Source organism: Kribbella sp. NPDC055071, assembly GCF_053608045.1.
Map to the genome: position 1 here is coordinate 110871 of NZ_JBSGUS010000010.1, position 56764 is coordinate 167634.

The following is a 56764-nucleotide window of genomic DNA, read 5'->3' on the forward strand; positions in this document are numbered from 1 at the left end:
GCACTCAACAAGGGCGGTACCCACTACGTCGGGAGCTCGACCGGCTTCACTCTCACCGTCGGTCCGGAGAAGGCGACGCTCGCCATCACGAGTCCACCGATGTACGCCGATGACACGCCGACTCCGATGACGGTCCGTGTCACCCAGCAGGACGACGGCGAACCCGGCGACCTCACCAAGGCAGTGGTCAAGGTGACGGCACAGAACAGCCTCACCGGCGAGACCCGGACCTACTCCGCGAACGCCACCGCGGACGGCCTCGCCACCTTGCCGGTCGACGTGCCGTCGGGCACCTGGACGGCAACGGCCGAGCTGACCGGGGCGTACTTCGCGGGTCCCGCCGTACAGACCGAATTGGTTGTCTTCGACCCGGACGGCCAGCTGACCGGGGCCGCGGTCGGTCCGGACAGCGCTGGTACGACGGCAGCCCTGACAGTGTCGGCCCGGTACCTCAACCAGGCGCCGTTCGGCTCGGTCGCGCTGACCGCCGGCAGCCGGGTCTTCACCGGTACGACGCTGCGCTGGCTGGCCGTCTCGGGTACGTCGGCCGCCTTCGAGTACACCGGACGACTCGGCACCCAACCCGCGACCCTGCGGGGCACGGTCCGGCACACGGCCAACACGCCCGACCACTTCACCGCGACCATCACCACGGCGGCCGGTACCTACACCACCGGCGACGTCACCACCCGCGTCAGCACCTTCCTGATCCGGACCAAGTAACCGACTAGACCAGCAAAGTCCAATCATGCCCAACTGGACTGATCCTTAGCGTGACGTTGACCACATAGCTGCGCGAACCTGATCATCACCACGCGCGAGTGGACAACTGCATACAGTTGGCATCCACGCTCAAACGACCTACTGAGCGTCACCGCGACGGGCTCCGGAATCCCACCTCTGTAAGGGGTCCCGGAGTCCGTCGTTCGATCCGCCCCGCAGGCGATCGGGGCCGATCGGGCCGATGGCCTGAAACACCTGCCTGCACAGTGTTTCAGGCCTCGATCGATCAAGTCCCGCGGGCCTGACCACTCGCGACACTGGTCCGGTGGTCCCGGGCTGTGGAAGTAGTCCGGGTGCTATTAGCCTTTCCTTGGGGCACCACCCATAACATCAGTGTTAGCACCGCGGTACCGGACCCGATCGGAAGAGGCGAACTGCCAAGTGGCCACCGAGCCATCAGACACCAATCCCCTAGCAGCCTTCGGCGCGAACGACTGGATGGTCGACGAGCTGTACGAGAAGTACCAGCAGGACCCGAATTCGGTGGATCCGGCGTGGAAAGACTTCTTCAAGACGTATAACCCAGACGGTGACGCGAAGCCGGTGACCACCACCCCGGCCGACGCTCCCAGGCCCGACGCGGTGTCCGACAACAAGACCCCCGAGGCGCCGAGCCGCGGCACCGTGCCGTCCGTGCCCGCCTCCTCAGCGCCGGCAGCTGCGGCCGCCGCGACCCAGAACGCCGTACCGACTCAGCCAGCTGCGACCCAAGCCCCGGCCCCGACCGCCGGCGCCCCCACCGGAGGCACGGTGAACCAGCCGCCCCAGCCCAAGCCCGCCGCCACGCCGGCCGCGACCCCGGCCGCACCTGCGGCCGAGCCCGAGCGGCTGATCATGCGCGGCGCCCCCGCGCGGACGGCGCAGAACATGGAGACCAGCCTCACGGTCCCCACGGCGACCAGCGTCCGGCAGGTCCCGGTCAAGCTGCTGATCGACAACCGCATCGTCATCAACAACCACCTCAAGCGCGCCCGGGGCGGCAAGGTCTCCTTCACCCACCTGATCGGGTGGGCGCTGGTGAAGGCGCTCAAGACGCTGCCCGAGATGAACGCGTCGTACGACGAGACCGGCGGCAAGCCCACGCACGTCCAGCCGGCCCACATCAACCTCGGCCTCGCGATCGACATGCAGAAGCCCGACGGGACCCGGCAGCTGCTGGTGCCGTCGATCAAGAACGCCGAAGCGATGAAGTTCGCGGACTTCTGGATGGCCTACGAGGACATCGTCCGCCGCGCCCGCGACAACAAGCTCGCGCTGCCCGACTTCCAGGGCACCACGATCAGCCTGACCAACCCCGGCACGATCGGCACGCAGCACTCGGTGCCGCGGCTGATGACCGGCCAGGGCACGATCGTCGGCGTCGGCGCGATGGACTTCCCGGCCGAGTACCAGGGTGCGGCCGAGGAGACGATGGCCAAGCTCGCGGTCAGCAAGGTGATGACGCTGACCTCGACGTACGACCACCGGATCATCCAGGGCGCGCAGTCGGGTGAGTTCCTGCGCCGGATGCACCAGCTGCTGCTCGGCCAGGAAGGCTTCTACGACGAGATCTTCCGCTCGCTGCGGATCCCGTACGAGCCGATCCGCTGGGCCGCGGACCTGCCGCACAGCCACGAGGAGGACGTCTCCAAGCAGGCGCGCATCCTCGAGATGATCCACGCCTACCGGGTCCGCGGCCACATCATGGCCGACACCGACCCGCTGGAGTACAAGCAGCGCAGCCACCCCGACCTGGACGTCGCCACCCACGGCCTGACGCTGTGGGACCTGGACCGCGAGTTCGCCACCGGTTCCTTCGGCGGCAGCGACCGGCGGTTCATGAAGCTGCGCGAGATCCTCGGCATCCTGCGCGACTCGTACTGCCGGACCACCGGTATCGAGTACATGCACATCCAGGACCCCGAGCAGCGCAAGTGGATCCAGGAGCGGGTCGAGCGGCCGCACACCAAGCCGCCGCGCGAGGAGCAGCTGCGGATCCTGGCCAAGCTGAACGAGGCCGAGGCGTTCGAGACCTTCCTGCAGACCAAGTACGTCGGCCAGCGGCGGTTCTCCCTCGAGGGTGGCGAGACCACGATCCCGCTGCTCGACGAGCTCTGCGAGGAGGCCGCCGGCGCCGGCCTGGAAGAGGTCGCGATCGGGATGGCCCACCGCGGCCGGCTGAACGTGCTGGCCAACATCGTCGGCAAGTCGTACGGACAGATCTTCCGCGAGTTCGAGGGCAACATCGACCCGCGGACCGTCCAGGGTTCGGGTGACGTCAAGTACCACCTGGGCGCCGAGGGCGAGTTCGTCTCCGAGTTCGGCGACAAGATCAAGGTCTCGGTGGCGGCGAACCCGTCCCACCTGGAGACCGTCGACCCGGTGCTCGAGGGCATCGTCCGGGCCAAGCAGGACATCCTGGACCGCGGCGCCGCGTTCCCGGTCCTGCCGGTGCTCGTGCACGGTGACGCGGCCTTCGCCGGCCAGGGCGTCGTGGCCGAGACGCTGAACCTGTCCCAGCTGCGCGGCTACCGCACCGGCGGGACGATCCACGTCATCGTCAACAACCAGGTCGGTTTCACCACCTCACCGGCCTCGTCGCGGTCGTCGATGTACTCCACCGACGTCGCGCGGATGGTGCAGGCACCGATCTTCCACGTGAACGGCGACGACCCCGAGGCGTGCATCCGGGTCGCGGACCTGGCCTTCGAGTACCGCCAGGCGTTCAACAAGGACGTCGTCATCGACCTGGTCTGCTACCGCCGCCGTGGTCACAACGAGGGCGACGACCCGAGCTTCACCCAGCCGCTGATGTACGACCTGATCGAGAAGAAGCGGTCGGTCCGCAAGCTCTACACCGAGGCCCTGATCGGCCGTGGCGACATCACGATCGAAGAGGCCGAGCAGGCCATGCAGGACTTCCAGCACCGCCTCGAGCGGGTGTTCGCGGAGGTTCGCGAGGCGAAGAGCCAGCCGGACACCCCACCGCCGTACGTGACCGCGCCGGTCTACCCGGACAAGCCGGAAGGCCCGGACGCGACCGCGACCACACCCGAGGTGCTGAAGAAGATCGCCGACGCGCACACCACGCTGCCGGAGGGCTTCACCGTGCACCCGAAGGTGATGCCGCAGCTGCAGCGCCGCGCCCACGCGATCACCGAAGGCCCGATCGACTGGGCCAGCGCGGAGATCACGGCGTTCGGTTCGCTGCTGCTGTCGGGTCGCCCGGTCCGGCTGGCCGGACAGGACAGCCGCCGGGGGACGTTCGTCCAGCGGTTCGCCGCGGTCATCGACCGGGTCAACGGCCAGGACTACGTCCCCCTGCAGAACCTCGACCCCGAAGGCCAGGCGGCCTTCTACGTCTACGACTCGCTGCTGAGCGAGTACGCCGCACTCGGCTTCGAGTACGGGTACTCCGTGGCCCGGCCGGAGGCGCTGACGCTATGGGAGGCGCAGTTCGGCGACTTCGTCAACGGCGCGCAGTCGATCATCGACGAGTACATCTCGTCGGGTGAGGCGAAGTGGGGTCAGAAGTCCGGCGTCGTGCTGCTGCTGCCGCACGGCTACGAGGGCCAGGGCCCGGACCACACCTCGGCCCGGATCGAGCGGTTCCTCGCACTGTGCGCCGAGGACGCGATGACGGTGGCACAGCCGTCGACTCCGGCGTCGTACTTCCATCTGCTCCGCCGGCACACGCTCGGCGAGGAGCACAACCCGATGGTCGTGTTCACGCCGAAGCAGCTGCTGCGGCGCAAGGAAGCGGTGTCGACGCCGGAGGAGCTGACCCACGGCACCTTCCGTCCGGTCATCAACGACCCGGCCGCCGAGGAGAACCCGTCGACCGTCGAACGGGTCGTGCTGGCCTCGGGCCGGATCGTGTACGACCTGCTGGCCGAGCGCAAGAAGGTCGAGCCGGACAAGATCAGTACGGCGATCCTGCGGGTCGAGCAGCTCTACCCGCTGCCGGCCGACGAGGTCGTGGCCGAGCTCGCGAAGTACCCGAACGCGACCGAGATCCGCTGGGTCCAGGACGAGCCCGCGAACCAGGGCCCCTGGCCGTTCATGGCGCTGAACCTGACCGAGCACCTCGGCGGCAAGCCGTTCTACCGGGTCTCCCGGCCGGCCATGGCCGCCCCGGCGGTCGGCTCGCACGGCGTCCACGGGACCGAGCAGGCAACGCTCCTGAAGCAGGCCTTCAGCTGACGTGTACTTCACCGACCGAGGGATCGAGGAACTCGAGGGCCGGCGTGGCGAGGACGACGTCACGCTGGCCTGGGTCGCCGAACGGCTCCGCGAGTTCGTCGACCTGAACCCCGAGTTCGAAACCCCGATCGAACGCTTCGCCACCTGGCTCGCCAGGCTGGACGACGAGGACGAGTAGAACTGATGCCCTTCGCCGATCACCCGGTACGACGGGTGGCCGCGGCGGAGGGCATCAGTCTGTCCGCTAGCTGGCCGCACAACATCCCGGCCGTTCGGCAGCTGCTGACGGACGGTCTGGAGCTGGAGCCCGGGGTCACGTTCCTGGTGGGTGAGAACGGCGCCGGGAAGTCCACGCTCGTCGAGGCGATCGCGGTTGCCTACGGGCTGTCGCCCGAGGGCGGGTCGACGGGTGCTCGGCTGACCACCCGAGCGACCGAGTCGTCGCTGGCCGACGACCTCCAACTGACGCGGGGCGTTGGTGGTAAGCGGGCCGGCTTCTTTCTCCGCGCCGAGACGATGCACGGGTTCTACACGTACCTGGAGAACAACCCCCCGCCGTTCGGGCCTGCAGACATTGCCTTCCATGAGATGAGCCACGGCGAGAGCTTCCTGACGCTCATCGACAACCGCTTCACCCGCCAGGGCTTCTACTGTCTCGACGAGCCCGAGTCGGCGCTGTCGTTCAGCAGCAGTCTCGCGGTGGTCGGCGTACTGGACCGCCTCGCCCAGTCGGGCTCCCAGGTGCTCTGCGCCACCCACTCCCCCGTGATCGCCGCTCTCCCGGACGCCACCATCCTGGAGGTCGGCGAGTGGGGTATCCGCAGAACCACCTGGAACGACCTGCTTCTGGTGCAGAACTGGCGCGCCTACCTCGACGCGCCAGAACGCTACCTCCGTCACGTCATTGAACGTGAGCCTCGCTGATCTTGATCGCCGAGAGGCTCACGTAGAACGCATAGGCATCGACGGTCTCGCAGTGCATGCTGACGGTTCCCGGTGCCTGCAGAGTCACCATGTCCTGAAGGCTGACGGGCGCTTCGTCGCCCTGGGATCCGAGTGGCGCCAGGCCGACGACCACCACATCGCCTGTACTCAGGTGACATTCGGCGGTGTAGTGGGCGTTGACCGTGTTCAGGAACTGCATCTTGCCGGACAGCATGTACGAACCGGCCGGCAGCGAGAGCTCCGCCAGCGTCACCGGGTGGTAGTCGAGCAAGGGGATGCCGTTGTCGTAGGCAGCAGTCTTCTGATAGCCATCGCTGAAGCCGGCCGGCCCCTGCGCCCCGGTCGCCCCGGTCGGTCCGGTTGCACCCGTAGCGCCGGTTGCCCCGGTCGGGCCGATGGGACCCGCCGGCCCCCGCTGGTTCCAGGTCATCGCGGTCTCCGTCGACCGACACTGCTCGCCTTCGTCGACCACCCGGACAGCGCCCTTGTCCTGCAACAACCCACCCTTGTTGTAGCACCCGTGGACCACCCCATCAGCCCCCGGAATCGCCGCATACGCAGCAGTCCCCGCCCCGATCAGCCCAACCGCCGCGACGATCCCAGCCACCCGCGTCTTGAACATGCGTGTCTCCCCCTGCACCTGGCGGCCGCCCGGGCGGCGGCCTGCACACATGCTGGCGGAGCAGCTTCAGCCAGGATTAAAGGCTGAGCCGTCTCGGAAATCGATCTATTCGGCGTGGGGCGGGCGCCTGCGCAGCGGTGGGTCGGGTGCCAGCGTGCCGTCGGGGGCGATGTGTTCGAAGATCTGGTCGACCAGGTTCAGGACGTGCGGGTCGTCGACGGTGTAGATGTGGCGGCGGCCCTCGCGGCGGGCGGTGATGATTCCGGCCAGGCGGAGTTTGCCGAGATGCTGGCTCGCGGTGGCGATGCTCACGCCGACACGCTCCGCCAGGGTGCCGACGTCGTACTCGCCTTGCGCGGCCAGCGACACCAGGTGCAGCCGGACGGGTGCGGAGAGCATGGCGAAGGTGCCCGCGGCGGAATCGAGCTGAGCCTTCGTCGGTTCAGGGTTGGTCATCGCGCAGTCATTGTGACCGGTCGACCGGTCTCCGGACAGGTCGCCGGGCCGTCGTGAGGACGGTCTCATACTTTCGCAATTGCGAAAGTATCAAAACGGTGGCAGGCTGGAACCATGTTCCGAGCTCTCCGCCCCGTGCTGCTGTTGTTGCTGGCGGCGATCCCCGCGGTCGCGCTGCGCCTCACCGGCACCCATCCCCCGGCACTGGCCTCGATCGTCGTGTTCGGGCTGGCCGTGGTCGCCGCGTCGTTCGTGCTGGCCTGGGCGGCCGAGGCCGCGGAGGTCGACATCTCCGGCGGCCTCGCGATCGCGTTGCTGGCCGTCATCGCCGTCCTCCCGGAGTACGCCGTTGACCTCTACTTCGCGCACACCGCGGGCTCGAATCCCGACTACGTGCAGTTCGCCGCCGCCAACATGACCGGGTCGAACCGGCTGCTCCTCGGCCTCGGCTGGTCCAGCGTCGTGCTGATCAGCCTGTACGTCGCTTCCCGGCGCAGCGGCCGTAGTGTCAAGGCGCTGGTGCTGGAGACCGGCTACCGCCGCGAGCTCGGCTTCCTCGCGATCGCCGGTGTGGTCGCGTTCGTGATCCCGGTCACCGGCGAGATCCACCTGGTGCTGGGGATCCTGCTGCTCGCGTTCTTCGCCTACTACCTGTACCGCGCGGCCCGGTCCGAGCACGACGACGAGCCGGACCTGATCGGGCCGGCCGCGACGATCGGCGGGTTGCCGACGCTGCAGCGGCGGATCACGGTCATCGGGATGTTCTTGGTGTCGGCAGGCGTGATCCTGCTGTCGGCCGAGCCGTTCGCGGACTCGCTCGTCCAAGGCGGTCAAGCGCTCGGGATCGACCAGTTCCTGCTGGTCCAGTGGCTTGCGCCGCTGGCCTCGGAGGCGCCCGAGTTCATCGTCGCGCTGCTGTTCGCCTGGCGGGGTAAGGGCGCTGCCGCGCTGGGCCTGCTCATCTCGGCCAAGGTCAACCAGTGGACCCTGCTGATCGGGAGCCTCCCGATCGCGTACGGCATCGGCGGCGGTGGGGCCGCGCTGCACCTGGACGGACGGCAGATCGAGGAGTTCCTCCTGACCGCCACGCAGACGCTGCTCGGGATCGCGATCCTCCTGAGCCTGCGCTTCCCGCGCTGGGCGGCGTGGACGCTGCTGGGCCTGTTCGCGGTCCAGTTCGCCGTGCCGGGCCAGACCGGGCGCTACGTGATCAGCGGGATCTATCTCGTCCTGGCCATCGGCGCAGCGATCCACCATCGCAAGCAACTCGTGACCACGCTCACCGCACCGTTCCGGCGTACAGAAAAGCCCGCCGACGCTTCGCACGCCGACGAGCTTCTCGAGGTCTAGGGCGGAGCTCCCCATCCCCTGCCGTCGCGAGCAGGTGCTCGGCGGAGTAGGCAGGGGGTGGGGAGCTCCGCCCTCAGCTGGCCTGCTGCTCCTCGACGGCGGGGCGGCGGCGTTCCTGCGGGCCGGGGCGGCCGCGGCGGCGGCCGGAGAGGAACTTCTCACCGGCGGCGGTGCCGGTGAACTTGGTCCGACGGGCCCACTCACGGCATTCCTCGAGCACCGGGCACGACGTCAGGCAGATCGCCTGCGCCTTGCGCTGCTCCCACTGGCTGGCGGTCTCGTCGTACGACGGGGCCTGGCCGACGCACGCGGCGCGGCTCATCCAGTTGTCAGCGGGGTCGACGATCACCGTCAAGATCGGCCTCATGGGCACTCCTGCTCCTCATCGATCGGGCGGATCGAATGTTCGTGCGGTAGGAACAGAGTGGTCCACGCGCGTTGCCCCGGTGCGACGGAAATGTTTCAGGGAGGAAACGTCACGCCCGGACCATCCGGATTTCCGGGACCCCGAAGAACGGTTCGGGGGCCACTGTGCCGTCCTCGGTGAAGCCTTTGCGGCGGTAGAACGCCTTGGCGCGCTCGTTGTTCGCCAGCACCCACAGGCGGGCCGGCCGGTTGCCCACGGCAACCTCGAGGAGCCGGGAGCCGAGCCCGGTCCCCCACCAGGCCTTCCGGGTGTAGATCGCCTCGAGCTCGACCGGAGCCGCGCCGCCCGCACCGATCGCGACCAGGCCGACCACCCGCTCAGGCGGCGGAGCCTCCGGATCCGGGTTCAGCGCGATCCAGCGCGGCATGCCCTCCTCGGCGGCCGTCCGCCACCGCTCGATCCGGCGATCCAGGTTCTTGGTCCGCTCGGCCAGCTTGACCGGGTCGACGAGGTCGCCGTACGCCTCCTGCCAGCACAGCAGGTGACACCACGCCCCCGCCTCCGCGTCGTCGACCCCGGCCGGCCTGATCACTGGCTGCATTCAGACAGTAAAGACGATCTTGCCGAACACGCCGCCGCCCCACAGCTTCTCGAATCCCTTGCGGGCGTCGGCCAGCGGAAGGATCGAGTCGATGTGCGGTGAGATCCCCGCGGTCGCCATGAACTGCATGAGCTCGGCCAACTCGGTCCGGGTCCCCATCGTCGAGCCCTGGACCCGCAATTGCAGGAAGAAGATCCGGTTCAGCTCGGCGGACTCCGGGGCCTGGCCGCTGGTCGCGCCGGAGATCACCAGCGTCCCGCCCGGCTTGAGCGCCTTGAGCGAGTGCGCCCAGGTCGCCTGGCCGACCGTATCCATCACCGCGTCGACCCGCTCCGGCATCCGCGCGCCGGACTCGAACGCGTCGTGGGCGCCGATCTCGACCGCCTTGGCCCGCTTCGCCTCGTCGCGGCTGGTCGCCCAGACCCGCATCCCACCGGCCCGCGCCAGGGTGATCAGTGCCGTCGAGACCCCACCGCCCGCGCCCTGCACGAGGACGGTGTCACCCGGCTTCAGGCCGGACTGGCTGAACAGCATCCGGTACGCCGTCAGCCACGCGGTCGGCAGGCACGCAGCCTGCTCGAAGCTCAACCCCGCCGGCTTCGGTACGACGTTCTGCGCAGGTACGGCGACCTTCTGCGCCAGAGTCCCCTGATACCGCTCGCTCAGCAGCGACCGCTTCGGGTCGAGCGTCTCGTCGCCCTTCCAGGCCGGATCCGAGATCACCGCGTGGACGACGACCTCGTTGCCGTCCGGGTCGATCCCGGCCGCATCGCAGCCAAGAATCATCGGCAGGTTCTTCTCGGCCAGCCCGACCCCCTGCAGCGACCACAGATCGTGATGATTGAGCGCCGTCGCCCGAACGTCGATCGTCACCCACCCCTCCGGCACCACCGGCTCCGGCCGCTCGCCAACCTCCAAAGCAGTCGTCGGGTAGTCCGCATCAAACTTCTGGACGTAGGCAGCAAGCATGCGAACCACCCTAAGCGCTGGTACGCCCCAGGTCAGTTACCCACTTCACCCCTTCCCCTTTCCCGGGCCACCTCCCGGGACAACCGACTCTTGGTACTAGAGCAGACAACCCACCACTCACGGGGTTATCCGCTCGCGTTGGGCCGCGGAATGCCTGGTGCTGGATGCCTGGTGCTGGGTGTCTGGTGCTGGGTGTATCGAGTCGTGGCGTTTGGTTCGGGCGGGATATTCGAGTCGTGGATTTCGGCGCTGGATTTCGCGTGTCGATGACCCGGATCCACGACTCGATGCCCGGGCCGGGGCGGATCTCGTGATGTGGCCGGGATTGTCCAGGTGGCGGGATTCCCGGCCTGGAGCGGGAGATGGGAACACCTTGTAGTGGGCTGAAACACGATATTTCCTGTGTCAGCCCACCAGTAGTTGTGTCACCATCCGGCCCCCGTCCCGCCGGCCGACCAGAACCTGCCAGTACACCGGCTGACGCCCCCAACCACACCGACCAGACCAGTCCGGGTCCACGCCGAACCAGACCAGCCCGGGTCCACGCCGACCGCCCGGGATCACACCACCCGGCTCATAGCCCCCCGCGGGATCCGCGTAGCTGCGTCCTTCCCTGGTCGCGGTGGTGTGGGTCAAGGGTCGAAGATCGCGCAGCGACGCCGAAGGCGCCCTTGAGGCACGCCGCCGTGACTAGCACGATCACGCAGCGGAGCCCGCGAACCACAGTCCTCCGGGAGGTCCGACACAACTGCAGTCCGTCCGCGAGGCCCAGCCGGCATCACAGTCCCCGGCGCAAACCAGTTGAGCGGCGGATCGGATCGTCGCGCCGTCGAGTCCAGGTGGGTCGCGCTACCCGCGGGCGACGCCGTCGGTGTGGGCTGCGGTGGCGACGGCGGTGGCTACTGCTGGAGCTACTCGCTCGTCGAAGGGGGACGGGATGATGTAGTCGGGGCGGAGGTCGGCCGGGGCGATCAGGCCGGCCAGGGCGTCGGCGGCGGCTAGTTTCATGCCTTCGGTGATGCGGCTGGCGTTGGCGTCGAAGGCTCCGCGGAAGATGCCGGGGAAGGCCAGGACGTTGTTGATCTGGTTCGGGAAGTCCGAGCGGCCCGTCGCGACCACGGCGGCGTGGCGGTGAGCGATGTCGGGGTGCACCTCGGGGTTCGGGTTGGCGAGCGCGAAGATCATCGCGTTGTCTGCCATCCGCGCGATCGCTTCCTCCGGCACGGTCCCGCCGGACACACCGAGGAACAGGTCCGCGCCTTCCAGCGCATCGACCAACCGGCCGGAAATCCCACCGGTGTTCGTATCCCGCGCCAGCGACAGCTTCACCGGGTTCAGGTCGGCACGATCCTCGTGCAACACACCCTTGCTGTCGACAACAGCCAGATCCCCAATCCCTGCCTGCAAAAGGATCCGGGCACACGCCACCCCGGCCGCACCCGCGCCAGAGATCACCACACGGATATCCGAGATCGACTTACCGGTGACCTTCAGTGCGTTCCGCAGAGCGGCGAGTACGACGACCGCCGTACCGTGCTGGTCGTCGTGGAAGACCGGGATGTCCAGCCGCTCCTTCAACCGCCGCTCGATCTCGAAGCAGCGCGGCGCGGAGATGTCCTCGAGGTTGATCCCGCCGAACGACGGAGCCATCCGCGCGACCGTCTCGACGAACTCGTCCACGTCGGTGCAGTCCAGCGCGATCGGCACGGAATCGACGCCGCCGAACTCCTTGAACAGCAGAGCCTTGCCCTCCATCACCGGCAGCGACGCGGCCGGCCCGATGTCACCGAGGCCGAGTACGGCGGTGCCGTCGGTGACGACCGCGACCACGTTGGACGTCCAGGTGTAGCGCCGTACCAGCGAGGGATCCGCGGCGATCGCGGTACACACGCGGGCGACACCGGGGGTGTAGGCCTTGGAGAGATCGTCCGCGTCGCGGACGTGGATCGAGGACGTCACCTCGATCTTGCCGCCGCGATGCAGGTCGAAGACCGCGTCGCCGGCGAAACGATCGGCCGCGGCGGGGTCGGAAAGCTCGGACGGCAGTGGCTGGGCGACCATCAGTGCCCCTTCAAAACTCGGGAGGAAGTTGTCGAAAAGCAGGGGATCGCCCGTGCGCACGAGTAAACCACATGCACCACTGGTCTGCTGTGAGGGGCCCCACAGGAACCCGGATGTGCCAGGATTCGGGGATTCACAACCCCTGTCGAGGAGAATTTGCGATGAAGATCGTCCCCACTCCCCGCACCAACCGCCTGCGGGTCCTGAGCAAGGTCACCGCGGCGGCGGCCGTCCTCGCGCTCGCCCTGGCGGCCTGCGGCAGCGATTCGGACAACAGCGGCGGCTCCGATGACAAGGCGAAGGCGGCCGGCATCACGCTGGTGAAGCCGGGCAAGCTGACCGTCTGCACCCACCTGCCGTACAAGCCCTTCCAGTACAAGGACGGCACCAAGGTGGTCGGGTTCGACGTCGACATGCTGGACCTGGTCGCCAAGGATCTCGGCCTCGAGCAGGACGTGATCAACATCGAGTGGTCACAGATCACCTCGGGCGCGGCCTTCGCGGCGAAGAAGTGCGACATGGGCATGGGCGCGATGACGATCCGCGCGGACCGGGAGAAGGCCCTCGCGATCACCGATCCGTACATGGACGCGACCCAGGTGCTGCTGGTCAAGAAGGACTCGCCGTACAAGACGCTGGCCGACCTGAAGGGCCAGAAGGTCGGGGTCCAGGCCGACACCACCGGCAAGGACTACGCGAACGCGCACAAGGCCGAGTTCGGGTACGACGTGATCACGTTCGACGACCTCACCCTGCAGACGAACAACGTGAAGTCGGGCCGGGTGGCCGCGGGCATCAACGACAACGGCGTGCTGTACCCGTTCGTCTCGGAGAACCCCGACACCGCTGTCGTCGCCGAGTTCGACACCGGCGAGAAGTACGGCTTCGCCGCGAAGAAGAACGACCCGAGCGGCACCAAGCTGGTCGAGAAGTTCAACGAGCTGCTGACCAAGGCGAAATCGGACGGCACCTACAACGACATCTACAAGAAGTGGTTCAAGACCGAGCCGAAGAAGTGAGCGCGCCCGAGCAGGTCGCCACCGCGGCCCGGTCCGGGCTCAGTCCCCGGCAGCGGGCCCAGCGGTGGCGCATCGTCCAGTACGGCGTTCTGATCGTTCTGATCCTGGTCGCGATCTTCGCGGCCGACTGGAAACAGATCGGAGACGTCTTCTTCCGGCCCGCGCTGATCAGGACGGCACTGACCGAAGGTCTCCCGCAGGCACTCCTGAAGACGCTCGAGTACACCGCGGGTGCGTTCGTCATCGGCCTGGTCGCCGGGACCGTGCTCGCGTTGATGCGTCTCAGCTCGGTCGGGCCGTACCGCTGGCTCGCGACGGCGTACATCGAGTTCTTCCGGGGACTGCCGGCGATCGTGGTTTTCATCGCGTTCAGCCTGCTGCCGTTGGCGTTCGAGGGCATGACGGTGCCGCTCGATCCGTACGGCGTCGTGTGGCTGGCACTCGGGATCGTCGCGGCCGCCTACATGGCCGAGGTGGTCAGGGCCGGGATCCAGGCAGTGCCGCGGGGCCAGATCGAGGCGGCCCGGTCGCTCGGCATGCCGGCCGGATTGGCGACCCGGAAGATCGTGCTGCCGCAGGCGTTCCGGATCGTCCTGCCACCGCTGGCGAACGACCTGATCCTGCTGGTCAAGGACTCCTCGCTGGTCTTCATCATCGGGGTCTCGACCAGCGGGAACGAGCTGACCGGGTTCGGCCGCGAACTGGCCAACAGCGAGTCGAACCTGACTCCGCTGATCACCGCAGGCTTCTGTTACCTGATCATCACCCTCCCGCTCGGCCTTCTGGTTCGCCGGCTCGAGGCCCGAGCAGCGAAGGCCCGCTGATGGCACTCGTCGAGATCAAGAACCTGCACAAGTCGTTCGGCAGCAACCACGTCCTGCGCGGTATCGACTTCACCGTCGAGCAGGGCGAGGTCGTCTGTGTGATCGGACCGTCCGGCTCGGGCAAGTCCACGCTGCTGCGCTGCGTCAACCTGCTCGAGCGGCCGCAAGAGGGGCAGGTGTTCGTCCGTGGTGAGGATCTGACCGATCCGGACTGTCACCTGGACGCGGCCCGGCAGCAGATCGGGATGGTGTTCCAGCAGTTCAACCTGTTCCCGCACCTGACCGCTCTGGCCAACTGCACCATCGCCCAGCGGACCGTCCTCAAGCGCGGTGCGGCCGACGCGGACCGGATCGCGCGATCCAACCTGGAACGCGTCGGCCTGAACGACAAGGTCGACGCCTACCCGGCCCAGCTCTCCGGGGGTCAGCAGCAACGAGTGGCGATCGCCCGTTCGTTGTCGATGGATCCGGCGCTGATGCTGTTCGACGAGCCGACCTCGGCGCTGGACCCGGAGCTCGTCGGCGACGTCCTCACGGTGATGCGCAAGCTGGCCCTGGACGGCATGACCATGCTCGTCGTCACCCACGAGATGGCCTTCGCCCGCGAGGTCGCGGACCGGGTCGTATTCATGGACGGCGGCGTCATCGTCGAGCAGGGCCCGCCCGCCGACGTCATCGGCCACCCCAAGGAGGAACGCACCCGCACCTTCCTCCGCCGCGTCCTCGACCCCACCCACGTCGAACCGACCTGAGCAGGTTGTCGTCACGCTGCGTGCCCGGATGGTCGACGGGCCGCAGTCGTGGCGCCACCCTCGGCTACGAATAGGTCTCCATTCGGCGGGAGTCCGTGCGCCGTACGCAGCGGCCTGTGCCAAGATGCGGACACACGGCGCCCGGATCGATCGGCGCCCAGGTTTGGAGGGCTAGATGTCTGTCCTGCGGAGGACGCTGGTGCTGTCCGGCGTTCTGGTTCTCGCCGCGGCGGGGTGTGGTTCGAACTCACTCGAAGGGAGCGGGTCGACCACCGCACCGGCGACGAGTGCACCCGCCAGTACGCCGGGAACCGGTGGACCGGATCTCAGCGGCGCACTGCCACCGAAGATCAAGTCGGCCGGCAAGATCGTCGTCGGTGTCGACTCGACGTACCGGCCGAACGAGTTCCTGCAGGGTGGCAAGACCGTGGTCGGCATGGACGTCGACCTGTTCAACGCGGTGGCGCAGAAGTTCGGCGTGACGGTCGAGTGGCAGCCGGCCACCTTCAGCACCATCATCACCGGTGTGCAAGGCGGCAAGTACGACGTCGGTGTCTCGTCGTTCACGATCAACGCCCAGCGCAAGGCGCAGGTCAACATGGTCAGCTACTTCAACGCCGGCACGCTGTGGGCGACCGCGAAGGGCAACCCCAAGGGTGTCAACGCCGACGACGCGTGCGGCAAGACCATCGGCGTCCAGACCGGTACGACGCAGCAGACCGACGACCTGCCGGTCCGGCAGAAGAAGTGCAAGGACGCCGGGAAGCCCGCGATCAAGGAGCTCCCGCGGGACAAGCAGGACCAGGCCACGGCGGACCTGGCGTCGGGCAAGACCGACGCCATGCTGGCCGACTCGCCGGTCGTGCTGGACGCGATCAAGCAGACGAACGGGCAGCTCCAGCAGCTCGGCGACATCTACGACGCGGCGCCCTACGGCTATGTGATCCCGAAGGCCCAGACCGAGTTCGCGCAGGCGATCGTCAAGGCCCTGCAGGAGCTGAACACCGACGGCCAGTACAAGACCATCCTGCAGAAGTGGAACAACGACTCGGGCGCGATCACCGACTTCGCCGTGAACCCGTGAGCTGAGTCATGAGCGAAGAGACTGAGACTCCCCCGGTCGCGTCCGCCGGTCGGCCGGGGGCGATTCACGCCGTACCGGTCCGGCATCCCTGGCGCTGGGTCGCGATCGCCGTGATCGCGATCCTGGCCGGGATGCTCGTCCACCTGCTCGTGACCAGCCCGGCGTTCGACTGGAGTTTCATCTTCCAGGCGATGAACCAGCAGCCGGTGATCAACGGCTTCCTCAAGGGCACCCTCCTGGTCACTGTGCTGTCGATGGTGGTCGGCGTCGGCGGGGGTGTGCTGCTGGCGGTGATGCGGTTGTCCGACAACCCTGTCCTGGCTGGGGTTTCGTGGGTGTTCACCTGGTTCTTCCGGAGCATCCCGCGGTACATCCTGCTGTTCTCGATGGGCACGCTCGGCGTCCTGTTCCCGCAAGGGATCTCGTTCGGGGTCCCGTTCGACTGGAAGCTGATCGACTGGTTCGGCCTGTCGGGTGACTGGCGCTTCCTGAACCTCGACGCCAACCAGGTCTTCACCGGACTGATCGCCGGTGTGATCGGGCTCGGGCTGTCGGAGGCGGCGTACATGGCCGAGATCGCGCGGGCCGGGATCATGAGCGTCGACAAGGGCCAGGCCGAGGCGGCCGAGGCGCTGGGGATGAGCAGGGGCAAAGCGATGCGCCGGGTGGTGCTGCCGCAGGCGATGCGAGTGATCGTGCCGCCGACCGGCAACGAGACGATCGCGATGCTCAAGGACACTTCGCTGCTGGTGGCCGTACCGGTCATCGGCGAGCTGTTCTATCAACTGCAGTCGATCGGGACCAACTTCTACAAGACGTTCCCGGTCGCGGTTGCGGCGACGTTGTACTACCTGGCGGCGACCAGCGTGCTCATGGTCGGTCAGTACTTCCTCGAACGGCGCTTCGGTCGCGGCTTCGGGACCCAGGCACCACGGGCGGCCCGTCCGGCCGGCGCGGGAGGTGCGTGATGGCGTCGTTGGTGCATGCGGTGAATGTGACCAAGTCCTTTCATCACAACGAGGTTCTGAAGGGCATCGACCTCGACGTCGACCGCGGCCAGGTGGTCTGCCTGCTCGGCCCGTCGGGGTCGGGCAAGACCACGTTCCTGCGCTGTATCAACCAGCTCGAGACGATCGACGGCGGCCGGATCTGGGTCGATGACGAGCTGATGGGCTACACCGAGCGCAACGGCAAGCTGTATCGCCTGAAGAACAAGGAGATCGCGGCCCAGCGCCGCGAGATCGGGATGGTCTTCCAGCGGTTCAACCTGTTCCCGCACATGACCGCGCTCGAGAACGTGGCCGAGGCGCCGGTCCAGGTCAAGGGCGAGTCGAAGGGCTCGGCACGGGCCCGCGCCCAGCAACTGCTCGACCGGGTCGGCCTCGGCGATCGGGGTACGGCGTACCCGGCCCAACTGTCCGGCGGTCAGCAGCAGCGGGTCGCGATCGCGCGAGCGCTGGCGATGCAGCCGAAGCTGATGCTCTTCGACGAGCCCACCTCGGCGCTCGACCCGGAGCTCGTCGGTGAGGTCCTCGCCGTGATGCGCGAACTCGCCGACGACGGCATGACGATGATCGTGGTCACCCACGAGATGTCGTTCGCCCGCGAGGTCGCCGACACCGTCGTCTTCATGGACGGCGGAGTCGTGGTCGAAGCCGGACCACCCCAGGAAGTGCTCGGCAACCCGCAGCACCAGCGCACCAAGACCTTCCTGACCCGGCTGCGCTCGGAGCACGAACACCTGTGATTTCGGGCGTTCTCCACCTCGCCGTGCATCAAAAGGCCTCAACAGTGGAAGATGTACGGCGTGGTGGGCCGATCGGCCGCCGGGTGACGAGGGAGGCAGCGTGAGCAGCATCGGACGATCCGCCGAGGTCCGCTTGAGCATCCCGGCGGACAGTGCCTACATCGCCGTACCGCGGTCAGTGGTCGGCAACCTGGCTGCTCGCAACGACTTCACCCTGGACGCGATCGACGACCTGCGGATCGCCGTCGACGAAGCCTGCGCCCTGCTGCTGCCGCAGGCGTCCGACGGCGTGCTGGACTGTGTCTTCCAGATCGACCCGCCGCAGCTGACCGTGCGCACGAGCGCCGCCGTCCCGAACGGGTGGCGTCCGGACACCACGTCGTTCGGCTGGACCGTGCTGACCGCGCTCGTCGAGTCCGTCGCCGCGGAGACGATCGAAGGCCGGCTCACCATCACCGTGACGGCCACCGCCACCGCCGCGGAGACCCTGTGACTCAGGGCGAACCCCAGGAGACGCCCGACCTCCGGACCAGAACGGCCACGCTCTTCGCGGCGATGGCGGCGGCCGGGTCGGGGACGCCGGAGCGCGCCGCGGCCCGCGACGGCCTGGTCTCGCTGCACATGCCGCTGGTCGAGCACCTGGCCCGCCGCTTCCGGAACCGGGGCGAGCCGTACGACGACCTGGTCCAGGTCGCGACCATTGGTTTGATCAAAGCGATCGACCGCTTCGATTCCGACCGCGGCGTGGAGTTCTCGACGTACGCGACGCCGACGATCCTGGGCGAGATCAAGCGGTACTTCCGGGACAAGGGCTGGGCGATCCGGGTGCCGCGACGCCTGCAGGAGCTGCGGCTCTCGCTGACCGCGGCGACGGCAGAGCTGACCCAGGAGCTCGGCCGGGCACCGACGGTGGCCGAGTTGTCCGAGCGGCTCGGGCTGTCGGCGGACCTGGTGATCGAGGGACTCGAGTCCGCGAATGCGTACAACACCTTGTCCTTGGACGCTCCCGATCAGAACGAGGCGGACGCGACGACGGTCCTGGACGGACTCGGCGGCGAGGACGAAGCGCTCGAGAGCGTCGAGTACCGGGAGTCGTTGAAACCGCTGCTGGCCCAGCTGGACACCCGCGAGAAGCGGATCCTGACCCTGCGCTTTTTCCGCGGCATGACGCAGTCGCAGATCGCCGAGGAGATCGGCATCTCGCAGATGCACGTGTCCCGCCTACTGGCCCGCACCCTCACCGAACTGAGAGCCGGACTCCTCAAGGAGTAGTCAGAGAACCGGGTGGTCTCGGGCCGGGTCGTCGGCCAGGGCCTCGGTGGAAGCCTTCTGGAACACGCAGATCAGTACGACGAGAGCCGTGCCGCCCAAGGCGATCGCGACGGGTTTGGTCGAGCCGTCCCAGAAGTTGTACGCGAGCAGGAGCTGAATCAACTGTGTGAACACGGCCGGCCCGCGGCTCCACGTCGAGGCCCGGAACAACCCACGGGCGACCAGCGCCGAGCCCACGCCGTACACGATGAAGAACGCCGACGTGGTCAGGCCGAGCACCAGCCGGGAGCCGTGAATGGTAAATGCTTCGGCAATTCCGAAGACGATGGCCGCTAGGCCTTCCGCAGCGACCACCGCCGCAGCTAATTTGAGCGGTCTCGGTACGGTGGTAGCTGGGGTGTCGGTCGGCACCTGGCCAGTCTAGGGGCCGGCTTGCGGGCCGGCTCGATCCGCCTGTACCGGGCACTTCGGGCGCTCGGACGGATCACCTGCTCTTACCGTGAGCCCGGTCGGCGCGCGGAACCCCAGCCCCACACAGGGTTTTGAGGTTGTGCGTAACCAAAACGTGGTTGGAACGGTTACCTGCAGTGAACGGGTGATTGCAGCGGAGTCGCTTTGTCCGGTAGTCGGACGAAGAGATCCGCTCTGTGCCGGTCCGAAGTGTTAAGGAAGTGTTGTGATCTGATCGACAACTCCAGAACCCTTGTTTCACTCAGCTGAGATTGGGAACATGGGGACGTTCGTGAAAACGTTCACAACACGCACCTCGGTGCAGCTGCACCGCACACCCCCCGTGCGAGACGAGTCACGAGCAACAGCGCATCACGAGTACAGCACCGCTGTTCGGGCACAGACCTAACCGACAGCGTACGACAACTACTGAGAGAGATGGGATCCGCCATGGATTGGCGCCACCGGGCCGTATGCCTCGACGAGGACCCGGAACTGTTCTTCCCCATCGGCAACACCGGCCCCGCGATCATGCAGATCGAGGAGGCGAAGCAGGTGTGCCGTCGCTGCGACGTGCGTGAGCAGTGCCTCGCGTGGGCGCTGGAAGCCGGCCAGGACCACGGTGTGTGGGGCGGCCTGAGTGAGGACGAGCGACGCGCTCTCAAGCGCCGGAACGCTCGCGCCCGCATCCGCACCGCCTGAGCATCATTCTTCGAGGCCCCGCGGAACATCCCGCGGGGCCTTTCGCTTTCTACGCCGGCAGCAGCTTCGGATCGAAGCCGGCCGTCTGTCCCTCAGTCCTTCACCGGGATGTCGAGGGTGACCTGGGTCCCGGCCTTCCCGTCGTGCCGGGCTCCGAACTCCAGCGTCCCGTCCAGCTCCCCGATCACCAGGGTCCGGACGATCGACAGCCCCAGGTTCCCGGACAGTTCCGAATCGAAGTCCGGCGGCAGTCCCTGACCGTCGTCGACAACCGTGGCCCGCAGCCGCCCGACCGAACGCTCGGCGGTCAGCTCGATGGTCCCGCTCGCCTCCTCGCGCTCGCGCGTACCGAACGCGTGCTCGACCGAGTTCTGCATCAGCTCCGTCAACACCATCGCCAGCGGCGTGGCGACCTCGGAGTCCAGGACGCCGAAATGACCCGAACGCCGGGTCTGCACCGTCGTCGCGACCGTCGACACGTCGGCCACCATCAGCGCCACCCGGTCCGCGACCTCGTCGAACTCCACGTGCTCGTCGAAGGATTCCGACAATGTCTCGTGCACGATCGCGATCGATCCGACCCGCCGGACGGCTTCGGCCAAGGCCGCTTGCCCCTCTGGCACAGTGATGCGGCGTCCCTGCATCCGCAGTAACGCGGCGACCGTCTGCAAGTTGTTCTTGACGCGATGATGAATCTCCCGGATGGTCGCCTCCTTGGTGACCAGCTCGCGTTCCCGGCTCCTCAGCTCCGTGACGTCACGGAGCAGGATCAGCGCCCCCACGTGCTGCCCGTCCGCACGCAGCGGGATCGCGCGCAGGAACAGCGTCGCCTCCGGGTTCTCGATCTCGATCTCCTTGGCGGCCCGCCCGGTCAGCACCGACGCGAGCACGTCGTCGACCTTGTGCCCGCTGTGCAGCAGCTCGGCGGTGATGTCCTTCAGCCGGCTCCCGACCAGGTCCATCACCAGGCCCATTCGCCGGTACGCCGACAACGCGTTCGGGCTCGCGAACGTCACCATCCCGTGCCGGTCGACGCGGATACACCCGTCACCGACGCGTGGCGTGGTGGACAGCAGCCGCTCCCCGCCGTACGGGAAGATGCCGTCGGTGATCATCCGGGCCAGGTCGGTCGCGCTCTGCAGGTAGGCGATCTCCAGGCGGGACGGGGTCCGGACGCCGAGCAGGTTGGTGTTGCGGGCGATCACCGCGATCACGCGCGTGCCTCGTCGTACCGGGATCGTCTCGACCCGCACCGGGACGTCGTCGCGCCACTCCGGGTCACCCTCGCGGCAGATCCGGCCGGCGTCGTACGCCTGGTCCAGCAGGTGCCGCCGGCCGCGCGGGATGAAGCTGCCGACGATGTCGTCCAGGTACGCCGTCGGTCCGGTCGTCGGCCGCATCTGCGCGCCGGCCCAGAAGCCGAGCCCCTCGGTGTCGGGCAGCCAGAGCACCAGGTCGGCGAACGACAGATCGGCCAGCATCTGCCAGTCGGAGACGAGCAGCTGCAGGCGATCCAGGTCGGCCTGGTCCAGGGTGGTGTGGTTCCGCGCCACATCCGCAAGAGACGGCACAGGTCGATGCTACCGAGCGTCAAGGGAAGGAAAGAAAAGAAGGTGGGGGAACTGGAGGCTTATACCAGCAGGGACACTGGGTCGCTCGACAAGTAGGTGCCAATAGGTGTTGATTGATCACGATCGAATGAAAGGATGCTCGGGTGGAGTCGACGTACTGGCAGGACGTGATGGCCGCGGATTACGCGGTACCGCGCGACCGTGCGCTGACCGACCTCACCGAGGAGCTCGTCCGCGGCCTCGCCAGCACGAATCCACAGGTCCGTGACGCTCTCGCGTACCCGACGCTCGCCACCTGGCTGGAGCGCGGGGTGTACGACGATCTCCTGCCAGGCTTCGGGGACGGGCTCTGTGCGGGGCTGTCGTACGGGCTGGGCGAGGACGGCACCGACACGGTCTTCCGCCGCTCGTTCACCGCGCTGACGCTGGCGGAGGTGATCCACCGCGACAACGCCGAGTTCCTGGTGCACGACGAGGTGGTGATGCGGTGGGGCGACCGGCTGGCCACCTGGCTGCTGCGGGAGCGCGACCTGCGCGGGTTCGTGCCGGACTGCGGCTGGGCGCATGCCGTTGCCCACGGCGCCGATGCGATCGGCGCGCTGGCGCGGTCCCGGCACTGTGACGCGGGCGTACTGCGGGCGCTGCTCGACGTACTCGCGGACCGGATCGTGAAGGACACGCCGTACCGGTGGGTGCACGAGGAGCACGACCGCGTCGCGCACGCGGTGATGACGATCCTGCACCGGAACATGCTGACCAGCGACGAGCTCGAGCGCTGGCTGAAGCCGATCGCGGCGACCGCGGCGCAACAGCCGTTGATGCACGAGACGTTGCCGGAGTGGCCTAGTCCCCCGGTGTTCAATGCCCGCGGCGTTCTGCATGTGTTGCTGAGCCAGCTCGCGATCGGGGTGAAGGGCTTCCCGATCCCCGGCGACGACGAGCTGTTCGGCCGGCCGATCGAGGCCCGCGCCGACCTGCTGCTGATGCTGACCGAGGCGGTCCAGGCGTCACAGCCCTACATCTACAGGCCCGCGGCCAACCCCCAGTCTTAACCCGTAGGCAGGAAGACCGTAGCGACGACGGCCCGGTGATCCGTCCCGGCGATCCCGTACGTCGAAAACGTGCCCGGCTCGAATCGCCGGTTGAACACCACGTGATCGATCTGCGTCCGTACCACCGCGGGCTGATCCGCCGGCCAGGTCCCCGCCAACCCACCACCCACCGACGGCCCCACGCTCCGGCAGTCGCCGCCCAGCGCATGCCTGAACTCAGCATGGTCGAGCGTCGCGTTGAAATCGCCGGCCACGATCGTCGGCGGGTCCTGCGCACACCAGCCCCGCACCATCTGCAGATCCTGCTTCCAGGTCGTCACCCCGTCCGGCAACGGCGGATAGCCGTGATACGCGATGACCCGGATGTCGCCCAGAGCGCCGCCCGTCACCACCAGGTGCCCGAACGTCGTGCCTTCACCGTGCTCGATCGACACCGCCCCGAGTGACGCCGAGACCAGCACACTTGTCGCACTCTCCACCGCCTTGCTCGACTGCGCCGTGAACCCGTTGTAGTCAAGGCCTTGCAGCAGCGCCCGGATCTCCTCCCGGACGTCGACCTGTGCTTCGGGCAACGAAACGACGTCCGGCTTCCGCTCCCGGATCACCTCGGCCACCTCGCCGGCGTCCGCCCCACCCCCGAGCACGTTCGCCACCATGATCGTCAGCACCCGAGACCCGGCCGGCGTCGCCCGGGCATCGGAGAACTGCCGCGGCGCGATCAACGCGCCCCCGGTCAACGCCAGCACGGCGACGAGTACGGCGGCCAGGCGCCAGCCTCGTCGTACCAGCATCAGGAGCGCCAGCAGCAGCACGACGACCAGCTCCTGCGGGCGGAACGCGACCAGCTGGGCGAACGGTGTCACCTCGTCCAGCCCGAACAGCTCCGGATACAGGGGCACGGCAACGACCACGAGAAACAACACGGACAGCACGACCCGCCGCACCATCCATGCCTTTTCGTTATCCATGCCCCACCCTTGGTGACACTTAGGTCTAGTCGGTCGTGCGGTCGAACGGTAGCGTGCTCGGTTGCGCCTGTGTCCCGAGGAGGTTTGCAGTGTCCCGATTGTCCGCGGTCAAACCCGCGTACTGGATCTCCGGTGTGTTACTCGCCCTGGCGATCGTCCTGCCGCTGCTGGTGCCGACGTACGCGAAGGCGGATCCCCATCTGTGGGGCTTCCCCTTCTTCTACTGGTACCAGCTGTTGTGGGTCTTCATCTCCGCGATCCTGGTCAGCATCAGCTACCGGCTGGTGCGCGGCGAGGAACGCAAACGGCGGGCTGCCCAGGGCCTTGGTGACCCTGACGCACCTGCCGCGGAGACCGCTGTGAAGGAGGACGGCCAGTGAACACCTCGGTCGATTGGGTGCAGCTGATCATCGTCATCGTGATCTTCGGTGCCGTCACCGTGATGGGCTTCTTCGCGGCGCGCTGGCGCAGCGGTGGGCACCTGAACAGCCTCGACGAGTGGGGGCTCGGCGGTCGTGGGTTCGGCACGTTCATCACCTGGTTCCTTCTGGGTGGCGACCTCTACACGGCGTACACCTTCATCGCGGTGCCCGCGTCGATGTTCGCCACCGGCGCGGTGACCGGCTTCTTCGCGGTGCCGTACACGATTGTGGTCTACCCGATCATCTTCATCTTCATGTCCCGGCTGTGGTCGGTCTCGCACCGCCACGGCTACGTGACCCAGGCGGACTTCGTCGGCGGCCGGTACGGCAGCAAGTCGTTGTCGCTGGCGATCGCGGTCACCGGCATCCTCGCGACGATGCCCTACATCGCGCTGCAGCTGGTCGGTATGCAGGCCGTCTTCGAGACGATGGGTCTCGGTGGCAGCAACGCCCTGGCCAAGGATCTGCCGCTGCTGATCGCCTTCGCCGTGCTCGCGGCGTACACCTACTCCTCCGGCCTGCGAGCGCCGGCGATGATCGCGTTCGTCAAGGACATCTTGATCTACCTGGTGATCCTGGTCGCGATCTTCTACCTGCCGCACGTGCTCGGCGGCTGGCACTCGATCTTCGGTGCGGCCCAGGAGAAGCTCGCCAAGCCTAACCCGGTCACAGGTAAGCCGACGGGTGCGTTCATCCCGGGCGAGGGCAACTATGCGGCGTACTGGACGCTCGCCCTCGGCTCCGCGATGGCACTATTCATGTACCCGCACTCGATCACCGCCGTCCTGTCCACGAAGAACCGCAACATCGTCCGGCGGAACGCCGCGATCCTGCCGGCCTACTCGCTGCTCCTGGGCCTGCTCGCGCTGCTCGGCTTCATGGCGATCAAGGCGAAGGTCAACGTGAACGGGCTGGACGGGCTGGCCAATCCCCAGTTGGCGATCCCGCGCCTGTTCGACCAGGAGTTCCCGTCCTGGTTCGCGGGTATCGCGTTCGCGGCGATCGCGGTCGGGGCGCTGGTCCCGGCGGCGATCATGTCGATCGCGGCCGCGAACCTGTTCACCCGCAACATCTACCGCGACTTCATCAAGCCGTCGGCGACCCCGGCCCAGGAGGCGAAGGTCTCCAAGCTCGCGTCGCTGCTGGTGAAGGTGGGCGCGCTGGTGTTCGTGCTCACCATGGACAAGACGGTCGCGCTGAACCTCCAGCTCCTCGGTGGAATCTGGATTCTGCAGACCATCCCGGCGATCGTGGTGGGGCTCTACACCCGCTGGTTCCACCGCTGGGCGTTGCTGACCGGTTGGGCGGTCGGCATGCTGTTCGGCACGATCACGGCGTACCGGGTGGTCAGTCCGACGACGCACAAGCACTTCGGTGGCAACCTGGCGAACATCCCGGGCACGCATACGCCGGTCTACATCGCGCTGACCGCGATCGTCATCAACCTGGTCATCGTGATCGTGCTGACGGCGATCCTGCGGGCGCTCAAGGTGTCCGAGGGCAAGGACACCACCCACCCGAGCGACTACACCGCCGACAAGGGCGACCCGGGTGTGGAGGAACTGCCGGAGCTTCTGGACGAGGACGGCGCGGCGACCGCCAAGTCCTAGTTTCGGTGTGGCGGCGGCCCGGTCTCCCCGGGCCGCCGTTACTTTTTGCGGTCGGCTCGACACGCTGCGGGGTCAGCTTGCCCGGATTCGGGCCGTCGGCGCGGCAGAATCGCGAGGGTGTTGCTGGTCCTCCTCGTCATGGTGCTCGCCGTCGCGGTGGCACTCGCGACCGGTGGACGGTTCGGGCAGCTGGCCGGCAACTCACTGGCCGGTGTGCACTGGCTGGCCGCGGCCGCGATCGGCCAGCTCCTCGGCGCCTTCTTCGGCGGTACGGCGTACCCGGTCGGGCTGATCGGTTCCGCGGTCTGCATCGCCGTCTTCCTCCGGCTCAACCTGCGCCACTCGGGCGTCGGTTTGCTTGCGCTCGGGTTCTTCAGCAACGCGATCGTCGTCGCTCTGAACGGCGCTATGCCGGTTTCCCTGAATGCCTTGGCCCGGGCGGGCATCGACGGGTCGGTCGTGAGCGATCCACGCCACGAGCTGTCCGATGCCGCAACCAGATTGCCGTGGCTGGGCGACGTCGTACCGGTGGCCCTGCCGGGACTCGGTCAGGCCGTCAGCCCGGGCGACGTCCTGATCGCGGCCGGCGCCGGTCTGCTCCTGTACGCCGGAATGGGCGCCTCCGGCCGAGTCCCAGCGGTCATCGCGCCGGTATGGGACGACCTAGAACCCTGCGCCGGCACGCCCGCCCTGCTGCGCTTGTCATCCGAAGGTGAAGCCGCGGCCCGTCACGCGTCGGAGTGACTCGACCACGACCGGGTCGTACTCAGCGCCGATCCCCAGCCCGATCGACTCCATCGCCTTCCCCGCCGACTGCCCGGTCCCCTCACCCACCAGCTGCTCATAGGCCAGCGCAACATTCACGATCCCGCTCTCCAACGGAATATCAGAGTTGTTGGCCCGCCCCTGCCGATAAGGATCATTGGAATGCCGAACAATCTCGGCGACATGATCCAGCACGCCGGATCGCTCGATCACCGAAGCCCCGATCTCCGCCGCCCGCTGGCGCTCTTCGCGCGTCCGCAACAACGAAGCCCCACCAGGACTGGGATCGGCCAAGGCCAACTGGCCGACGCCCGACAACAAAGCGGCGTACTCCAACGCCTCCATCCGCGCCGGCGTCAGCCCCAAGTCGTTGCCGATAGCCACCGCCAGTTGCGCGGTCCGCGCGTTCTGCCCCGGACTACTGAACCCAGCAATCTCCGTACTCCGAGCCATCGACCGCACCGTAGTCCGATAAGTCCGCTGAGCCGAAGCAAACCGCCGAAACGCAAACTGAGTCAACAACAACGGCACGACGACCACGGGCGGTGCCCACAGGCCGATCAAAGAGGTCCCGGTGGCCAGCAGGATGCCAGTGATCCCCATGGCCATGCCGATCCGGGTCATCACCGCGAGCTCGTCACGCAGGGCCGCCGGAAAAGGTTGGTTGTATTGCTCGGTCGCCTGGCCCGCACCGATCACCGCATCGCTCAAACCGGCGGTCAGGAGCGCGGCCATCATCGCACCGGCGATCCAGATTGCGTCAGACCAACGGCCTGTCCAGACCAGATCGCGCGGGGTCAGCACCTCGAACACGGCGGCGGCGCTGGCGACCGAGATCCCTCGTCTGCACGAAACGACGACGTCCCAGCGCAGGCCCGCGATCGCTCGCGGCAGGATGCCGGCAGCGGTCGCGACGGCCGTCACGGCTATCACCTGCGCGAGATCCGGCGGAATGCCGAGCGACGGCCCGCGCAGCATCGCGTAGCCAAGCGCCGCGCTGGTCGCGATCGGCGCCCGGTTCCGACTGCGATCGACGCGGAACTGCACGGTTTCGCCAATAGCGATCAAGGTCCCGAAGGTGAGCGCATACGGCCATTCGGTCACGCCGCGGCGAGCTGTCGTCACAATGGCAACGGAGGCCAGCACGACGCCGACCGCCAGGATGACAACGCCGCTTCCCATCCGGCGAAGCTCTAACCCCTCGCTGGTGATACCGGCCATCACTCGACCCCGGCCGCGTTGCCGGAAGCACCGCCTCCGTTGCCCAGACTCAGGTCGTCGTGGTCGATGGTGGCTTCGACCTCGGCGTTCGGCGCCGGCTGCTCGGCGGACGTCGGCTGCCAACCGTCGCGGGCGATCAACTCGACCCAGGCATCCACGAGCATCGGATCGAAGTGCGTGTAACGATCCTGCCGGAGGATCTGGGTGGTCTCCTCGACGCTGCGAGCGGGACGATACGACCGGGTCGTGGTCAGGCAGTCGAAGGCATCGACGATCGAGATGATCCGGGCGAAGTAGGGGATGTTCGCACCGCTCAGTCCAGCCGGATAGCCGCTGCCGTCGTATTTCTCGTGATGGTGCAGCACGGCGGACTTCACCTCCTCCAAGAACGGGATGTTCCCGATCAGCTCTACACCCCGGGCGGGGTGCAGCCGGATCGCATCCATCTCCGAGTCGTCGAGCCGGCCCGGCTTGCGGATGATGCTGGTCGGCACCCCCACCTTGCCGACATCGTGCAGCAGGCCCGCGTGCTCGAGCGCCTGCTGCCGGTCGGCTGGGAGGCGCAGATGTCGCCCGAGCATTCCGACGCCTTCGCTGACCCGCTCGGAGTGACCGCGCGTGTAGAGATCCTTCGTTTCGATCACCTGGATGAACGCCCGCAGGGTCGCCGCCTGCGCTCGGCGTTCGACCTCGTACTGCGACAGTGCCCACCTACTCACGTAGAGCGGCACAAAGATCAGCAGGATCGACAGGAAGTTCAGGCCGGACAGCCACGCCACCGCCAGCAACATCCCGAGGAGCCCGTAGCCCAGCAACGACGGCGAGGTCGGCAAGGCGACTTTGCGCAGGAAGGTCGTCGGCGACGGCTCTCCACCTTCCAGCGAGAGCACCACGCACAGCAAGAGCGCGTTGACCACCAACCAGGTCGCATTGGCCGCGGTCGTGGTCCAGATCGCATCCCACGGATGCGAAAGCACCTCAGACCCTCGCGGTCCACCGGTGAAGTGGAAGACGAGGCCGCCTGCTGCGGCACAGATCACCGATTGCGCGCCGTTGAAGACCTTCTTCACCAGCGGATGCCGGCGATCCTGAGACAGCGCACTGACCGCGCCCACCAGAATCGCGGAACCCACACCGGACAGCAGATACAGGGCGATGACAACCACGTAGTCCAGGGAGGTCCGGTAGACCTGCCCGACTCGGGGGCGAATCACGGTACCGGTCAGCATCAACAGACCGAGGCAAACGGTGGGCGCGTCAAACGACGCATGTATCGCGGCGAACCACAGAACGACAACAGCCAGGGCAGTCATGACGACCACCACCAACCGCAGCACCATCCGCCGGTTCACGCGCGCAACGCTACCTGGACAAACCCCGCTCGACTACCAGTCCCAACCGTCAGTTGACATGCAGCACCTCCATTCAGCGGTTGCGGCCTAACGCCCCGGGTGGGGGTTCCGGGGCGTGGGGGGCAGACAGCACATCGCTGACTGTTCAGTATTTTGCTCGTAAGGGCACGGCCGAAACACTGTAAGCCAGACTGTGACCCGCCGCACGACAGCGAAGATGCGGTCGTGGTATGAGAGACTGTGACTCTTTGCAGTTGTTTCAAGGAGGCTTAGGAATGGGCAAGACCGGCCGCAAGCGCCGCGCACGCAAGAAGAAGGGCGCAAACCACGGTAAGCGCCCGAACGCTTGAGTCAGGCGGCTACAGACAGCGAGGACCCCGGCCAAAAGCCGGGGTCTTTGCAATTTGGTTACGGGTCTTCACCAGACCACCTTTAACACAGGTCCCGTATTCGGAGAGTCTCCGAACGCATACTGAATGCTAGTTTCAAACGAGTGTTGGCCAATCCGGGCCGTCCGGGCCGGTCGTGTGGATAACTTCCACCGCGAACGCGAAGATCCTCCTAGAGTTGGCGACACAGTCACGATGCCGAGGCGAGGAGGTGAGTGGGCCGACCATGGACAGTCTCAGCGAACTACTGCGCGGGTTCCGGAACCGAGCCGGACTCACCCAAGCGGCCCTGGCCGAAAAAGCCGGTCTGAGCGAGCAGGCCATCAGCGTCCTCGAGCGCGGCACCCGAAGCCGGCCACGGATCGACACCATCCGCTCCCTGACCTCGGCCCTGGGCCTGACCCCCGCCGAAGCAGACCTGTTCCTGTCCGTTGCCCGCGGCAAGAGCACCAAGCCCCGGCCGAGGACTGCGCCACCCGCCCCCGAGCGCGAGACCGACGATGGCCTCCCGATGCCATGGCAGCTTCCGCCGACGGTCGCCGACTTCACCGGCCGGGTCGCCCAGATCGACGCGATCCTGGACGTCCTGCGGGTTCCGGCCGCGGACAGCGGCGACGCCGTACGCCTCGTCACCGTCACCGGAATGGGCGGAATCGGTAAAACCGCACTGGCCGTCCAAGCCGCACACAAATTGTCCGACAGTTACCCCGACGGCCACCTTTACCTCAACCTGCGCGGCTACGGCCCGGGGCGGGCGATGAGCACTATCGATGCCTTACGCCAATTGCTGCGGTCGCTCGGTTTCGACGCTCAGTTGATCCCCGAGAGCGTTGAGGAAGCAACCGCGCTGCTGCGGTCACATCTGGCCGGGCGCCGGGTGCTGATGGTGCTCGACAATGCCACCGACGTACAGGAAGTACTGCCACTGTTGCCCGGGAGTCCTGGGTCGGCGGCGGTCGTCACCAGCCGCGGTTCGCTGGCCACGCTGCCGGGCGCGCGCCAGATCCGGCTCGACGTGTTGTCGGAGTCGGAGTCGGTCGAACTCCTCACCACAGTCATCGGCGCGGACCGGGTGGCAGCGGAGCCGGGCGCAGCCGGGACCCTTGCCTCGTTCACGGGCCGATTGCCGCTGGCCGTCCGCCTCATCGGCGGGCGCCTCGCGGCGCGTCCCCGCTGGCCGATTCAGCATCTCGTCGACCTGCTCCGCGACGAGGAACGCCGCCTCGACAGTCTCGACGCCGACGAGACCGGTGTGCGCGCGAGTATCGCAAGCTCAGTGCGCTTCCTGGAGTCCAGCGACCGTGAGCTGGATCGCGAGGCCGCGCGAGCGCTGCCGCTGCTCAGCGTGCCGGACGGGACGGACCTCGTCACGATCATCGCCGCGCGCCTGCTCGACGTCCCCGATCGCCGCGCGGACGCGATCCTCGAGCGCCTGGTCGATCTCAATCTGCTCGAGTCCGTCGCCCCTGAGCGCTATCGGTTCCACGACTTGATTCGCGCGTATGCCCGGGAGGTCGCGGCGCGGACGCTGACAGTAGTCGAGCGCGACGCCGGCCTGGAGCGCATCATCGGCTTCTACATCGGGCTTGCCTGGGCCATCCAGGCCACGGCACACCCGTCCAGTCCGCGGCTCGGCCTCGCATCGATGCCCTTCGCGCTCCCGCCGTCGATCCCGGACCTGGAGTCGGCGCTGAGCTGGCTCGACGTCGAGCAGCGCAGTCTGATGGACCGCTACTACCAGGCGGCAGCGTCGACGTTGGGGGGATCCGCTCTGTTTCCTGAGCTCTCGCTGGCACTGTTCGGCTACTTCGAGGTGCGGTCGCGGTGGGTCGAGATGCGAGAACTGGCGTTCGGTGCGGTCGAGACCGCCGACAAACTCGACCTGCCCTCGATGGCCGCCTGGCTCGAACACGACCGGGCCATCCCCGAAGTCGAGAACGGCAGCCTCGAGGTTGCCCTGGGCCACCTTCTCGAGGCCTATCGCCGGTTCCGGGCCATCGGCGACCGGCGGGGTCAGGCCCGCGCGGCATCATCGGCCACCCACGTCCTCGGTCGGCTCGACCGGCTCTCGGAGGCGCTGGAGTTCGGCTCCGAAGCGCTCCGGCTGAGCCAGGAGCTCGGAGACCTGACCGTCGAAGGCGTCTCGCACGTCGCTCTCGGCGGCCTCTACGACCGCAACGGGGACTACACCCGCGCCGACGAATCCTTCCGGCGCGGTATCGCCCTGGCCGAGGAGTCGGGCGATCTACGCTCGACCAGCAAGCGCTACCTGAACACAGGCTTCTCGCATCTTCTCGTCGGCCGGACCGAGGACGCCATCGCACCACTGCTCAAAGCCATCGACACCGGAGCGCGTTTCCGCAGCAATAACCTGCAGGCGCAAGGGCTCGAATTGCTCGGTGCGGTCTACGCCAGTCGAGGTGAATACGCCCTCGCCCACGAATGCGTCGAGAAAAGTATTGCCCTCATCCGTGGGCTCGGAAACAGACTCCGCGAAGCCCTGCTCGTCGTCGAACAGGGCAAGATCAGTGCCGCAGCGGGCGATTCCGTCGCCGCCATTTCCTCGCTGCGGTCGGCGATTGCCGCCATGCGTGGCCTTTCACCGTATTCCGAGGGCGTGGCGAAGGAACTGCTCGACGCCGTCGAGCGGGGCGACCGGTACCACTACACCTTTCGCGACTCGCAGGTCCGCTGAGCGGTCCGCGATATTCAGTCGGTGGTGGTGATGGTGGTTTCTACCTGGATTTGGGTGAGGCGGAGGAGGATTCTCTGGCGGAGGGCGTCGGGGGCGTGGTCGGAGCCGCAGGAGCGGGCTACCAGTTTCTTGACGCAGCGTTCCAGGTCGTACTCGTCCAGGCAGGGCGCACACTCTTCGAGGTGCTGCCGGATCTCGTCGCTACTCGCGTCTTCGAGTTCGTTGTCGATGAACACGTAGACCCGTTGCAGGATCTCGCCGCAGTCGACGTCGTGGGGCTCGCCGCAGCTCACGACTCCTCCTTCTCAGCGCTCGCGACGGCTGCCGCCGCGGTCGCGTCCGTACTCTCGTCCGGCGTGGGGATCAGGCCGCGATCCCGGGCGTAGTCGCCGAGCAGCTCACGCAGCTGGCGCCGCCCCCGGTGCAACCGCGACATCACGGTGCCTACCGGCGTACCCATGATGTCGGCGATCTCCTTGTAGGCAAAGCCCTCGACGTCGGCCAGATAGACGGCCAGGCGGAAATCCTCCGGGATCGACTGGAGGGCTTCCTTGACGTCGGAGTCGGGCAGGTGCTCGAGGGCGACCGCCTCGGCCGACTTCAGGCCGCCGGGAGTGTGGGACTCGGCGGCGGTGAGCTGCCAGTCCTCGATCTCCTCGGTCGGCGACTGCGTCGGCTGGCGCTGCCGCTTGCGGTATCCGTTGATGAACGTGTTGGTCAGGATCCGGTACAGCCACGCCTTGAGGTTGGTGCCCGGCGTGAACTGGTGGAACGAGCTGTACGCCTTCGCGAAGGTGTCCTGCACCAGGTCCTCGGCGTCCGACGGATTACGGGTCATCCGCATCGCCGCGGCGTACATCTGGTCCAGGAACGGCAGCGCCTCGCGCTCGAAGCGCGCAGTCCGCTGCTCGGGTGTCTCGGTGGTGGTAGGAGTCGGCATCGTGATCGAGAATACCGGGGTCTTCCCAGGCATTCGGTCCGGAGCCACCCTCGTTGCCATCATGTTCGTCACAACACGCCTGATCGCGGGGGCATTCCCCCGCCTGCGCCCGCTATCCGGACACTTCGCGCGTGACCCACTCGAACACGGCCTCGACGAGCAGGTCGTACGTCTCCTGCTGGTCCAGCTCGGCCCGTTTCGGCACCTTGAGCGCGTGATCGGCGTCCGGTACGACGGTCATCTCGGTCAGCGGCGGGAACTCGTCCGGAGTCCCGAACGGATCCCGCTCCCCCTGTACGACCAGCGTCGGCAGCCCGGCGCCCTGCAACTCGTCGACCCGGGACTTCTCCGGCTTCCCGGGCGCATGCAACGGAAACGACAACGCCAGTACGCCGGAAGCACCCAAACTGCTCGCGGTCCGGCAGGCCACCCGCGCCCCCGCACTGCGGCCGCCGATCACCAGCGGCGTACGCACGCGCAGCTGGCCGATGATCGCGATCCAGGCCTCGTCGAGCGCCTTCGGCGCCGGCGCGAGCTTCTTGCCGGCCCGGCGCCAGGGCTGCTCGATCAGGAACACGTTCATGTCCTGCTTCGGCAGCCGTGCAGCCAGGGCGGCCAGGTCACCGGACTCGATCCCGGCCCCGGCTCCATGACCGAGGGCCAGCGTCGCCACCGGCCGGCGGGCGCGGTACGCCACGATCCGGGCTTCCCCCTGCGGCGTACGCACCACCCGTTCATCGGTCACCCACCCATCCTGTCACCCCCAACCGCCCTCCCCCCAACCCCCCAACCGCGCGTCCCCACCCCCACCGTGCCGATTTGGCTGGTCCACCCATCAAGTCGGGGGTTTGGGACCCTGAACGCGGCTAACGAACCCCCAACTTGCCGGGTCTGCCAGGCAATTTGCTGGGTGTGCCAGGGAAATTGGGGTGCGCCGAGCAGAGGGAGGGGGAGGGGGAGAGGGAGAGGGAGAGGGAGAGGGAGAGCGTCAGAAGAGGGTGGTCTCTTCGGGCTCGGCCGGCTTGTCGAGCGGGTCGACGCCGTCCGGTGGCAGTGGGTCGACGAGGTGTGGACCGTTGTTCTTCACCGAGCTGACCGCCTTGGAAACGGCGTACGCCTCCAACCGGCCGGGCGCGGCCGGGACCAGCAGCTCCAGCAGCTCGTCCGGGTCGGACGAGAGTGGATCGAGCCAGGCGTCGTACCGCTCGCGCTCGACGAGCAGCGGCATCCGGTCGTGGATCCGGCCGAGGTCGTCGGTGGCTGAGGTGGTCAGGACTGTGCAGGTCCAGAGCCACGCGTCGTCCGAGTCGGCGTCGGCTACTGATTTGTCGCGCCAGATCTCGTACAGGCCGGCCATCGCGAGGACGCTGCCGTCCGGCGGATGGATGAAGTACGGCTGCTTGACCGCCTTGCCGTTGATCTTCTCCTCGGCCGTGTACCACTCGTAGTAGCCGTCGGCGGGCAGGATGCAGCGCCGGGTCTGGAATGCCTTCTTGAACGCCGGCTTCTCCGCCACGGTCTCCATCCGCGCGTTGATCAGCCGCGACCCGATCGAGGTGTCCTTCGCCCACGACGGCACCAGCCCCCACTTGACCGTGGTCAGCTTGCGGACCGTCTCGTCGGGCACCTCGCGGTTCTTCCGCTCGACGACCGCGATCACCTGGTCGGTCGGCGCGACGTTGAAGTTGTCCGGCAGCTCCTGCACGGACTCGCGCACGTTTCCCGCGTCGATCTCGAACTCGACGACGAGATCGGAAGGGTCCCGGCTGGACGCGTATCTCCCACACATGTCCACCAGCGTAATGACCACCACCGACACATCAGGGTCGGACAAGCGGCGACGGGTCGCCTACCCCGTGATAGGCGATCCGCCGCCGGCCTATGCGTCCGGGCGCCCCCCTGTGGCGTCCGGACGCAGGTCCTAAGGTCTGGCCTAAGGTCTGGTGAGTTCGTCGAGCAGTCGCTCGGCCATGGCGTCGGTCGGTGGCAGGCCCTCGATCCAGATCCGGGCGAGCTGGGGTACGTCGGTGTCCAGCCGCCACTGGGTGATCAGGGCTCGTACCGTCGCGACCTGCTCCGGCAGGTTCGGCTCGCGGCCGACGAGCGCCGCCGCGCGGTGTGAGCCGACGCGGCCCAGTACGTCACCGCCCGCGAAGACGATCCGCAGGCACTCCGCCACGTCGACCAGCCGGAGCTCGCGGTCGAACGGCGACGTCCCCGCGGGATTGAGCGGCTCGACAACCACCAGTGCGTGGGTTCGCGATACGGAAGTGCCACGGTATTCAGCCTCTCGATAGAGCTCGCCGAGCCGGGACCGCAGATGCGCCAGGCTGGACAGCCCGGTCAGCGGGTCCTCGCAGGACAGCGCGTGCAGATAGACCAGAGATGCCTCGGCCCAGCTGGAACTGAGTGCGCGTACCGCGACGAAAGCCGGCTCGCCCCCGGCGATCGAGCGGTACAACGCACTCAGCCCATCAAGTGCCTCCACCAGCGAGACTCCGTCGGCCGCCAAGCGGCGGCCGACCTCGTCGGATGCAGGCACAACATCGGCACCTTCCTGCAGCGCTTCCGCGATCGCGAGATAAGCGCTGGAGTCGGTGCCAGCCGTGCCGTACGGCTCCCTCCGTCCGTACGGACCCACCCCCGAGTCCTCAGCCGACGGCGCCTCCAGCCGGTTCCGGGCGGGCGATCCCGCCAGGTTCAGGGACTTGTTGGGACGCAGGTCGAACCGTCGGCGGATGTCCGCGAACAGTGACATGGCCCTCCTCGAGACGTCCCCATCAATCTCCCGACCGGTCGGCCGGAGGCGTCGTACGCAGGAGAGACAGGCGGGGCCGAGGTTCATGACGCGGATTCCCAGAACTTTTTTCGGCGTAACTTCACCGCTGGTCCCGTCGTAAGGAAAGGAGCACAGTTCTCGCGTCAGGAAAGATGCGCACAGTCGTCTCACGTGGGAGCCTTGTCCTCGGCAACGATGTGACTGACTGTGATGAGACACCCACGGGGGAGACGGATGGAGACGCCGGAAGGACTGCCGGAGGCTGTCAGCGACGCCGAGCTGATCGCGGCCGTCCGCAACGGCGACCTCGACGCGTACGGCGAGCTCTTCGGCCGGCATCACCACGCCGCCGAGCGGATGGCCCGCCAGCTGGTCCCGCCGAACGACGCCGACGACCTGGCCAGTGACGCGTTCGCCAAGGTGCTGGACGCGCTCCGCGCCGGCGGCGGTCCCGACATCTCTTTCCGCGCCTACCTGCTCACGACCGTACGCCGGGTGCACGTCGACCGGATCCGGTCCGGCCGGAAGGTGACCGCGACCGACGACATCGCGTCGTACGAGCGGGAGCCGGAGACCTTCGACGACCCGACCGTGACCGGCTTCGAGAGCGGCGCCGCGGCCAAGGCGTTCGCGAGCCTGCCCGAGCGGTGGCAGGCCGTCCTCTGGCACACCGAGGTGGAGGGCGAGAAGCCGGCCGCGATCGCGCCCCTGCTCGGCCTGACCGCGAACGGCGTCTCCGCGCTGGCCTATCGGGCCCGTGAGGGCCTGCGGCAGGCGTACCTGCAGCAGCACCTCGCCGATGTGGCCGGCGACCGCCACCGCTGGACGATCGAGCGTCTCGGCGCGTACGTCCGCGGCGGTCTCACCAAGCGCGAGAACCGCAACGTCCGCGAGCACCTGGACGACTGCGCGAAGTGCACCGCGGTCTACCTCGAGCTCGTCGAGGTCAACAGCGCGCTGCCGGCCCTGCTCGCCCCGGCCCTACTGGGCACCGCGGGCCTGGGCTACCTGGCTGCCGCGGGCGGTGCGAAGGTCGGCGTGGTCGGCCTCGTCGTCACCGGCTGGCGGAAGGTCACCGAGAACAGCACGCGGACAGCGGTCGGCGCTGGTGCGGTGGTGGTCGTCGCGGTCGCCGCCGTGCTGGCCGCCATGGCGCTCACCGGCAACGACACTCCCCCGGCGGCGATCAACAAGCCGCCAGGCCAGAGCCCGACGCAGCCTCCCGCGAAGCCGCCGACCGTGCCGCCAGTCAAACCGACGAGCGCGCCGCCACCACCGTCCACCAAGCCGTCCACGCAGCCGACGACGGTTCCCACGACGGCACCGACCACTGCGCCCACGACCGCGCCGACCCCCACCACCAGTACGTCGACCTCGGTCCCGACTGCTCCGACGCCGACCCCGCCGCTGCCGACGACTCCGATCCTGGACGAGGGCCTGCTGACGATCAGCATCCCCAGCGGCGGTGGCGGTCCGAGCACCGAGTCGGTGAGCTCGGCGAGTTCGACCGGCGTGCAGGTCGTGATCACGATCAAGGCGCCGGCGAAGAACACCGACCCGGTCGTCATCGGGTTCACGTACGGTTCCGCGCTGGACTGGCCGATGACCGGGAGCCCGGCCGGCTGGACCTGCACCGAGGCGGCCGGGACCTGTACGGCGACCAACCCGGCGGCGCCCGCGACCCTGCCGGTCTCGTTCACGGCCCCGCTCGGCGGATCGGTTGCCGACCGCACCTTCACCGTCTCGGCCAAGAGCGGCCGGCTGTACGACGACGACTCCGCGACCCTGATCGCGCCACCGCGGACCGACGAGAATCTGCTCAAGATCCTCGACGGCAAGGCCGACCCCGATGTCCACCACCGCATCCTGACCGTTGCCCCTGGCACCGATCGGACCGCGGTCACGCTGAAGCTGAGCTACGGATCGGCGCTGGAATGGCCGATCACCGGGAGCCCGGCCGGCTGGAAGTGCTCGGCGACGACCAAGACGTGTACGGCGCTGAACCCGGCGAAACCGGCTCCGCTGCCGGCGGACTTCGACGTACCGGCCGATGGGTCGTCTGCTGCTCGGACGTTCACCGTTGCCGCGACCGCCGGGATCGTGAGCGACACGGACTCCGAGGTGATGGCGGGCATCCAGCCGGACGAGTCGCTCCTGCAGATCGTCACGCCGACCCCGCAGACCGACCCGAATCCCTTTGTCTACAACCGATTCCTGAAGGTCAACGGGGTCGGCGCGCAGCGGGTGACGCTGGACATCTCATGGGGCCGGAACCTGTTGTTCGTGTCGGGGCGGGACAGCGGATGGACGTGCTCGCGCTCGACCGACGTCCGGCGGGCGACCTGCTGGACCGACGACTACCGCAAGCCCTTCAACTCCGAGTGGAGCGCCTGGCTCCCCGGCAACGGCAGCAACAACCAGATCACGGTCCATGCCCAGACCGGCGGCCGGGAAGACACCGACACCGCCCAGATCCCACCCACCGCGACCCGCCGCTGATATCCGGTTGCCGTCCTGCCCTATCCTGGAACTGTTCGCGCTGACGGAACCGAGTAGCGCCGTACGCCATGTTCGAGAGAGTCGCCGGTTGCTGTGAGGCGATACATGGAGCGGTCGTGAAGACACTCCCGAGCGAATGCTGTGCAAGAGGCCGGGTCGTCCGATCCGGTGAAGGTGTGGTGGCACCGCGAGATCCCCTTCGCCCACACCTCCGGGGTACGAGAAACGACCTGGAGGTGAAACAGCGATGCGCATTCTCAACCATGAGATCCCCTCAGCAGTAGGCCAATCCGTCACGGTGGCCGGCTGGGTGCACCGAAGACGACGGCTCGCAGCCGTCAGTTTCCTGATCCTGCGAGACCGGTCCGGTCTGGCGCAGATCGTCGTCAAGGCGCCGCAAACCCAAGCACAGCTGGACGAACTGGGTGAAGAGACCGTCGTCCAGGTGACCGGTACGGTCGCCGCCAACCCGCAGGCGCCGGGCGGCGCGGAGCTCGTCGACCCGGTGATCACGCCGTTGACCGAGCCGGCCGCGACCCCGCCGATCGAGCTGTGGCGTCCGACGGTTGGCGCCGGGCTTCCCGTCGTACTGGACAACGCACCGGTGGCCCTGCGGCATCCGGCCGTGCGGGCCGGCTGGGAGATTGCGGCGGCGGCTCTGCACGGATACCGCTCGACGCTGGACGGACTTGGCTTCACGGAGATCCAGACGCCGAAGATCGTTGGTACGGCGACGGAGTCCGGCGCGAACGTGTTTGCGTTGGACTACTTCGGCGGACCGGCGTACCTGGCGCAGTCACCGCAGTTCTACAAGCAGACGATGGTTGGGGTGTTCGAGCGGGTCTTCGAGGTTGGTCCGGTGTTCCGGGCCGAGCCTCATGACACGGTCCGGCACTTGGCCGAGTACGTCTCGCTGGACGCTGAGTTCGGCTTCATCCAGGACCATCGCGACGTTCTCGCCGTACTGCGGACGACGATCGCCGGGATGCTGGCGACCGTCGGCGAGCGGGCCGGTGGTGCGTTGGAGCGGCTCGGAGTGGAGTTGCCGGAGATCCCGGTCGACGTACCGGTCGTGCACTTCAGCGAGGCGTTGAAGCTCGCCGGCGCGGACCCGGACGAGCCCGACCTCGCGCCGGCCGACGAGCGTGCGATCGGTGAGTGGGCCTTGCGCGAACACGGCAGCGCGTTCGTGGCGGTCGAGGGGTATCCGATGGCCAAGCGGCCGTTCTATACCCATCCGCAGCCGTCGGACCCACGGTGGTCCAACTCGTTCGACTTGCTCTTCCGAGGCGTCGAGCTGGTCACGGGCGGCCAGCGTCTACACCGCTACTCCGACTACGCAGCAGCCCTACAGGCACGAGGCGAGTCGCCGGACAGTCCGGCGTACAGCTCGTACCTCCAGGCCTTCAAACACGGCATGCCACCCCACGGCGGCTTCGCCATCGGCCTCGAACGCTTCGTAGCCCGCCTGACCGGAGCAGAAAACGTCCGCGAGGTAACCCTCTTCCCCCGCGACCTCCACCGCCTAACCCCCTAACGGCCCCCAGGCCCCCGCCCACCAGGCCCCCGCCCACCAGGCCGACTTTGTGCACCGCATCCGCATCATCCGGCTCCCGCCGTACGGATCTGGTGCACAAAGTCGAGCGCGGTGGCCGGGGCGGTGGTCGCGCCGGCCGCGATGGTCTGGTTGGCGGCGACCGGCGGGACGGTGAACCACGAGGCGTCACAGGTGCCCGAGGCTGTGACGACGGTGGTGATGGTGTTGATCCGCAGGTTGGTCGTGCCGGGGTTGTCGGCCTTGCAACGAGCGAATGTGCTGTTGCCGGGCGCCAGACCGTCCGCGAACGACGCGTGCAGGACGAGGGTCCCGTTCGAGCTTCCGACGGTGCCTGAGCCAGTGCCGGATCCGGTGGTGGTCCAGTAGCCGTAGGCAGTCCCGGCGCCGATCGTGACGACGGCGAGCGCCGCGAGGACGATCTTCCTCTTGACGTGCATGATGTTCTCCTCCCCTGACGACCCGGTCGGGCCGTCAGGACGAGGCTGGCAGCGCTTCGGCGGCCGCACTATCGGTCGAGGGATGATGTGGGCATGGTGAGTGCGGTGGAGCGGGCGGTCCTGGCGGGGGTTGATGAGGCGCGGGTGGTTGAAGACCTGCGGGAGTTGGTGCGGATTCCCAGTGTTGACGGGTCCGTGGCGGAGGGCGTCGTACAGGAGTGGTGTGCGGAGCGCCTTGGGTCGCTCGGGCTGCAGGTCGACAAGTGGTTGATTGATGTTCCTGCGTTGAGTGCCGAGCCTGGGTTTCCGGGGATGGAGGTGGCTCGGGACTCGGCGTGGGGAGTTGTGGGGGTTCTTGGCGGGGAGGGCGTACCGGGGCTGATTCTCAACGGGCACGTGGACGTGGTGCCGGGTGATGCCTTCGACGCATCCGTCGAGGACGGGGTGATGTGGGGTCGCGGGACGTGTGACATGAAGGGCGGTGTGGCCGCGATCATCGGTGCGGTGGCGGCGATTGTTGCTGCCGGCATCGAGTTGCGCAGGCCGCTGGCGGTGCACACGGTGATCGGTGAGGAGGACGGCGGCGTCGGCACGTTCGCGACATTGCGGCGAGGGCACAGCGGTGCGGCTTGCCTGATTGCGGAGCCGACGGCGGGCACGGTGATCCCGGCCAACGCAGGGTCGCTGACGTTCCGGCTGGAGGTGCCGGGCCTCGCGACGCACGGGTCGACGCGGAGTCGTGGGGTGAGCGCGATCGACAAGTTCATGCGGCTCCAGGAAGCGCTGCACTCACTCGAGGCGGACCGCAATCGCGATCCCCATCCGCTGCTGGCACACCTCGACCTGGCCAACCCGCTCTCGGTCGGCACCGTTCGGTCCGGCGACTGGGCCAGCACCGTGCCGGACTCATTGGTCGCCGAGGGCAGGTACGGCGTACGCCTCGGCGAGCCACTCGACGAAGCCCGCGCGGCCTTCGAGGACGCGGTCGCCAGAGCCTGCGCCAAGGACGACTGGCTCTGCGACCACCCGGTCGCCGTCACCTGGCCCGGCGGTGAGTTCGCCTCCGGTCTCCTCCCCGACGGCGATCCCCTGCTCGCTCAGACCTTGCAGGCAGCTGCCGACGCGGGCGCCGCCACACCTGAGGTGAAGGGCGCACCCTACGGCTCAGACCTCAGGCAGTACGCCGCAGCCGGCATCCCCACGCTGCAGTACGGCCCGGGCGACGTCCGCTACGCCCACGCCGCCGACGAACACGTGGTCCTCGCGGACGTCCTCCACGCCGCCCGCACCTACACCCTCCTGGCCCTCCGGCGCTGCACCTGACGAACCGAGCTCCCCGTCTGATGCAGGCGGGGAGCTCGGGTGTTTCAGTCCGCCAGGGCTTGGTACACCGTGGTCCAGAAGTCGTGCATGAGCTGGGTCGAGTCCGGGCTGGACGCCCCGACCTGGGTGAGCAGGATCCCGACCAGCTGGTTCTCCGGGTCGGCGTACGTCGACGTACCGCTGCCGCCGTCCCAGCCGAACTGTCCGATCGGCGCATAGTCACCGCGATAGGTCCGAACGGCCATCCCGAAGCCCCACCCGCCGTGCTGTCCCTGACCGAACGAGATGTGCACGTTGTCGCGGGCCAGGGTGTCGCGGGCGGCGAGTTGCTCCGGCGTCAGCCGGTTGGTGGTCATCAGCTCCACAGCCGGCCGGGACAGGATGCGCTGACCTTGGTGCGTCCCGTGGTTCAACAGCATCCGGAAGTAGGCGTGGTAGTCGTCGACGGTCGAGTTCAGCCCGCCGCCCCCGCCCTGGAACGCCGGCGGGCTGCTGTGCCGGCCGCCCACAGCCTCGTCCCACACGTGGAACTCCCCGGTCGCCGGGTCCGGCGCGTACAGCGGAGGTAGGCGATCGATCTGGTCGGCGGGTACCGAGAAACCGGTGTCCTTCAGGCCCAGCGGCTCGAAGATGCGCTCGCGCAGGAACGCGTCGTACGACTGGCCGGAGACCCTGGAGACGAGGACGCCGAGCAGGTCGCTACTGATCTGGTACTGCCAGCGTTCGCCGGGCTGGTACATCAACGGCAGCGTGCCGAGGCGTCGCATCCACTCGTCCTGCTCGGGCATCGGCACCGGCAGGTTGGGCGTGATGCCCTGCTCGAACAGCGCGGCCATGATCGGCGTACCGATCATCGTCATGTCCATGCCGAGCCCGAACGTCGAGGTCAGCACGTCCCGGACCGTGATCGGCCGCCGGGCCGGGACGGTGTCGTCCACCGGGCTGTCGATCCGCTTGAGCACCTGCCGGTCCGCGAGCTCCGGCAGCCACGGCTCGACCACGTCGTCGAGCCGCAGCCGGCACTCGTCGAGCAGCACCATCGCCGCGGACACCGCGACCGGCTTGGACGTCGACGCCATCCGGAAGATGGTGTCCCGTTGCATCGGCGCGCCACCCTCGTGGCGCATCGTCCCGATCGTCTCGACGTGCGGCTCCGCGTCGCCCCGGCTGACCAGGGCGACCAGTCCGGGGATCCTCCCGGAGTCGACGTGCCGGGCGAGTACGTCGTGCAGCCGGCGCAACCCGGCTTCGGTGAAGCCGGTCGGAGTGATGGGCATGGCGGTGCTCCTCAGCGTGGTGGTGAAGGTGATCAGAGGCTGCGGGCGACGATGTCGCCGACGATCGTGGTCACGTGGATCTTGAGTTCGGCGTCGGCACCCACGGAGTTCTTGAGCTCGTTGGTGATCCGCCCGGTGCTGGTGCCGGCGTCGAGGGAGGCCGAGACGCCGCTGGCGGTGCCGATCTCCACCTCGCCGACCTCGGTGCGCAGTACGACGGCACCGCGCACGGCCTCGGCGATCCGGATGTCACCCTGGCTGGTGCGAACCTCGGCAGGCCCGTTCAGGCGGCCGACCGAGACGTTACCGGCGGTCAGACCGAGGCGGGCGCTCGCGACGTCCTCGAGGTCGATCGAGCCGTGCGCGCTGTCGATCGCGACGTCGCCGAGGCGACCGGCGGCCCGGAGTTCGACGCTGGCGGTCTTCACTTCGAGCTGGGAACCGGCGGGCAGCTGGACGCTGACCGCGACGGATCCGGACGGCCCGAAGTACTGACGCTTCGTCGGGATCTCGATCCGCAGGACGCCATCGCCGTACCCGACCTGCGCCTCCTCCGCCGCCTTGACGTCGCGCGCCTTGGAGGGATCGGCAGGCAGGACCTCGACGACGGTGTCGGTCCGGTCGGTGGCAACGAACTGGACCCGTCCGACCGGGACGTCCAGAACGGCGGAGATCGGCTCGGGAGTGGTGAAAGTCGACATTGTGGTGCCTTCCTAGTGGTTGCGAACTTGTTGTTGCCACCACTCTGGAAGACCCCTCTGACACCACGCAGCCGCCGCCCTGACACGACCCCTGACACCGTGCTCAGGCGAGGAGGCGGTCCAGGGCTGCTTGGCCGAGGGGACCCCAGTGCGTCTTTCCGCCCGGGACGCCCCGCTCGCCGTTGATTCCCATCGCGATCAGGAACAGCGCTCGTGTCACGGCCCACCCGCGAGCTCGTCGTACCGTCGCGTCGTCCACGGGGTAGCGCTCGAAGAAGCGGTCGGCCGCGCCGGCCGGCAGCAGGATCCAGGCGGCCGCAAGGTCGCCGGCCGGATCGCCCGCGCAGATCTCACCGAAGTCGACAACCCCGGCAAGCATGCCGTCGGCAACGACCACGTTCGCCGGATGCAGGTCCCCGTGCAACCACAGTCGCGGCCCGCTCCAGGCCGGCGCCGCCACCGCGTCCTCCCACACCGCCCGGACCTCGTCCATGCGGCCGACGTACTCGTGGATCTTCTCGAAGCCCAGGCCCGGCGGCAGCTCGGTCCGGTCGTTCACCGGAGCATCGGCCGGCGCCTCGGTGTGCAGCGCGAGCAGGAACTCGGCCAGTACGTCGGCCGCCGCCGGATCCGTGATCGGCGCATGGTCGGCGGGTTCGCCGTGGACCCAGCTGGTGATCATCCAGGTCTTCGGGAAGGCGTCCGACGGTTCGCAGAGGCGCTGCGGGACCGGGACGGGCAGCGGGAGACCGGGGAGCTCGGGGATCCAGCGGTGCTCCTTGAGCAGGTCCGCCGGGGCTCCATCGGTGCGCGGCATCCGGACCGCCAGGTCGTCGCCCAGGCGCCACATCTGGTTGCCCCAGCCGCCGACGACCTCCGTCAGCTCCAGGTCCGCAAGGTCCGGGTGCTGCTCTTCCAGCAGGGTCCGTACGAGTTCGTCGTCCACGGAGCGTCAGACGCGTCACAACCGGAGCTGGTTGGGAATAGGACCTCCCCGTCCCAAGTTGGCGCGGATATGCGTATTGATGTGTGGTCCGACGTCGTCTGCCCGTGGTGCTACATCGGGAAGCGGCGGTTGGAGCAGGCGCTCGAACAGAGCGGTGAGAAGGCCGAAATCATCTGGCACAGCTTCCAGCTGGACCCGTCGTCCACGAACGACGATCCGCGCGACCTGGCCACCCGGTTGGGTGAGAAGTACGGGCGCGGCCGCGAGTGGGGCCTGCAGGCCAACGCCCAGGTGACCGAGATCGCCGCGGAGCTCGGCCTCGAGTACAACTTCGACCGGGCCAAGTCGGCCAACACCGTCGACGCTCACCGTGTGCTGCACCTCGCCCGTGAGCTCGTCGAAGCCGGGGAGGTCCCCGTCGACACCCAGGACCGTCTCAAGGAGCGCCTCCTCAAGGCGTATTTCACCGACGGTCTCCCGGTCGGCGACCACACCACCTTGACGGAGCTGGCGACCGAGGTCGGCCTCCCGGCGGACCGTGTCCGCGAGGTGCTCGCGAGTACGGCGTACGCCCAGGACGTCGCCGCGGATCAGGCCCAGGCGCTGGCGTACGGCGCCAACGGCGTGCCGTTCTTCGTGATCGACGAGAAGTACGGCGTGAGCGGCGCCCAGCCCGTCGAGGTCTTCCAGGAAGCGCTCCGGCGGGCGAACGCGGACCGCAAGCCGATCACTCTGGTCACCAGCCCGAGCACCGATGACGACGCGGCGTGCGGGCCCGACGGGTGCGCCATCTGAGTAGTGGGTACCGGGGGATCCACACCACGTGGTGTATGAAGGAGGCATGACTGTCGTGCGCGCACTGGCCAGGCCGCTGCTGTCCGTCATTTTCGTCGTGCAAGGCGCGAACTCGATCCGCAATCCCGAGCCGCTGGTGCCCAAGGCGCAGCCGGTGACGGATCGGCTCGTGCCGATGGTGCGAAGGGTCGCGCCGGCGCAAGTCGGTGATCGCATCCCCAACACCACTGCCAACCTGGTCCGGCTGAACGGCGCCATCCACGTCGTCGGCGGTCTCGCGCTGGCGACCGGCAAGGGTCGTCGGCTCGCGGCCGGGGTGCTGGCGGCGACGCTGGTGCCGACGACGATCGCAGGGCACCCCTTCTGGCTGGAGAAGGACAAGACGGTCCGGAACACCCAGCGGATCCAGTTCATGAAGAACCTGGGTCTGCTCGGCGGCCTGCTGCTCGCCGCGGTCGACACCGAGGGCAAGCCGGGTGTCGCCTGGCGCGCGTCCCACGGCGCCAAGGCGGCCAAGCGCGAGACCAAGCGCGGCGCGAAGGCCGCCAAGCGCGAGACGACGCGCGGCGCGAAGGCGGCCAGGCGCGAGGCCAAGCAGCTGGCGCGGGAAGCCCGCCACGCGGCCAAGCTCGCCAAGGCCGAGCTCCCGTTCGGCTGATCCCCTGCGCAAGGCTGGAAGATCCGGCCGCGGGGATGGCCTAGGCTCAGGGTTGGACACAGGACCTGGGCCGAAGGAGTGGGATGAGCGACGAGCAGGGCTGGCCGGCACCGCGGGCCGAGGGACCGGTCACCGGCCGGATCACCGTTCCCGGATCGAAGTCGATCAGTAACCGCGCACTCATCCTCGCCGCGATCTCCGACGGTCCGTCACACCTGACCGGCCTGCTCGCCGCCCGCGACACCTCCCTGATGCGTTCGGCGCTCACCGCGCTCGGCGTAGGCATCAGTGCGAGCGGGACGACGGTCACGGTCACCCCTGGATCTCTCAAGGGCCCGGCGAGCGTCGACTGCGGTCTGGCCGGCACGGTGATGCGGTTCGTCCCACCGGTCGCCGCGCTGGCCGACGGCGTTGTCTCGTTCGACGGCGACCCGTACGCGCGAGAGCGGCCGATGGGTGTCATCCTCGACGCCCTGCGGACCCTCGGCGTACAGATCGACGACGGTGGCACCGGCCGGATGCCGTACGACGTCTCCGGCACGGGCTCGGTGCGTGGCGGCACGGTGACGCTGGACGCGTCCGGGTCGAGCCAGTTCGTCTCCGCTCTCCTGCTCGCCGGCGCCCGGTACGACGAGGGCGTGGACCTTCGCCACGACGGGAAGCCGGTGCCGTCCCAGCCGCACCTCGACATGTCGGTGGCGATGCTGCGCGAGCGCGGCGTCCAGGTCGACGACAGCGAGCCGAACCGGTGGATCGTTGCCCCTGGCCCCATTCGCGCGATGGACACCGCGATCGAGCCGGATCTGTCCAACGCCGCGCCGTTCCTGGCCGCCGCCGTCATCACCGGCGGCGAGGTCACCGTGACCGGCTGGCCGGCCGAGACCACGCAGCCCGGCGACCAGCTCCGCGACATCTTCACCCGTTTCGGCGCCGAGGTGGCTCGTACCGACGCCGGCCTGACGGTCCGCGGGACCGGTCGGGTGCACGGGGTAGATCTTGATCTCAGCGAGGTCGGCGAGCTGTCGCCGGTCCTGCTGTCGGTGGCTGCCTTCGCGGACGGCCCGTCGTACCTGCGCGGGATCGCGCATCTGCGCAACCATGAGACCGACCGGCTGGCCGCGCTCGAGCGTGAGTTCGATGCGCTCGGTGGCGACGTGACCCAGACGGCCGACGGGTTGGAGATTCGCCCGAAGCCCTTGCACGGTGGGCTTTTCGCCACGTACAACGACCACCGGATGGCCCATGCGGCCGCCGTACTCGGCCTTCTCGTCGACGGCCTCCTGATCGAGAACATCGGCACCACCGCCAAGACCCTCCCCGAGTTCCCCGAGCTGTGGTCGGGGCTCGCGGGCTGATGTCGCGGTACGACGAGGAAGCCAAGTACGACCGTCCGAAGCGCCGGACCCGGCCGCGGACCAAGGACCGCCCCTCGTACGACGACGCCGTCATCGGTTCGGTGATCACCCGGGACCGCGGCCGCTACACGCTGTGGGTCGGGGACATGGCCACCGGTCGTCAGGTCACCGCGATGAAGGCCAGGCAACTGGGTCGCAAGGGCGTGATCGTCGGCGATCGCGTCAAGCTCGACGGCAACGCGACCGGCGACGAGGGCAGCCTCGCCCGGATCGTCGAGGTCCTCCCCCGGACCACGCTGCTGCGCCGTTCGGCCGACGACGACGATCCGGTCGAGCGACCGCTCGTCGCGAACGCCGACCAGCTCGTGATCGTGGTCGCAGTCGCCAACCCGGAGCCGCGGACCGGCCTGATCGACCGCTTCCTCGTCGCCGCGTACGACGCCGGCATGCGGCCCCTGCTCTGCCTTACCAAGACCGACCTGGCCCAGCCGGATGATCTGCTCGCGATCTACCGCCCACTCGGCGTCGAGTCCGTCGCGACCCGGCAGGACGGCGATCTCAGCGAGCTGCGCGAGCAACTCGTCGACCGTACGAGCGTCTTCGTCGGTCACTCGGGTGTCGGCAAGTCCACACTGGTCAACGCCCTCATCCCCGGCGCCGATCGCGCGATCGGGGTCGTCAACGAGGTCACCGGCCGCGGCCGCCACACCTCCACGACCGCACTGGTCCTGCGCCTGCCCGAGGGCGGCTGGCTGATCGATACGCCCGGCATCCGCTCGTTCGGCCTGGCTCACGTCGAGCCGGACCAGCTGATCAACGCGTTCCCGGACCTGGCCGAGATCGCGGAGACCTGCCCGCGCGGCTGCACCCACGCGGCCAACGCTCCCGACTGCGCGCTGGACGAGGCGGTCCGCGAGGGCAAGGCCGACCCGGACCGGGTCGCGTCGTTCCGTCGGTTGCTCGCCAGCCGTGAAGGCCGGGAGCCGGAGACTACTTAGGCGGGAGCTGGCCGGTCCACACGGCCTTCGCCCCGGCGTCGCCGGTACGAACCGTCTGCCAGATGACGAGTACGGCGATCACCACGACGGCCACCTGCGTGACGACCTCGAGCGGGCGAATCTTCGTTGCCTGATCCCCCTTCACGCCCGCCAGCAGCAGGAAGGCCACGACTGCGACGACCGTGAAGATCAGGCAGTACCAAAACAGCAGGTTGCCGCGCTTCTCGTGCAGCTCGACCGCCTTCTGCAGCGTCGGAACCGCGTTGACGAACGCTTCGCCGCTCTCCTTCGCCACGAACGCACAGACCACCGTCCCGACGCCCAGGACCAGCGCAGGCCACCGCAGCACCCGCCGCCAGCGCGGCACGACGGCGAAGGCGATCAACGTCAGCGCGGCCGCCGGCAACAACACCACGGTCAGATGGATCACGAGCACGTGCAGTGGGAGATCCCCGAAGCGCTCGAACATGGACAGCCTCCTGGCGAACGAAGAACGGAAGGGGACAGGTCGTAAGGCGTGGTCAGACACTAATGGCACGTTCAACGAACGCATTCGGTTCAATCCGGGCCGCAACCGATCCGCAACGTTTCGGTCCGCAACTGGCACGGCCGAGCCGGTGAGCGGCCGGTCAGGCTAGCCTTCCGGCATGCCTTCGCACACGGATGACCTGCGGCTCGCCCACATCCTGGCCGACGACGCGGACTCGACCACGATGGACCGCTACAAGGCGCTCGACCTGCACGTGGCCACCAAACCGGACCTGACCCCGGTGAGCGAGTCGGACTCGAAGGTCGAAGACGTGATGCGTAAGACGCTGTCCCGGGCCCGTCCGCGCGACGCGTTCGTGGGCGAGGAGGAAGGCACCACCGGCTGGGGCGTACGGCGCTGGGTCGTCGACCCGATCGACGGCACCAAGAACTACATCCGCGGCGTCCCGGTCTGGGCCACGCTGATCAGTCTGATGATCGAGGACCAGGTGGTCGTCGGTGTGGTGTCCGCCCCGGCCCTGGGGAAGCGCTGGTGGGCGTCGTACGGCGATGGCGCCTGGACGGGCCGCGCGCTGCACTCGTCCCAGCCGTGCCGGGTCAGCGACGTGAACAAGCTCGAGGACGCCTCGCTGTCGTACGCGTCGCTCAAGGGCTGGGAGAAGATCGGCAAGAAGAACCAGTGGGCCGAGCTGATGGACTCGGTCTGGCGGACCCGCGCGTACGGCGACTTCTGGTCCTACATGCTGGTCGCCGAGGGCGCGGTCGACATCGCCGCCGAGCCCGAGCTCAACCTCTACGACATGGCCGCGCTCGCGATCATCGTCGACGAGGCCGGCGGCAAGTTCACCTCCGTCGACGGCGTCCCCGGCCCGAACGGCCCGAACGCCGTTGCCACCAACGGCCGCCTGCACGACGAAGTACTCAAGCGCCTCGAATAGAACGACCACGTAAGGTGGCCGGTATGCCCTTGACGTACCCCATCGCGGAGCAGACGCTCGACAACGGCCTGCGGGTCGTCGTCAGCTCCGATCGTGCCGTTCCGATCGTCGCCGTCAATCTCTGGTACGACGTCGGCTCCCGCCATGAACCGGCCGGTCTGACCGGCTTCGCGCACCTGTTCGAGCACTTGATGTTCCAGGGATCGCGCAACGTCGCCTCCGGCCAGCACTTCAGCCTGCTGGAAACAGCCGGCGCGAGCCTGAACGCGAGCACCTTCTTCGACCGGACCAACTACTTCGAGTCGCTGCCCAGCGGCGGTCTCGACCTCGCGCTCTGGCTCGAGGCGGACCGGATGGGCTACCTGCTCGACGCGGTCAACCAGGAGAACCTGGACAACCAGCGCGACGTGGTCAAGGAGGAGAAGCGGCAGAGCTACGACAACCGCCCGTACGGGGATTCGTACGAGCGGCTCGTGAAGCTCGCGTTCCCGGCGGGGCACCCCTACGCGCACATGACGATCGGCTCGATGGCCGACCTGGACGCGGCCTCGGTCGAGGACGTGCACGCGTTCTTCCGCAAGTACTACGGCCCGAACAACGCCGTCCTGACCATCGTCGGTGACGTCGCGGTCGACGACGCGTTCGACGCGGCCAAGCGGTACTTCGGTCACCTGCCGGCGATCCCGCAGCCGCCGCCCGCTCCGGACGGCACGATCGGCCCGATGACTGACGTCCAGCGCGACGACGTTGTCTCCGACGTACCGTCCGATCTGATCACGATGATGTTCCGGCTGCCGGTGGACGGCACTCCGGAGCTCGACGCGGCCGGTCTCGCGCTCGACGTTCTCGCCGCCGGGCAGAGCGGGCGGCTGAACCGCCGGCTCGTCCGCGACGAGCAGATCGCGCAGTCGGTCTCCGGCGGTGCGCTGCCGCTGATCGGCGGCGTCTCGTTCGGCACGCTGACGGGGATCGCCTCCGACGGCATCGACCTGCAGAAGGTCGAGGACGCGCTGCTCGAGGAGATCGAGAAGCTGGCGACCGAAGGTGTGACCGAGGACGAGCTCGCGACGGTCCAGGCGCAGGCCGAGCGGGACTGGCTCGAGCAGCTGGCGACGTGCGCCGGCCGGGCCGACGAGATCTCGCATCACGCCCTGCTGTTCGGCGACGCGAACCGGATCAACACCCGGATCGACCAGGTCCGTGCGATCACTGTCGAGCAGGTGCAGGCGGCCGCGGCCCACTGGGTACGTGCCGACGGACGCGTGCAGGTGACCTACCGCCGGACGGAATCTGATTCTGAGGGAGAGCAGGAATGAGCCAGATTCTGACCACCCCGCCCGCGGTCGGCGCGCCCGGTCCGTGGAAGTTCCCGGCCGCGACCACGACGGTCACCAGCGGCGGCAGCCCGGTGCACGTCTTCGACCGCCCGGGCCAGTACGTCGCCACCGTCCGCGTCACGATCGCGATGCCGCTGGTCGCCGAGCCGCGTGAGCTCGAGGGCGTCGCGACGATCATGTCGCGCACGCTCGACGAGGGCACCGAGCTGCACTCGGCCAACGAATTCGCCGCGGCGCTGGAGCGGCACGGCGCGGCGTACGGCGTCGATGTCAGCTCGGACGCGTTGCACGTCGAGATCTCCGTGCCGGTGTCGCAGCTCGCACCGGCGGTCGAGCTGCTCGCCGAGGCGATCACCAAGCCGGCGTTCAACCAGGCCGATGTCGGGCGGCACGTGACGATCCGCCTCGGCGAGATCAACCAGGAGAGGGCGAATGCCGGGTACCGGGCGCGGGAGGCATTCGCCGCGCACCTGTTCGACCCGTCGATGCGACGGTCCCGGCCGACCGCGGGGACCCCGGACACGATCCGGCCGCTGACCAACGTGCAGGTGGCCGAGTTCTACCGCAACAACATCGGGCCGGAGCGCGCCGAGATCCTGTTCGCCGGCGACGCGACCGGCGTCGATGCCGCGGCGATCATCGATGCGGCCTTCAGCGGCTGGACCTCGTCCGCCACGCCGGCACTCGAGACGCCGGAGCCCCTGTATCTCGTCGGCAACCGGGTCGTGCTCGTCGATCGACCGGGCTCGGTGCAGAGCCAGCTCCTGATCGGCTGCGCCGGTCCGGATCGCCGTGACCCCGCCTGGGGTGCGGCCGCGGTCGCGAACCACGTGGTCGGCGGCACGATCACCTCGCGGGTGGACACCGTTCTGCGTGAGGAGAAGGGGTACACGTACGGGACGCGGACGAGCTTCGCGGCTCCGCGCAAGGGCGGGACGTTCAGCCTCGGAGGCGCCGTACGGACCGAGGTCACCAGCGCCGCGATCGGCGACGCGCTGCGGATCCTGCGGGAGGCCCGCGACGGGCTGACCGAGCAGGAGGTGCAGGAGGCGAAGGACAGCCTGATCCGGACCGCGCCACTGCGGTACGAGCAGGCCGATTCGGTGGCTCAACAGGTCGGCAGCAACATCGCGAACGGCGTACCGATCGACTTCGCGGACACCTACCTGGACCAGATCGCCGCAACCACCGCCGCCCAGGCAACCGAGGCCTACCAAAAATACGTGGGAACCGATGGGCTCCTTGTCGTGATCGTAGGAGAGGCCAAGGACGTCCGCCCCCAGCTGGAAGGCCTCGACCTCGGCGACGTCATCGACCTGGGCTGACAGCCATCAGTTCGGGGTGAGCAGGCAGGTCGTGCCGCGGTCGCCGAGGCTCCAGCCGCTCTCGGTCGGGTGCACATAGATGATGCTCGACGGCTCGTCGGCCTGCTGCTTCGAGGCCTTCCACCGGTCGGTGCAGCCCTTCTCCGCGGCCGTCTGCACGGCCGTGAGCCCCGGCCATTCCCCGGCCGGCAGCTCGAACACGGCGAACACCCTGCCGCCGTTCGGCTGATCGCACGGCTGCACCTTGATGTCCCGGACGTCGCCTTCTTTGATCTCGCTGACGCAGTCCCCCACCCGCAACTGGCTCGGCCGGGTGGTCTGCGTCGCCGTCACCTGGCCGGCGGCGTTGCGGTCCGGCGAGCCATCGCCGCCCAACGCGACCACCAGTCCGATCAGGACCAGCCACAAGCAGGAGATCACGATCCCGGCGATCGCGAAGCCCTTACCCTTCTGGTTCCGGGACGGGATCCGGTTGAGCGCCACGATCCCCAGGACGAGGCTGATCACCGTGGTGCCGAGGATGCTGAGCACGAACGACAGGATCGCCGGCGCGCTGGTCTGCCGCGGCTGCCACGGACCCGGCCTGGACGGCATCCCCTGCACCGGCGGCATGCCCTGCATCGGCGGCATCCCACCGTACGGCGGTTGCCCCGGCGGACCCTGGTACGGCTGGCCTGATCCCGGCTGGCCTGATCCCGGCTGGCCTGATCCCGGCTGGCCTTGCCCCGGCTGACCCTGGTACGGCTGGCCCGGGTACGGCGGTTGCCCCGGCGGGGCCGGGATCACGGGCGGTGGCGTGCCGGTGCCGCCGTCCGTGGGTGGTGTCTGATCCATGGACGGACTGTAGACCCTGGAGAGCGGTCGTGTCCGGAATTCAGCTGGTGATGTAGTTGGAGAGTTGTTCGCGTTCGAACTCGAGTTCGCCGATGCGGGACTTGACCACGTCGCCGATGCTGACCAGGCCGGCCAGAGCGCCGTCGACCACGACCGGCACGTGCCGGATCCGGTGCTCGGTCATCAGCCGCATCAGGTTGTCGATCAGGTCGTCCGGCGTCGCGGTCCGCACCTCGGCGGTCATGATCGCGCGGACGCGGACGTCGGCGGCATCCGGCGTACGGTTCCACAACCGGACGACGTCGCGCTCGGAGACGATGCCATCCACCGCCGACCCGTCCTGGCTGACCACGACCGCACCGATGTTGTGTTCGGCCAGCAGTGCGAGCAGTTCGGTGACAGTGGCTTCTGGAGAGATGGTGACGACCTGGTTGCCCTTGCCGCGCAGTACGTCGTTGATCTTCACGGAGCCTCCTGCAGTCGAGGACCAATACCCCAAGGTAGCGAAAACCCGCCGCTTAGGGCAGCCCTCGTCCATCACCGCGCGTGACAACGAAAGACAGTCAGCAACCGTTGCCCACGGCACCGAGCACCCGCGAAAAGGCACCACAGCCGGGGCCCGACGAGATCTGCTCTCCGGAAAAGCCCGGGCGGGCCGACCCGCGCGCCCGTAGGATCACCGGGGTTTCCGACGAGGAGGTTGCGGGTGAGCTGGCGGGAGGATCTGGCCGTACTGCGGCATCGGGACGTACGGATCTTCGTGTCGGCCCGCTTCGTGTCGCTGCTCGGATCGGCGATCGCGCCCATCGCGCTGGTGTTCGCCGTACTGGACGTGTCCGACACGGCCGGCGCCGTCGGCATCGTGCTGGCGGCGCGGAGCATTCCGAATATCGTCTTCCTGCTCGTCGGCGGAGTGATCTCGGACCGCCTCCCCCGGCATCTGGTGCTGGTCGTCGCCAACATCGTCAGTGGACTCACTCAGGCCCTCGCCGCCGGGCTGGTCCTGTCCGGTCACGCGACGACCGTGCAGCTGGCTGTGATCGAAGCGGTGAACGGCGTCGCGGCCGCGTTCGTGATGCCCGCGCTGACCGGAATTCTGCCGTCGATCGTCGACCGCGCCGAACTTCCCCAGGCGAACGCGGTCTCCGGTTTCGCCCGGTCGGTCGCGATGATCGGCGGCGGCGCGGTCGCCGGCGTGATCGTCGGTTTCACCGGACCAGGGATCGGGCTGGCGGTCGACGCGCTCACGTTCCTGGTCGGCGCGTTCCTGCTCGCCCGGTTGAGGCTGCCGAGGATCGAACGCTCGGCGAGCTCCGTCCTGACCGACCTGCGGGTGGGATGGACCGAGTTCGTCTCCCGGCAGTGGGTCTGGGTGGTCGTGCTCGGCTTCTGCGTGCTGAACGTGATCTTCACGGCCTGCTACCGCACGCTCGGCCCGGTCATCGCCGACGACACCTTCGGCCGCACCGGCTGGGGGATCGCGAGTGCTTGTTTCGGCGTCGGGCTCATCGCCGGCGGCATCCTGATGATTCGGGTCAAACCGCAGTACCCGTTGCGGATCGGGATGTTCGGCATCCTGCTCGGCGCCCCGATCATGGTCGTCCTGGCCCTCGCGCCGAACACGGTGATGGTCGCCGCAATGTCGTTCCTGGTCGGCATCAGCTACGAGATCTTCGGGATCGGCTGGGAGACCGCGCTCGGCCAGCACATCCCGCTCGACAAGCTGTCCCGGGTCTCGTCGTACGACATGCTCGGCTCGATCGTCGCCGTACCGATCGGCCAACTGTCGGTCGGAGCCGTCGCGGCCGCCGCCGGGATCAACGCGGTCGAGTTGTACGGCGCTGCGCTGTACGTCGCCATCACCCTCGCGACCCTGATCGTCCCGTCCGTCTGGCACCTACGCCGCACGTAAGGTGGATGTGTGAGTTTCATCGTGCCTGGGCAGGGACAGAAGAAGGAAGAAGCCGTCGGTACGCAGACCGGCGCCAAGCCGCTGGTTCCGGACGTGATCGACGTCCCGTCGGTCGAGGAACCACCGACCGTCGAGTTCGACAGCTGGCCCGAGGAGCTGGAGACGGTCGTCGCGGACGACTTCCGCCGTACGACCGCACTCGCGGCCTACCGCTGGAAGGGTGCCGACGACGCGCTGTCGGACGTCGTCCGCGGCCTGGACGACCTGCTCGACCTGGCAATCGAGGAGATCGAGGCAACTTCGCCGAAGCCCACCCCTGCCGCCGACGGCCTGCCCTTCGACGAACTCGCGGACCTGCTGGGCATCCCCGCCGACGACCTGGACAAGGTCCTCAAGAACGGGATCCCGGTACGCCGTTCCCGCGCCGATCGCCGCACCGCAGCCCGGGCCGTCAAACAGCTCCGCGCCCAGCTGGAGCAGATCGAAACCACGATGGACCACCAGCGCCTCACCCCGCTGCTCGGCTTCATCCTCCGCATCACCCTGGCCCTGGACCTGATCACAACCGACGAAGACCCAGACCCCGCGATAGACCCCGCAGTGGTCGCCCTGGTCACCTTCGCCCTGGAACGCAAAACCGCCGCCCTCCCAGACACCTGGCAGAACCACAACCCCACCGCGGTCCACCAGGCCCTCCTCGAGGTGTTGACCGACGACACCGACGAGTTCACCATCCTCGTCCACTCAGCCCGAGCCTGGTCCGCCACCTTCCACCAGCCCTGGCCGCCCACCCAAAAACTCGCCTACTGGCAACTCCTGGATGACCTCCCCGAGGCCATCGAAACGTCATCCCTCCAACCCCTCCGCGACCGCCTGGAAGCACTCAAGGTCTAACCGCTCCACGAAGTGCCTTGCGGATAGCTGCCTGCGGCGTACCCCCCTCGCCAGCTAGTTGCCGCTAGCAACTGTGTGGAAAACTTGGCAACCTGTGGACAAGGTTCGTTAAGCCTGTGGACAGTCAATTCCCTTGAAAACAAGGCGAAACGGGTTTGGAAAGTGTCCGTGGCCGGGTCTATCGTTGCCGGTATGGAACAGCTAGGTGAACGGCCGATCTGGTCGCTGAGCGACAGCGAACTGCTGTCCACCAGCGACCAGATCGCGGCCGCCATCACCCGGCTACTCACCTACGACCTCCACATCACCGCCGCCATCGACGACCGCGGCCTGGCCAAAGAACTCGGCGCCGCCAACACCGCCGAACTCCTCGCCACACGGCACCGCCTCGACCGCCGCGAAGCCCACAGCACCGTCAAACTCGCCCGCGCACTGGCCAAACACGACATCGTCGCCGAAGCACTCACCGACCCCGACCAGCCCATCCGCCCCGCCCAGGCCGCCGCCATCACCAACGCCCTCGACCGCGTCGCCGACC

General features: G+C 68.1%; 56 protein-coding genes (2 of these 56 only partly in view). 33 read left to right on the plus strand and 23 right to left on the minus strand.

Going from position 1 to position 56764, the window contains the following annotated elements:
• From ACWF4Z_RS18380 to ACWF4Z_RS18395, 4 genes are all read left to right on the plus strand, one after another.
• Positions 1–723: the 3' end of a COG1470 family protein gene (locus tag ACWF4Z_RS18380; protein WP_452244263.1), read on the plus strand. Its footprint begins 1899 nt before the window's first position; 723 of the gene's 2622 nt are visible here — the last part of the coding sequence; the start codon falls outside the window, past its left edge; it ends in the stop codon at positions 721–723.
• Positions 724–1164: 441 nt separating this feature from the next.
• Complete coding sequence (locus ACWF4Z_RS18385) at positions 1165–4965, plus strand: multifunctional oxoglutarate decarboxylase/oxoglutarate dehydrogenase thiamine pyrophosphate-binding subunit/dihydrolipoyllysine-residue succinyltransferase subunit (protein ID WP_452244264.1); 3801 nt, start codon at positions 1165–1167, stop codon at positions 4963–4965.
• Position 4966: 1 nt separating this feature from the next.
• Positions 4967–5143 (plus strand): DUF6104 family protein, encoded by a 177-nt coding sequence (locus tag ACWF4Z_RS18390; protein WP_452244265.1) that lies wholly within the window; start codon positions 4967–4969, stop codon positions 5141–5143.
• Positions 5144–5148: 5 nt separating this feature from the next.
• Positions 5149–5889: an AAA family ATPase gene (locus ACWF4Z_RS18395; protein ID WP_452244266.1), complete on the plus strand. Its 741-nt coding sequence runs from the start codon at positions 5149–5151 to the stop codon at positions 5887–5889.
• On the opposite strand, the gene ACWF4Z_RS18400 is transcribed toward ACWF4Z_RS18395, so the two are convergent.
• Both ACWF4Z_RS18400 and ACWF4Z_RS18405 read right to left on the minus strand, forming a co-directional pair.
• Positions 5867–6532: a hypothetical protein gene (locus ACWF4Z_RS18400; RefSeq protein WP_452244267.1), complete on the minus strand. Its 666-nt coding sequence runs from the start codon at positions 6530–6532 to the stop codon at positions 5867–5869. The genes ACWF4Z_RS18395 and ACWF4Z_RS18400 overlap by 23 nt on opposite strands.
• A gap of 105 nt (positions 6533–6637) precedes the next feature.
• Positions 6638–6988, minus strand: coding sequence for an ArsR/SmtB family transcription factor (locus tag ACWF4Z_RS18405; RefSeq protein ID WP_452244268.1), 351 nt, complete (start codon positions 6986–6988; stop codon positions 6638–6640).
• Positions 6989–7102: 114 nt separating this feature from the next.
• Between ACWF4Z_RS18405 and ACWF4Z_RS18410 the strand changes: the two genes are divergently transcribed.
• Positions 7103–8338: a sodium:proton exchanger gene (locus ACWF4Z_RS18410; RefSeq protein ID WP_452244269.1), complete on the plus strand. Its 1236-nt coding sequence runs from the start codon at positions 7103–7105 to the stop codon at positions 8336–8338.
• 73 nt (positions 8339–8411) lie between these two features.
• On the opposite strand, the gene ACWF4Z_RS18415 is transcribed toward ACWF4Z_RS18410, so the two are convergent.
• The 4 genes from ACWF4Z_RS18415 to ACWF4Z_RS18430 form a co-directional block, all read right to left on the minus strand.
• The gene (locus ACWF4Z_RS18415) at positions 8412–8705 is read right to left on the minus strand and encodes a WhiB family transcriptional regulator (protein WP_452244270.1); all 294 of its coding nucleotides are present in this window, start codon (positions 8703–8705) and stop codon (positions 8412–8414) included.
• Between the two features lie 109 nt (positions 8706–8814).
• Positions 8815–9306 carry a GNAT family N-acetyltransferase gene (locus ACWF4Z_RS18420; RefSeq protein WP_452244271.1) on the minus strand — a complete coding sequence of 164 codons (492 nt, stop codon included), beginning with the start codon at positions 9304–9306 and terminating at the stop codon, positions 8815–8817.
• On the minus strand, positions 9307–10275 hold the full coding sequence (locus ACWF4Z_RS18425; RefSeq protein ID WP_452244272.1) for a zinc-binding dehydrogenase: 969 nt from the start codon (positions 10273–10275) through the stop codon (positions 9307–9309).
• A gap of 849 nt (positions 10276–11124) precedes the next feature.
• On the minus strand, positions 11125–12336 hold the full coding sequence (locus tag ACWF4Z_RS18430) for an NAD(P)-dependent malic enzyme (protein ID WP_452244273.1): 1212 nt from the start codon (positions 12334–12336) through the stop codon (positions 11125–11127).
• Positions 12337–12497: 161 nt separating this feature from the next.
• On the opposite strand from ACWF4Z_RS18430, the gene ACWF4Z_RS18435 reads away from it, so the two are divergent.
• The 8 genes from ACWF4Z_RS18435 to ACWF4Z_RS18470 all read left to right on the plus strand — a co-directional run bounded on the left by ACWF4Z_RS18435 (position 12498) and on the right by ACWF4Z_RS18470 (position 19034).
• Positions 12498–13355 (plus strand): ABC transporter substrate-binding protein, encoded by an 858-nt coding sequence (locus ACWF4Z_RS18435; protein ID WP_452244274.1) that lies wholly within the window; start codon positions 12498–12500, stop codon positions 13353–13355.
• Positions 13352–14179: an amino acid ABC transporter permease gene (locus ACWF4Z_RS18440; protein ID WP_452244275.1), complete on the plus strand. Its 828-nt coding sequence runs from the start codon at positions 13352–13354 to the stop codon at positions 14177–14179. Before ACWF4Z_RS18435 ends, ACWF4Z_RS18440 begins: the two co-directional genes overlap by 4 nt.
• Positions 14179–14931: an amino acid ABC transporter ATP-binding protein gene (locus ACWF4Z_RS18445; RefSeq protein ID WP_452244276.1), complete on the plus strand. Its 753-nt coding sequence runs from the start codon at positions 14179–14181 to the stop codon at positions 14929–14931. The genes ACWF4Z_RS18440 and ACWF4Z_RS18445 overlap by 1 nt, the downstream gene beginning before the upstream one ends.
• A gap of 175 nt (positions 14932–15106) precedes the next feature.
• The gene (locus ACWF4Z_RS18450) at positions 15107–16015 is read left to right on the plus strand and encodes an ABC transporter substrate-binding protein (RefSeq protein ID WP_452244277.1); all 909 of its coding nucleotides are present in this window, start codon (positions 15107–15109) and stop codon (positions 16013–16015) included.
• A gap of 8 nt (positions 16016–16023) precedes the next feature.
• Complete coding sequence (locus tag ACWF4Z_RS18455; protein ID WP_452244278.1) at positions 16024–16983, plus strand: amino acid ABC transporter permease; 960 nt, start codon at positions 16024–16026, stop codon at positions 16981–16983.
• A gap of 8 nt (positions 16984–16991) precedes the next feature.
• Positions 16992–17762, plus strand: a complete 771-nt coding sequence (locus ACWF4Z_RS18460) for an amino acid ABC transporter ATP-binding protein (protein WP_452244408.1) — start codon at positions 16992–16994, stop codon at positions 17760–17762.
• A 100-nt stretch (positions 17763–17862) separates the two neighbouring features.
• Complete coding sequence (locus tag ACWF4Z_RS18465; RefSeq protein ID WP_452244279.1) at positions 17863–18255, plus strand: ATP-binding protein; 393 nt, start codon at positions 17863–17865, stop codon at positions 18253–18255.
• Entirely contained in the window at positions 18252–19034 is a 783-nt protein-coding gene (locus ACWF4Z_RS18470) for an RNA polymerase sigma factor SigF (RefSeq protein WP_452244280.1), read from the plus strand. Before ACWF4Z_RS18465 ends, ACWF4Z_RS18470 begins: the two co-directional genes overlap by 4 nt.
• Here ACWF4Z_RS18470 and ACWF4Z_RS18475 read toward each other — a convergent pair whose 3' ends face one another.
• Positions 19035–19445: a hypothetical protein gene (locus tag ACWF4Z_RS18475; RefSeq protein ID WP_452244281.1), complete on the minus strand. Its 411-nt coding sequence runs from the start codon at positions 19443–19445 to the stop codon at positions 19035–19037.
• Between the two features lie 489 nt (positions 19446–19934).
• Here ACWF4Z_RS18475 and ACWF4Z_RS18480 point away from each other — a divergent pair, with 489 nt between their 5' ends.
• On the plus strand, positions 19935–20186 hold the full coding sequence (locus ACWF4Z_RS18480; protein WP_012922773.1) for a WhiB family transcriptional regulator: 252 nt from the start codon (positions 19935–19937) through the stop codon (positions 20184–20186).
• A gap of 92 nt (positions 20187–20278) precedes the next feature.
• Here ACWF4Z_RS18480 and ACWF4Z_RS18485 read toward each other — a convergent pair whose 3' ends face one another.
• Entirely contained in the window at positions 20279–21757 is a 1479-nt protein-coding gene (locus ACWF4Z_RS18485; RefSeq protein ID WP_452244282.1) for a sensor histidine kinase, read from the minus strand.
• Between the two features lie 143 nt (positions 21758–21900).
• Between ACWF4Z_RS18485 and ACWF4Z_RS18490 the strand changes: the two genes are divergently transcribed.
• The gene (locus tag ACWF4Z_RS18490) at positions 21901–22809 is read left to right on the plus strand and encodes a DUF2785 domain-containing protein (RefSeq protein WP_452244283.1); all 909 of its coding nucleotides are present in this window, start codon (positions 21901–21903) and stop codon (positions 22807–22809) included.
• On the opposite strand, the gene ACWF4Z_RS18495 is transcribed toward ACWF4Z_RS18490, so the two are convergent.
• Positions 22806–23777: an endonuclease/exonuclease/phosphatase family protein gene (locus ACWF4Z_RS18495; RefSeq protein WP_452244284.1), complete on the minus strand. Its 972-nt coding sequence runs from the start codon at positions 23775–23777 to the stop codon at positions 22806–22808. The two genes, ACWF4Z_RS18490 and ACWF4Z_RS18495, sit on opposite strands and share 4 nt — an antisense overlap.
• 89 nt (positions 23778–23866) lie before the next feature.
• On the opposite strand from ACWF4Z_RS18495, the gene ACWF4Z_RS18500 reads away from it, so the two are divergent.
• The 3 genes from ACWF4Z_RS18500 to ACWF4Z_RS18510 all read left to right on the plus strand — a co-directional run bounded on the left by ACWF4Z_RS18500 (position 23867) and on the right by ACWF4Z_RS18510 (position 26553).
• Positions 23867–24157 (plus strand): DUF3311 domain-containing protein, encoded by a 291-nt coding sequence (locus ACWF4Z_RS18500; RefSeq protein ID WP_452244285.1) that lies wholly within the window; start codon positions 23867–23869, stop codon positions 24155–24157.
• Entirely contained in the window at positions 24154–25809 is a 1656-nt protein-coding gene (gene mctP, locus ACWF4Z_RS18505) for a monocarboxylate uptake permease MctP (protein ID WP_452244286.1), read from the plus strand. The genes ACWF4Z_RS18500 and mctP overlap by 4 nt, the downstream gene beginning before the upstream one ends.
• A gap of 117 nt (positions 25810–25926) precedes the next feature.
• A complete protein-coding gene (locus tag ACWF4Z_RS18510; protein ID WP_452244287.1) occupies positions 25927–26553 on the plus strand; it encodes a DUF5317 domain-containing protein in 627 nt (208 codons plus the stop codon).
• On the opposite strand, the gene ACWF4Z_RS18515 is transcribed toward ACWF4Z_RS18510, so the two are convergent.
• Together ACWF4Z_RS18515 and ACWF4Z_RS18520 are read right to left on the minus strand one after the other, a co-directional pair.
• The gene (locus ACWF4Z_RS18515) at positions 26512–27756 is read right to left on the minus strand and encodes an HD-GYP domain-containing protein (protein WP_452244288.1); all 1245 of its coding nucleotides are present in this window, start codon (positions 27754–27756) and stop codon (positions 26512–26514) included. The two genes, ACWF4Z_RS18510 and ACWF4Z_RS18515, sit on opposite strands and share 42 nt — an antisense overlap.
• Positions 27757–27794: 38 nt before the next feature.
• On the minus strand, positions 27795–29147 hold the full coding sequence (locus tag ACWF4Z_RS18520; RefSeq protein WP_452244289.1) for an HD-GYP domain-containing protein: 1353 nt from the start codon (positions 29145–29147) through the stop codon (positions 27795–27797).
• Positions 29148–29422: 275 nt separating this feature from the next.
• Between ACWF4Z_RS18520 and ACWF4Z_RS18525 the strand changes: the two genes are divergently transcribed.
• Together ACWF4Z_RS18525 and ACWF4Z_RS18530 are read left to right on the plus strand one after the other, a co-directional pair.
• Positions 29423–29497: a 50S ribosomal protein bL37 gene (locus ACWF4Z_RS18525; RefSeq protein WP_369759046.1), complete on the plus strand. Its 75-nt coding sequence runs from the start codon at positions 29423–29425 to the stop codon at positions 29495–29497.
• A 265-nt stretch (positions 29498–29762) separates the two neighbouring features.
• Positions 29763–32231 carry an ATP-binding protein gene (locus tag ACWF4Z_RS18530; protein ID WP_452244290.1) on the plus strand — a complete coding sequence of 823 codons (2469 nt, stop codon included), beginning with the start codon at positions 29763–29765 and terminating at the stop codon, positions 32229–32231.
• A gap of 14 nt (positions 32232–32245) precedes the next feature.
• Here ACWF4Z_RS18530 and rsrA read toward each other — a convergent pair whose 3' ends face one another.
• From rsrA to ACWF4Z_RS18555, 5 genes are all read right to left on the minus strand, one after another.
• Positions 32246–32524, minus strand: a complete 279-nt coding sequence (gene rsrA / locus ACWF4Z_RS18535) for a mycothiol system anti-sigma-R factor (protein WP_452244291.1) — start codon at positions 32522–32524, stop codon at positions 32246–32248.
• A complete protein-coding gene (locus ACWF4Z_RS18540) occupies positions 32521–33231 on the minus strand; it encodes a sigma-70 family RNA polymerase sigma factor (protein ID WP_452244409.1) in 711 nt (236 codons plus the stop codon). The genes rsrA and ACWF4Z_RS18540 overlap by 4 nt, the downstream gene beginning before the upstream one ends.
• A 52-nt stretch (positions 33232–33283) precedes the next feature.
• Positions 33284–33916, minus strand: coding sequence for an alpha/beta hydrolase family protein (locus tag ACWF4Z_RS18545; protein ID WP_452244292.1), 633 nt, complete (start codon positions 33914–33916; stop codon positions 33284–33286).
• 243 nt (positions 33917–34159) lie between these two features.
• Positions 34160–34960, minus strand: coding sequence for an SOS response-associated peptidase (locus ACWF4Z_RS18550; RefSeq protein WP_452244293.1), 801 nt, complete (start codon positions 34958–34960; stop codon positions 34160–34162).
• A 144-nt stretch (positions 34961–35104) separates the two neighbouring features.
• Positions 35105–35929: a hypothetical protein gene (locus ACWF4Z_RS18555; RefSeq protein WP_452244294.1), complete on the minus strand. Its 825-nt coding sequence runs from the start codon at positions 35927–35929 to the stop codon at positions 35105–35107.
• A gap of 255 nt (positions 35930–36184) precedes the next feature.
• Between ACWF4Z_RS18555 and ACWF4Z_RS18560 the strand changes: the two genes are divergently transcribed.
• Positions 36185–38449: a sigma-70 family RNA polymerase sigma factor gene (locus ACWF4Z_RS18560; RefSeq protein ID WP_452244295.1), complete on the plus strand. Its 2265-nt coding sequence runs from the start codon at positions 36185–36187 to the stop codon at positions 38447–38449.
• A 247-nt stretch (positions 38450–38696) separates the two neighbouring features.
• Complete coding sequence (gene aspS / locus ACWF4Z_RS18565) at positions 38697–39986, plus strand: aspartate--tRNA(Asn) ligase (protein WP_452244296.1); 1290 nt, start codon at positions 38697–38699, stop codon at positions 39984–39986.
• Positions 39987–40051: 65 nt separating this feature from the next.
• Here the strand turns inward: aspS and ACWF4Z_RS18570 are convergent, their stop codons facing one another.
• Entirely contained in the window at positions 40052–40444 is a 393-nt protein-coding gene (locus ACWF4Z_RS18570) for a hypothetical protein (protein ID WP_452244297.1), read from the minus strand.
• Between the two features lie 93 nt (positions 40445–40537).
• Between ACWF4Z_RS18570 and ACWF4Z_RS18575 the strand changes: the two genes are divergently transcribed.
• Entirely contained in the window at positions 40538–41767 is a 1230-nt protein-coding gene (locus tag ACWF4Z_RS18575; RefSeq protein ID WP_452244298.1) for a M20/M25/M40 family metallo-hydrolase, read from the plus strand.
• Positions 41768–41811: 44 nt separating this feature from the next.
• Here ACWF4Z_RS18575 and ACWF4Z_RS18580 read toward each other — a convergent pair whose 3' ends face one another.
• From ACWF4Z_RS18580 to ACWF4Z_RS18590, 3 genes are all read right to left on the minus strand, one after another.
• Positions 41812–43044, minus strand: a complete 1233-nt coding sequence (locus tag ACWF4Z_RS18580) for a serine hydrolase domain-containing protein (RefSeq protein WP_452244299.1) — start codon at positions 43042–43044, stop codon at positions 41812–41814.
• A 32-nt stretch (positions 43045–43076) separates the two neighbouring features.
• Positions 43077–43745 (minus strand): DUF4097 family beta strand repeat-containing protein, encoded by a 669-nt coding sequence (locus ACWF4Z_RS18585; protein ID WP_452244300.1) that lies wholly within the window; start codon positions 43743–43745, stop codon positions 43077–43079.
• A gap of 103 nt (positions 43746–43848) precedes the next feature.
• Entirely contained in the window at positions 43849–44691 is an 843-nt protein-coding gene (locus ACWF4Z_RS18590) for a phosphotransferase (RefSeq protein ID WP_452244301.1), read from the minus strand.
• Between the two features lie 69 nt (positions 44692–44760).
• On the opposite strand from ACWF4Z_RS18590, the gene ACWF4Z_RS18595 reads away from it, so the two are divergent.
• The 4 genes from ACWF4Z_RS18595 (at position 44761) to rsgA (ending at position 48497) form a co-directional block, all read left to right on the plus strand.
• Positions 44761–45486, plus strand: a complete 726-nt coding sequence (locus tag ACWF4Z_RS18595; RefSeq protein ID WP_452244302.1) for a DsbA family oxidoreductase — start codon at positions 44761–44763, stop codon at positions 45484–45486.
• A 46-nt stretch (positions 45487–45532) separates the two neighbouring features.
• The gene (locus ACWF4Z_RS18600; protein WP_452244303.1) at positions 45533–46144 is read left to right on the plus strand and encodes a DoxX family protein; all 612 of its coding nucleotides are present in this window, start codon (positions 45533–45535) and stop codon (positions 46142–46144) included.
• A gap of 83 nt (positions 46145–46227) precedes the next feature.
• Positions 46228–47499 (plus strand): 3-phosphoshikimate 1-carboxyvinyltransferase, encoded by a 1272-nt coding sequence (gene aroA, locus ACWF4Z_RS18605; RefSeq protein ID WP_452244304.1) that lies wholly within the window; start codon positions 46228–46230, stop codon positions 47497–47499.
• On the plus strand, positions 47499–48497 hold the full coding sequence (gene rsgA / locus ACWF4Z_RS18610) for a ribosome small subunit-dependent GTPase A (RefSeq protein ID WP_452244305.1): 999 nt from the start codon (positions 47499–47501) through the stop codon (positions 48495–48497). The genes aroA and rsgA overlap by 1 nt, the downstream gene beginning before the upstream one ends.
• Here rsgA and ACWF4Z_RS18615 read toward each other — a convergent pair.
• Positions 48490–48966: a DUF2231 domain-containing protein gene (locus tag ACWF4Z_RS18615; RefSeq protein ID WP_452244306.1), complete on the minus strand. Its 477-nt coding sequence runs from the start codon at positions 48964–48966 to the stop codon at positions 48490–48492. The genes rsgA and ACWF4Z_RS18615 overlap by 8 nt on opposite strands.
• A gap of 178 nt (positions 48967–49144) precedes the next feature.
• Here ACWF4Z_RS18615 and hisN point away from each other — a divergent pair, with 178 nt between their 5' ends.
• The 3 genes from hisN to ACWF4Z_RS18630 are packed head-to-tail and all read left to right on the plus strand — an operon-like array spanning position 49145 to position 52586.
• Positions 49145–49924, plus strand: a complete 780-nt coding sequence (hisN, locus tag ACWF4Z_RS18620; RefSeq protein ID WP_452244307.1) for a histidinol-phosphatase — start codon at positions 49145–49147, stop codon at positions 49922–49924.
• 23 nt (positions 49925–49947) lie between these two features.
• Positions 49948–51240: a M16 family metallopeptidase gene (locus ACWF4Z_RS18625; protein ID WP_452244308.1), complete on the plus strand. Its 1293-nt coding sequence runs from the start codon at positions 49948–49950 to the stop codon at positions 51238–51240.
• Entirely contained in the window at positions 51237–52586 is a 1350-nt protein-coding gene (locus ACWF4Z_RS18630) for a M16 family metallopeptidase (RefSeq protein WP_452244309.1), read from the plus strand. Before ACWF4Z_RS18625 ends, ACWF4Z_RS18630 begins: the two co-directional genes overlap by 4 nt.
• A 6-nt stretch (positions 52587–52592) precedes the next feature.
• On the opposite strand, the gene ACWF4Z_RS18635 is transcribed toward ACWF4Z_RS18630, so the two are convergent.
• A complete protein-coding gene (locus tag ACWF4Z_RS18635; RefSeq protein ID WP_452244310.1) occupies positions 52593–53420 on the minus strand; it encodes a DUF4190 domain-containing protein in 828 nt (275 codons plus the stop codon).
• A 40-nt stretch (positions 53421–53460) separates the two neighbouring features.
• A complete protein-coding gene (locus ACWF4Z_RS18640) occupies positions 53461–53886 on the minus strand; it encodes a CBS domain-containing protein (RefSeq protein ID WP_452244311.1) in 426 nt (141 codons plus the stop codon).
• Positions 53887–54126: 240 nt separating this feature from the next.
• Between ACWF4Z_RS18640 and ACWF4Z_RS18645 the strand changes: the two genes are divergently transcribed.
• The 3 genes from ACWF4Z_RS18645 to ACWF4Z_RS18655 all read left to right on the plus strand — a co-directional run.
• A complete protein-coding gene (locus ACWF4Z_RS18645) occupies positions 54127–55332 on the plus strand; it encodes an MFS transporter (protein ID WP_452244312.1) in 1206 nt (401 codons plus the stop codon).
• A gap of 9 nt (positions 55333–55341) precedes the next feature.
• Positions 55342–56226 carry a hypothetical protein gene (locus tag ACWF4Z_RS18650; RefSeq protein ID WP_452244313.1) on the plus strand — a complete coding sequence of 295 codons (885 nt, stop codon included), beginning with the start codon at positions 55342–55344 and terminating at the stop codon, positions 56224–56226.
• 192 nt (positions 56227–56418) lie between these two features.
• Positions 56419–56764, plus strand: the 5' portion of a protein-coding gene (locus ACWF4Z_RS18655; protein WP_452244314.1) for a DUF222 domain-containing protein. The gene runs 1253 nt beyond the window's last position; 346 of the gene's 1599 nt are visible here — the first part of the coding sequence; the start codon lies at positions 56419–56421; the stop codon falls past the right edge of the window.

Coding starts and splice junctions, on each gene's coding strand:
- ACWF4Z_RS18395 (WP_452244266.1), top strand. CDS start 5,149: ATGCCCTTCGCCGATCACCCGGTACGACGGGTGGCCGCGGCGGAGGGC.
- ACWF4Z_RS18400 (WP_452244267.1), bottom strand. CDS start 6,532: ATGTTCAAGACGCGGGTGGCTGGGATCGTCGCGGCGGTTGGGCTGATC.
- ACWF4Z_RS18405 (WP_452244268.1), bottom strand. CDS start 6,988: ATGACCAACCCTGAACCGACGAAGGCTCAGCTCGATTCCGCCGCGGGC.
- ACWF4Z_RS18410 (WP_452244269.1), top strand. CDS start 7,103: ATGTTCCGAGCTCTCCGCCCCGTGCTGCTGTTGTTGCTGGCGGCGATC.
- ACWF4Z_RS18415 (WP_452244270.1), bottom strand. CDS start 8,705: ATGAGGCCGATCTTGACGGTGATCGTCGACCCCGCTGACAACTGGATG.
- ACWF4Z_RS18420 (WP_452244271.1), bottom strand. CDS start 9,306: ATGCAGCCAGTGATCAGGCCGGCCGGGGTCGACGACGCGGAGGCGGGG.
- ACWF4Z_RS18425 (WP_452244272.1), bottom strand. CDS start 10,275: ATGCTTGCTGCCTACGTCCAGAAGTTTGATGCGGACTACCCGACGACT.
- ACWF4Z_RS18430 (WP_452244273.1), bottom strand. CDS start 12,336: ATGGTCGCCCAGCCACTGCCGTCCGAGCTTTCCGACCCCGCCGCGGCC.
- ACWF4Z_RS18435 (WP_452244274.1), top strand. CDS start 12,498: ATGAAGATCGTCCCCACTCCCCGCACCAACCGCCTGCGGGTCCTGAGC.
- ACWF4Z_RS18445 (WP_452244276.1), top strand. CDS start 14,179: ATGGCACTCGTCGAGATCAAGAACCTGCACAAGTCGTTCGGCAGCAAC.
- ACWF4Z_RS18450 (WP_452244277.1), top strand. CDS start 15,107: ATGTCTGTCCTGCGGAGGACGCTGGTGCTGTCCGGCGTTCTGGTTCTC.
- ACWF4Z_RS18455 (WP_452244278.1), top strand. CDS start 16,024: ATGAGCGAAGAGACTGAGACTCCCCCGGTCGCGTCCGCCGGTCGGCCG.
- ACWF4Z_RS18480 (WP_012922773.1), top strand. CDS start 19,935: ATGGATTGGCGCCACCGGGCCGTATGCCTCGACGAGGACCCGGAACTG.
- ACWF4Z_RS18495 (WP_452244284.1), bottom strand. CDS start 23,777: ATGGATAACGAAAAGGCATGGATGGTGCGGCGGGTCGTGCTGTCCGTG.
- ACWF4Z_RS18515 (WP_452244288.1), bottom strand. CDS start 27,756: ATGGGAAGCGGCGTTGTCATCCTGGCGGTCGGCGTCGTGCTGGCCTCC.
- ACWF4Z_RS18530 (WP_452244290.1), top strand. CDS start 29,763: ATGGACAGTCTCAGCGAACTACTGCGCGGGTTCCGGAACCGAGCCGGA.
- ACWF4Z_RS18540 (WP_452244409.1), bottom strand. CDS start 33,231: ATGGCAACGAGGGTGGCTCCGGACCGAATGCCTGGGAAGACCCCGGTA.
- ACWF4Z_RS18550 (WP_452244293.1), bottom strand. CDS start 34,960: ATGTGTGGGAGATACGCGTCCAGCCGGGACCCTTCCGATCTCGTCGTC.
- ACWF4Z_RS18555 (WP_452244294.1), bottom strand. CDS start 35,929: ATGTCACTGTTCGCGGACATCCGCCGACGGTTCGACCTGCGTCCCAAC.
- ACWF4Z_RS18560 (WP_452244295.1), top strand. CDS start 36,185: ATGGAGACGCCGGAAGGACTGCCGGAGGCTGTCAGCGACGCCGAGCTG.
- aspS (WP_452244296.1), top strand. CDS start 38,697: ATGCGCATTCTCAACCATGAGATCCCCTCAGCAGTAGGCCAATCCGTC.
- ACWF4Z_RS18570 (WP_452244297.1), bottom strand. CDS start 40,444: ATGCACGTCAAGAGGAAGATCGTCCTCGCGGCGCTCGCCGTCGTCACG.
- ACWF4Z_RS18575 (WP_452244298.1), top strand. CDS start 40,538: ATGGTGAGTGCGGTGGAGCGGGCGGTCCTGGCGGGGGTTGATGAGGCG.
- ACWF4Z_RS18580 (WP_452244299.1), bottom strand. CDS start 43,044: ATGCCCATCACTCCGACCGGCTTCACCGAAGCCGGGTTGCGCCGGCTG.
- ACWF4Z_RS18585 (WP_452244300.1), bottom strand. CDS start 43,745: ATGTCGACTTTCACCACTCCCGAGCCGATCTCCGCCGTTCTGGACGTC.
- ACWF4Z_RS18595 (WP_452244302.1), top strand. CDS start 44,761: ATGCGTATTGATGTGTGGTCCGACGTCGTCTGCCCGTGGTGCTACATC.
- ACWF4Z_RS18600 (WP_452244303.1), top strand. CDS start 45,533: ATGACTGTCGTGCGCGCACTGGCCAGGCCGCTGCTGTCCGTCATTTTC.
- aroA (WP_452244304.1), top strand. CDS start 46,228: ATGAGCGACGAGCAGGGCTGGCCGGCACCGCGGGCCGAGGGACCGGTC.
- rsgA (WP_452244305.1), top strand. CDS start 47,499: ATGTCGCGGTACGACGAGGAAGCCAAGTACGACCGTCCGAAGCGCCGG.
- ACWF4Z_RS18615 (WP_452244306.1), bottom strand. CDS start 48,966: ATGTTCGAGCGCTTCGGGGATCTCCCACTGCACGTGCTCGTGATCCAT.
- hisN (WP_452244307.1), top strand. CDS start 49,145: ATGCCTTCGCACACGGATGACCTGCGGCTCGCCCACATCCTGGCCGAC.
- ACWF4Z_RS18625 (WP_452244308.1), top strand. CDS start 49,948: ATGCCCTTGACGTACCCCATCGCGGAGCAGACGCTCGACAACGGCCTG.
- ACWF4Z_RS18630 (WP_452244309.1), top strand. CDS start 51,237: ATGAGCCAGATTCTGACCACCCCGCCCGCGGTCGGCGCGCCCGGTCCG.
- ACWF4Z_RS18635 (WP_452244310.1), bottom strand. CDS start 53,420: ATGGATCAGACACCACCCACGGACGGCGGCACCGGCACGCCACCGCCC.